Raw genomic sequence first — 46,392 nt, 5'->3', positions numbered from 1 at the left:
TGCCACTGCGAGTCAGTGAGGGGTTGATAGCCGTCAACCATAATGCGACCGAGAGCCTAGGAACTCCCGGCGCAACTTACTGGCTCGTTTTCTTTTACCCCAACAGCAATTCCCCAACACGCTCTTACAGCCGCTTCTGCACGCCCAACCAACCCGTCGCCTCACCCAAAACCGGCTAAAGAACGACCGAAGCCGCCCCCGCCCCGCTTGAAGCAGCGGAATCATCTCTGGAAACAACTCTGGCTGCGCTGGCAAAAGCGTTGGGAGTACGGGGCCGCCCCGACGCCGGCGACCGTACCAGCGCCGCCGCGGGTATCGGTGGCGGGGTAGGCGCGGGCCGACGCTTGGTGGCGCCAAAGCCCCGGTTCCGCTGGCGCGGGGCCGGGGCTTTTTTGGGCCCAGGCGGCCCCGCGGGTGGGTTTCACCAACTTTCTGCGGGGAGGAGCGTAGGGGCATGGCCGACATTGCTTAATTTTGGTATTTTGCCGGAATAAGGCTCCGTAATTCTTCCACCGCGTCGGTTTCTTTTTTCACTTTATGAGGATTTTTTTACGTCATTTCCAGCTCTTGCTGCTGTTGTTAGTGGTTGTCGTGTGCGCTACGGCCGGGCCCAAGCCCGGGGCCGCCGCGTCGCCCCTGGGCGGACAGTGGCGCGGTTCGCTGAAGGTGCCTAGCGGCAGCTGGGAAATGGTCGTTACCATCGTACCGCTCAGCAACGGCACCCTCTACGCCACCCTCGACGTGCCCAAGCAGAAAATCAGCCGCATGCCGGTCAAGATAGAGCTGAAGGGCAGCGACGTGAGCATGCGCATCGAAGAAGCCGCCAGCAAGTTTGTGGGCAAGCTGGCCACCGACGGCAAGCGCATCAGCGGGACCTGGACGCAGCCGGCCCTGACGGGGCCGTTGGTGCTGGAGCGCACCACCGGCTCGGTCATCAACGCGGCCACCTTCAAGCCGGCCCTGCCCTACCGCGAGGAAGAAGTGGTGGTGCCCAATAAAGTGGCCAAGCTGCGCCTGACCGGCACGCTCACCATGCCCCAGGGCAAGGGCCCCTTCCCGGCCGTGGTGCTGATTTCGGACTCGGGCCCGCAGGACCGCAACGTGGTGGTGGACAACTACCGCATGTTCCACATCCTGGCCGACTACCTCACCCGCCGCGGCGTGGCCGTGCTCCGCTACGACGACCGCGGCGTGGGCCGCTCCACCGGCAGCTACCAGCAGGCCACCACGGCCGACCTGGTGTCGGACGCGCAGGCAGCCATGGGTTTTCTGCGGGCGCACTACAAGGTCAACAAAGCCCAGGTGGGCATGGTGGGCCACGGCGAAGGCGCCAACGTGGCCCTGCTGGCCGCCGCCGACCGGAATGCCCCCGACTACGTGATATCCCTGGCCGGGTACGGGCTGTCGGGGCCGGAGGTGCTGAAGCGGCAGCAGGTGGAAATCATGCGCCTGATCGGGGCCAACACCCAGCAGGTCACGTCGGCCCTGCAGCTGCACGAGCAAATGCTCGGCATCATTCGCCAGACGCCCAACAACGACCTGGCCCGCGCCAAGGTGGCGGCCATGCTGCGCATGTCCAACGCCGACATCGACTTCACGATGGTGCAGGCCCGCGCCCACCAGCTCACCTCGCCCTGGTACCGCTTCTTTATCGACTTCGACCCGCAGGCCAAGCTGGGCCAGGTGAAGTGCCCGGTGCTGGCCCTCAACGGCGCCGCCGACCTGCTGGTGGCCGCCAACAAAAACCTGCCGACGCTCCAGAAAGGCCTCAAGGCCAGCGGCAACCGCCGGGTAGAAACCCACAAGCTCACCGGCGTCAACCACTGGTTCCAGTCCTCCGCCACCGACTGGCCGCTGGTCAACGGGCAGGTGCAGCCCACGTTTTCGCCCAAGGCCCTGGCCCTGATTCACGGGTGGGTGGCGCAACACAGCACTACGCTGCCCGCCGCGCCGGCGGCCCCGGCCCCGACGCTGGCCAAACCCAAGCTGAAAGCCCCGAAATCAACCGGGGGCGTTGCCACCCAGGAAAAACGAGCCGCCCGCTAGGCGGCTCGTTTGCATTTCGGGCGACCTGGCGTGCCCCGGCCGGCGCCGCCGGAACGCCGGCGGCGGGGCGGGTGTAGTACCACAGGCGGGGCGGGTGGCCAGTTCGACGAAATCGGGCGGCGCTGCAACCCGCGGTGGATAATTTCCCTCCGTCAGGTACCCCCGGCCGCCCCGGCCATCCGTCAGCCTACTTCCTCAAGCCTCCCCTTATGCTCCTTTCCCGCCTGCTCGCCTGCCTGGGCCTGTTGTTGCTGCTCAGCGGCCATCTTTCGGGCCGGGCCGCCGCCGCCCCGGCCCCGCACCTGACCGGCGACTGGCAAGGCAGCCTGAGCGCCGCCGGTACCGACATTCCGCTGGTGGTGCACCTGCAGCAGCAGCCCGACGGCCGCTACACCGGCACCCTCGACAGCCCCAAGCAGCAGGCCTACGGGCTGCCCATTGCCAGCATCACGGTGCGCGCCGACAGCGTGGTGATGCGCCTGACGGCCCCGGCCGCCGTGCTGGCCGGCCGCGTTTCCACCGACGGGCAGCAGATCAGCGCCACCTGGCAGCAGGGCGGCCGCTCGGCCCCGCTGACGCTGCGGCGCCAGGGGACGGCGGGCAGCGCGGCGCCGGCCGTCCGGCGCCCCCAGGAACCCAAGGCCCCGTTTCCGTACCGGGCCGAGGACGTGACCTTCGCCAACGCCGGGTCGGGCATCCGGCTGGCGGGCACCATCACAGTGCCCCCCGGCAACGGGCCGTTTCCGGCCGTGGTGCTCGTCACCGGCTCGGGTCCGCAGGACCGAGACGAAACCATCTTCGGCCACCGCCCTTTCCGCGTGCTGGCCGACTACCTCACCCGCCGCGGCTTCGTGGTGCTGCGCTACGACGACCGCGGCGTGGGCCAGTCGACGGGCGACCGGGCCAGCTACACCGCCGCCGACGGCGTGACCGACGCGCAGGCCGCCCTGGCCTGGCTGCGCCAGCGCCCCGACGTGCAGGCCGGCAAGGTGGGGTTGATCGGACACAGCGAAGGCGCCCTGATCGGGCTGCTGGCCGCCACTCAGGCCAATCCGCCGGCGTTTCTGGTGTCGCTGGCCGGGCCGGCCCTGCGCGGCGTGGAAATGATGGTGCGCCAAAACGAGGACCTGGGCCGGGCCGCCGGACTGCCCGCCGAGCAGCTGGCGGCCAACAAAACCCTGAACCAGCAGATCTACCTGACCATTCTGCAAACGCCCGACAACCAGCAGGCCCAGGCGCAGGTAACCAAGCTGCTGACCGAAATCGGCATGAACGCGGCCCAGGCCCGGCAGCAGGCCGCGGGGCTGACCACCGCGTGGTACCGCCAGCTGCTGGCCTTCAACCCCGAGCCGCTGCTGCCCCGGGTGAAATGCCCGGTACTGGCCCTGGGCGGCAGCAAGGACCTGCAGGTGGCGGCCGGCCCCAACCTGGCCGCCTGGGAAAAAGGCGTGCGGGCCGGCGGCAACCCGGACGTGACGGCGCAGGAGCTGCCCGGCCTCAACCACCTGTTTCAGACCGCTGCCACCGGCCTCACCGACGAATACGGCCGCCTCGAGGAAACCTTCGCCCCCAGCGCCCTGGCCGTCATCGGTGACTGGCTGGCCCGGCACGTGAAGAAGTAAACGCCACGGTATAAACGCCGCGCCCCGCTTCTGACCGGAAGCGGGGCGCGGCATTTTCGGGCCACTCCAGTTGGAAGCCGATTGAAATCAGCGCGGGTTTGGGATTTTAGGTGTTGCTCATGTTGAAGGCGGAGGACACCTTCAGCGAAATTCGAAACGCGCTTGTAGCGGTTTCGGGAACGGTGTAACGCGGGCTGAACCGAAGGTCGGCGTAGCCAAGCCCGCGCTGCATTTCGGCTACGCCGATGGGGAAACGGCTATAGCCTCCAAACCGGCAGCCCGCTGTGAAGACGCAACCTGCTCGGCGCTGAACGGTTGACACCCGCCCGATTGCCGCACGGCACGGACGGTGAAACGCCCCTATGCGTCTTCCCGGCTGGCCGGCGCCCGGAAAAAATAGCCTGGACCGCTGCTCAAAACCGCAGGCCCACGCTGTAGCCGTACCAGCCGAGCACGCGGGTGCGGGCGTTGCCGTCGTTCAGCCACAGCTTGCGTCCCTGGCTGAGGTTGGAATACACGCGGCCTTCGGCGGTATCGTAGCGCTGCGTGACGAGCACGCTGACGGTGGGGCCCGCCACCAGGCGGATGTGGCTGCCGGGCCTGAAGGGCGTGAGGCCCACCAGCAGGCGCAGCTGGTTGTGCAGGTTCAGGGCGCGGGTCAGGCCGCGCTGCTCCTCGTTGACGTGCAGCGCCACGGCGTCGAGGCTGAGGCTGAGGCGGCGCCGGGCCCACACGTCGGTGCCGAAGCCGTAGCCGGCCGCCCAGCGGCGCGGGCCGCGGCCGAAGCCGTCGTAGGCGCCGGTGAAGAAGGTGTAGAACGCCGCCGAGCCGCCCAGCTTCAGGCTGGCCGTGACGGGCCAGGTTTCGGAATGGGTGAGTTCGAGGCGGTGGTAGCCGTGCACCACGAAGTTGAAGGGCGCCAGGCTGACGCCCCGCACCGAGTCGGCGAAGTTGACCAGCCCGGCCAGCTGCACGCCGCGCACGGTACCGGCCACGTTGAACAGCCCCGCCGCCTGCAGCCCGTTGGTTTCCTTGGCCACGTTGAAGAGTCCGGCGGCCTGCCCGCCGCGCATTTCCGTCAGGGCCACGTTGAACACCCCGGCGGCCTGCACGGCCACGGGCGTGGCGGCCGGGGCGGCGTCGAGGCCCCCGCTGGCGCTGGTGCCCAGGGCGGCGGTGCTGGCCGTCAGCTCGGGCTCGGCGGGGCGCTTGCGCGGGCCGGCGTAGTTGAACAGGCCCGCCGTCTGGGCGCCGGCTACGGGCCGCGTGGCCAGGTTCAGCAGGCCCGCCGCCTGCCAGCCCCGGCCGGGCCCGCCGAGCACGTTGGCCAGCCCGGCGGCCTGAAAGCCGTCGAGGTGGCGGCCAACGACGTTGGCCAGACCCGCCACCTGCACGCCCGCTACCGTGTCGCGGTCCACGTTGACGAGGCCCGCCGCTTCGAATCCATCCACGCCCGCCGCGTAGCCACCCAGCACGTTGATGGACACGTGGTTGACCGTCTGCCCGCTGCGCAGGCCGTTGGAGCCGAGCGGCCCGAGCAGGGAAATCTGGGCGGGCTTGGTGAACGTCGGCCGGGCCGGCTCTTGGGGCGCTTCAGCCGCCGCAGAGTCAGCCGGCGCGCCGGCCGGGACGGGCACCGGTGGGGCAGCGGCCGTGGGCGTCCCAGGGGCTTGAGTGGCCGGCGTTGCGGCGGCCGGGCCGGTTGCTGCCGTCGGCTCGGCGGCGGGGCCGCCGGCGGACCGGCCCGCCGGCGTGTTGCCGGCAGCTGTTGCCGTCGACTTTGCCGTCGTCTGGCCGCCCGCGGCGGTGGCGGCGCCGCGGCCGGACGTGCTGCCCTTGGCGGCGGTGCCGGAAGCCGGTTTGGCCGGGGTTTTCTTCGCCGGCACGGCTGGCTTGGTTTTAACGGGCGCCGCGCCGGCCGGAGCAGGCCGGGCCGGTTCGGCGGCGGCGCGGGCTTCCGGCTCTTTGTCCGCCGCGGCGGCCGGGCTGTCGGGCGCTTTGTCGGTGCCGGCGCGGCTGACGGTGGTCGTCGTGGTGGCCGCGGGGGCGGCCGGGGCGGCTTTCGGCGCCGGGGCCCTGGGCGGGGCGGGGTGCAGCACCAGCTGGTCGCCCACCAGCTCGTAGCCGATGTTCTTGCCTTCCAGCACTTCGCTGAGCACGGCGCGCAGGGGTTGGTTCTGCACGTTGAGCGTGACGGGCTGGCGCAGGTTCAGGGCCGTGTTGCTGTAGGAGATGCGCACGCCGTACTGGCGCCGCAGCGTACGCAGCACCGATTCCAGCGGCGCCTGGTTGAAGGTCACCGTCACCCGGCGGTCCAGCACCGAGCCGGTGCGCACCTGAGCGGCGGCGGGCGCACCGGCCAGTGCGCACAGCACGGCGGCGGCCAGGCATATGCGGTTGCGCATAGCGGGCAGGGGAAAAATGGCGGGGAGAGGTATGAGTTACAGGCTGGGGCAGCCCGGTCCGTCGAGGGTGTAGCCGCCCTGGGCCGACTGCGTCACCGACAGGTTGGCCGAGAGACTGAGCACGCGCAGCACCTGCGGTAGCTCGGCCTGGTGGAAAGTGCCGGTGAAGCGGCAGTTGGCCAGCTCGGGGCGGCTCAGGGCCACCGGCGTGCCGTAGTAGCGCGTGAGCGTGCCGGCCACCTGGCCCAGCGGCTGGTTGTCGAACACCAGCTCGTCGTGCTGCCAGGCGCGGAAGTTCGGATCGGTGATGCGGCGCTGCACGGCCACGGCGGGCGCCGTGCGGCGAATGACGCCGCGCAGGCCGGGCGTGAGCAGCACCGAATCCTGCACGGTGAGTTTCTGGCGGTCGGGGGCGAAGGCCACGCGGCCCGTCACCACCGCCACTTCCACCGAGTCTTCGGTGGCGTAGGCGCGCACGTTGAAGGAAGTGCCGAGCACCCGGGTGCGGGTGTCGCCGGCCAGCACCGTGAAGGGGCGGCCGTGGTCTTTCCTCACCTCAAAAAAGGCCTCGCCGCGCAGCTGCACCACCCGGCTGGTCTGGTTGAAGTCGGCCGCGTAGCTCAGGGTGGAGTTCTTGTTCACCCACACCCGGCTGCCGTCGGGCAGGGTAGCCAGCTGGCGCCGGGGGCCGGCGGCCACGGTCACGGCCCGGGCGGCAGTTGTCCGCAGGAAAGTGCGGGCCACGGCCCAGAAGCCCACGAGCAGGAGCACGGCCGCCGCCACGCGCAGCCAGGGCCGAGCTGTTTGCCACATCGGCACCACCCGGCCCGGTTCGGCCGGGGCGGGCGGCGCGGGGGCCGTGCCGGCGGCTTGCAGGCCCGCGGCGACGCTGAAGCGCTGCCAGGCCGGGGCCACGTCGGCGTCGGTGAAGACCTCGGCCACGCGGCCGCCCCGCTCCCAGGCCCGGGTCGCGTCGGTGAGCAGGCGCAGGCGGCTGGGCGCGGCCGTGAGCCACTGGTGCAGCTGCGCCTGCTCCGCCGCCGATGCTTCGCCCGCGAGGTGCTTGGCCAGCAGCTCCCAGGGGGCATCGGTATCGGCGTGGAGGTGAAGCATGGTGGCGGTTGAGCGGTGAATTTGCGGAATTTCGGCGGATGTAGCGCAGTAGCCCGGGCTTTAGCCCGCGTCCGCCCGGACGATTGTCGCAGAACGACCGGCACCGAGCGGTTATGGACTACTATCCGATGAACGCGGGCGGAACCAAAGGTCGGCGCCGCCAAGCCCGCGCTACGGCCTTACTGGATGGTCAGGCGGGCCGAGCGCACGGCGGTGCCGGCGAAGTAGCCCACGGCTTTGGGACCGGCGGGGTCCACGTTCACCACGTTGGAGCGCACGTTGGCCGGCGGCGAGGAAAACAGGCCCACGTTGTTGATCTGGGTGAACATCTCGTTGAGGAAGTAATAGTAGTCCTGCGGCAGCGAGAGCAGCTGCACGCGCACGCTGTCGCCGGGCTGCAGCGGTTCGCTGTTCAGCTCGATGCCGCCGATGTAGCGGCCGTCCACGAGGGCGTCGTCGCGCACCACCAGGTCGTCGGGGTCGTTCTGCAGCTCGCCGTTGAGGAAGATCTTGAAGCGGTAGTAGTCGCCCGCGCCGGGCAGCTCCGGGCCGTTGTAGAAGGCGTAGATGCCGTTGTCCCAGCCGGGCTCGTTCTGCTTGTACTGCTGGCTGAGCCCGTCGATGCCGGGAATGCGCTTGATTTCGGTGGCGGCGCGGTAGTGCTGGCCCTCGGCCTTGATACTGAGCACGTAGTGCTGGCCGATTTTGCCCTGCAGCTGGCGGGTCTGGTACACGCCGGGGGCGGTTTCGCGCAGGGTTTCGGTGGTGCCGTCGTTGGCGCTGAGCACCAGCTCGGCCCCGCGCACGACGGGCGGCTCCTGGTCCTGGAAGTAGGGCCCAGTTTTGGTCAGCCGAATGGTGTAGGGCCCGGGCTGGTCGGTGATGTTGCCTTCGACGGCCAGCAGCGGCTCGGGCTCGGGCAGCTCCACGTCGACCACGTCGGTGCAGCTGCTGAGCAGGGCGAGACCGGCCGTGAGCAAGGTCAGGAAAAAGGGGAAGCGTTTCATAGCTCAGAAGGGCAGCGCAAGTCTTGGGAATATTCGATTTCGATGGTCAGCACGCGGCGGTCAGCGGCGGCATGCGAGACGCCAAAGCGCAGGCCCTCGGTCTGCAACCGGCCGCCGGCCTCGTAGAAAAGCGCCAGGCCGGCTTCCGTGGCGGCCACGTGCACGCGCGTCTCAATCGTGGGGTAGTAGGTTTCCATCGGGCGCAGGGCGGGGCCGGGCTTCGGCTTTACCGCGGGGCGCAGGGCAGCGGGGCGGGCCATCAGAAGTTGAAGTTGTAGGACACCGACGGAATGACCGAGCCGAACACGGCCAGGCGCACGGCCTCGGTTTTGCGCGGGTTGTCCTCGTTCTGGCGGAAGTAGATGCCGTAGGGGTTGCGGCGCGAGTAGGCGTTGTAGACCGAAAACACCCACTCGCTCTGCCAGCGCCGGTCGGGCCGGGGGCGGTTCTTCAGCGTGGCGCCGAGGTCGAGGCGGTGGTAGGCGGGCACGCGGTAGTTGTTGCGGGCGTCGCCGCTGACCACGGGCACCACCAGGCCCTCGTACACGAAGCGGCCGTTGGGGAAGGTGGTGGCCACGCCGGTGCCGTAGGCGAAGCTGGCCGAGGCCGTCAGCCGGGGCCCAAGCTGGTACATACCCACCACGTTGAGGCTGTGCGTCTTGTCGTACTTATTCGGGTACCACTGGTCCCGGTTGATGCCGTCGATCTGCCGCTCCGAGCGGCTCAGCGTGTAGCTCACCCAGCCCGAGAGCTTGCCCTGGCTTTTCTTGACGAAAAACTCGGCGCCGTAGGCCCGGCCCTGCCCGTAGAGCAGCTCGCCTTCCAGGTCCTTGTTGAGCAGGGTGTTGGCCCCGTTCACGTAGTCGACCTGGTTGTCCATGGTCTTGCCAAATACCTCCACCGAGGCCTCGTAGGCGTTGTCGTGGAAGTTGCGGAAGTAGCCCAGGGCCACCTGGTTGCCGCGCTCGGGCCGGATGTTGTTGGTGCTCGGGCTCCACACGTCCAGCGGCGAGGCGGCGGTGGTGTTCGAAATCAGGTGCACGTACTGGGCCGTGCGGGTGTAGCTGGCTTTCAGCGAGCTGTTCAGGTCCAGGGTGTAGCGCGCGGAGGCCCGGGGCTCCAGGTTGGCGTAGCGCTTGATCCGCTCCCCGTCCTGGTACGTGCGGGTGTTGACGGGCGTTTTGCGCTGGCCGGTTTCGCCCACGTAGTCGGAAATGGCGGTGCCCGAGCCCAGGAAGTCGTAGACCGACACGCGCAGGCCGTACTGCAGCTGCAGGCGCGGGCCCAGGGTTTGCTCGTTGTCGAGGTAGGCGGCGTACTCGCCGGCCTGCTGGTCGTCCACTTTCAGCCCCCGGAAGATGGACTCGGCGCTGAGCGCCTTCACCGTGGCCGGCTCGAAGTGGTAGCGCGTGCCGCTCACGCCGGCCGCCAGCGTGTTATTCGCGCCGAGCTGGTAGCTGAAGTCGGCCTTGCCGGTGTAGTTGCGGATTTTGGAGGTCCAGTCGAAGGCCTGGGTGCCGTTGGGCACGCCGAGGCCGTAGTCGTACTGGGCCACCACGGCCGAGGCCGAGCCGAACAGGCGGGGCGAGAACTGGTGCGTCCAGCGGGCCGAAGCGCCCATGTTGCCCCAGTCGTTTTTGAACACGTCGGCGAAGTTGAACACGTCGCGGCCGCGGTAGCCGGTCAGGGTCAGCTGGTCCTTGGCGCTGAAGCGGTGATTCACCTTCACGTTCAGGTCGTAGAAGTAGGCCTGGTTTTTCCGCTGCTCCGGAATAAGCTTCAGGAACAGGTCGCCGTAGGAGCGGCGGCCGGCCAGCGAAATGGAGGTGCGGTCCTTGATCAGCGGGGCTTCCACGGCGAGGCGCGAGGAAATCAGCCCCACGCCGCCGTTGACAGTCAGGCGCTCGGCCTGGCGCCCGTCGCGCATCTTCACGTCGAGCAGCGAGGAGAGGCGGCCGCCGTAGCGGGCCGGAATGGCGCCCTTGTAGAGCGTCATGTCCTGCACCGCGTCGGGGTTGAAGGCGGAGAAGAAGCCAAACAGGTGCGACACGTTGTAGACCGGCATTTCGTCCATCAGAATCAGGTTCTGGTCGATGCCGCCGCCGCGCACGTTGAAGCCCGAGGCGCCCTCCCCCACCGTCGTCACGCCCGGCAGCAGCTGAATGCTGCGCACCACGTCGACCTCGCCGAGCAGGGCCGGCATGAGCTTCACCGTCTTCATGTCGAGGCGGTTGACGCTCATTTCGGGCTTTTTCACGTTGTCTTCGGCCCGCAGGCCCGTCACCACCACTTCCCGGGTTTGCTGGCGCTGGGCGCCGAGCTTCACTGAGCGGGTCATATCCCCGGCGAGGGTGAGCGTGACCTGCTGGGGCTCGAAGCCCAGGATCTGGTAGGTGACAGTGTGGGTGCCCTTGGGCAGCACGAGGCGGTAGAAGCCGTTTTCGTCGGTGCTGGTGCCCTGGCCGAGGGCCTTGACGAAGACGCTGGCGCCCACGAGGGCTTCGCCGGTGGCCGCGTCGCGCAGGGTGCCGCTGAGGGCGGCCGGCGCGGCGGGCGCGGTTTGGCTCCAGGCGGGGCCGGCGGCCAGCAGCAAGCCGGCCGTCAGCGCCCAGGAGGTAGAGTTTTTCATGTTTGTTTTCAGAGCAGCCCGCTAGCGGCCGACGAGCAGAAACCGGCAGCCAGCGGACGGTGGTTGGAACAAGGAGCGGACGCGAGTCGGTGATGTGGTGAAATTGTGAAATGGTGAGTTTGACGAGCTGCTTGCCCGGTCCCGCGGTTTCCGCGGAGAGTGGCAGCAGCGGTGCATTTGGTTGTAGCAGACGCCTTTATCGAATCTTTACCTTATTCGGCCTCCTGAACATCAAACTCACCATTTCACTATTTCACCACTAGTTAGTTGCCCGTCAATACTTTACCCGAGCCGGAAATGCGGCTGGTGACGGTGGGCGTGCCGCGGTAGTACACGGTGCCCGAGCCGCTGATTTCGGCCGAAAGCGTGCGGGCGGCCCGCACGTAGGCCTTGCCCGAGCCCGAGATGCTGGCGTAGGTGTCCTGGGTGCTCAGGTCGTAGGCCGACACCTTGCCCGAGCCGGAGATGCTGATGTTGTTGGTGGCGGCCGTGCCGCGCAGCTTCACCTCGCCCGAGCCCGACACGGTGGCGCGCAGCCCGTCGACATTGGCCAGCTCCACATCGGCCTCGCCCGAGCCCGTCACGCCGACTTTCAGCGAGTTGGCCGCCCAGGGCGTGGCCGTGCGCAGCTTGCCCGAGCCGGACACCTCCACCTCCGAGAGGGAAGGCGCGGTGATGTAAACCTTTACGGGGCTGTGGCCCACCACGCGGGCGTGGCCGTACTCGATCTGCAGCTCGTCGCCGCTCAGCTCGGTTTCGAGCACGTCGAGGATGTTTTGCTGAGCCTCGATGTGCACCTCGCGCTGGGGCCCCTGGGTCAGGATTACTTCGGCGTCAATCTTGAGCTCCACGCGGCTGAAGCTGTTGACGGTGCGCTTCTGGGTTTCAGTGGGGCCCACGCCCCGCACCCGCGGGCCGAAGGCGTCGCCCTCGTGCGAGCAGGCGGTGGTGAGCAGCAGGGCCGGCAGCAGCAGGGCGGGCAGCAGGTTGGTTTTCATAGCTAGTTGGCTGGAGTTGAGTAATCGGTTTCGGGTTTCTGAGGGTATGATCCGCAAGGCGGCCGGCACCCCCACGCGGCCGGCAACTTTTTTTTTCGGAGCCCGGCTGGCCCCGGGCCGGGGCCGCCCGCGGTGTCTAGTTGGCGTCGACGACCCGGCCCGAGCCGGTGGTGCGCTGGCTCACGCTCGGCCGGCCCTTATAGTACACCGAGCCGGAGCCGGTCAGCTTCACGTCCAGGCGCTCGGCCACGCGCACGTAGCTGCGGCCCGAGCCGGTGGCCGTCAGGTCGCTGCTGCGGGTGCTGAGCTCGTAGGCCTGCAGCTCGCCCGAGCCGGTGAGGCGGGCCGTGTGGGCGGCCGCCGCGCCGCGCAGCGTCACCACGCCCGAGCCGGTAATGGCGGTGTGCAGGTCCTGCACCTGGCCCAGCACCAGTTCCACGCTGCCCGAGCCGGTGGCGTCCACGTCGAAGCGGCTGGCGTCCCAGGCCGCGGCGCTGCGGATGTGGCCGTTGGAGGAAAGGCGCACCGAGGTCAGCGCCGGCACCGTCACCAGCACCCGGATGGGCTCGTGGCTGCGCAGGTTGTAGCGGCCGGTTTCCACCCGCAGCTTGCCGCCGCTGGCGTCGGTTTCGAGGATGTCGAGGATGTTGCGCTGGCCTTCCACGCGCACTTCCTGCCGGGGGCCCTGGCTGATGACCAGTTCGGCGTCGGTGGCCACTTCCACGCGGCTGAAGCTGGCCAGGCTGCGGGTTTCGGCCACGCTGGGGCCTTCGCCGCGGATGGTGGGGTTGAGGCCGTTTTTGCCGCAGCCGCTGAGCAGCAGCGCGCCGGAGGCCGTCAGCAACGGCAGGAACAGGGAGGTTTTCATAGCAGGTCTGGAAAGGGTTGTCGGAACGGGTTTCTACTGCTAAGACCCGCAACCCCGCCCCTACCCCCACGCCGGCCTGAAAAAAATTACGGCCGCCGCTGCGCGCCCGGGGCAGAATCGGCTGCCGCGCCCGAATTCAGTGTCAGCACTGATTTGGATCGGACTGTGATTCAATACTTTGCTCGCCTAACCCACCTGCCTGTTCCCTATGAGCACTCCGAAGGAAAAAATGATTGTGCTGCGCGGCCGCCGCACCAGCACCAAAGACATCTTCCTGGGCCCGACGCTGGGCACCATGGACCCACTGATGGCGCCCATGCGAGGCGTGATGATGCCCGCCGCCGCGACCAGCGTCAATCTCTCGGTGCATATAGAGGAAGTCAAACGCTCGGAGCTTCCCAGGCTCACCCAGGAAGTGGATGTGCTGGTGGTAGCGCCGGCGGTACCGATGCGGCTGATCGAGCCGGTAGCCACGAAAGCGGCGCCCGCCGCGGCCCCCGCGGCCGCCTGGGGCATTGAGGCCGTAAAAGCCCATACCTCGCCATTTTCCGGCTCCGGCATTGTGGTGGCCGTGCTGGATACCGGCATCGAGGCGGGCCACCCGGCTTTCGACGGCGTAACCGTGGAACAAAAAGATTTTACGGGCGCGGGCAACGGGGACACGAATGGCCACGGCACCCACTGTGCCGGCACCATCTTCGGCCGAGCCGTGAACGGTACCCGCATTGGGGTAGCGCCGGGTATCCAACGGGCGCTGATCGGCAAAGTCCTCAGCAACAACGGCGGCGGCAGTGACCAGGTCGTGCAGGCCATTCAGTGGGCCACCGACCAGGGGGCGTGCATCATCTCCATGTCGCTGGGCATTGATTTCCCGGGCTTGCAGCAGCGCTACGTGGATTAGGGAATGCGGCCCGAAGCCGCCACTTCCCAGGCGCTGGAGGGCTACCGGGCCACGGTGCTGCTGTTTGAGAGGCTGGCGGAGCTGGTGGAAGTGCAGGCTATGTTTCGCCAGCCCTGCCTGCTCGTCGCCGCCTCCGGCAATGAGAGCCGCCGCCCGACCTACGAAATTTCCGTCAGCCCGCCCGCCGTGGCCAGCGGAATTGTGTCGGTGGCAGCCCTGGGCAGCAACGGCCCCACGCTGGATGTAGCCGACTTCTCCAACACCGGCGCCAACATTGCCGGCCCGGGGGTGGATATTCTCTCAGCCGGGCTCGGCGGAGGCCTGACGCTGATGAGTGGCACGAGCATGGCAACGCCCCACGTGGCGGGAGTGGCGGCGCTGTGGGCGCAGAAGTACCAGCAGATGGGGGTACTCACGCAAAAGATGTTCGGCGCCGGCGTGCTGGCCTCGGCTTCTTTGTCCGGGCTGCGGCACGGCATCGACCTATCGGACATTGGCGGCGGGCTCGTGCAGGCCCCGCAGCAGTAAGCAGCGCCGGCGCTAGAGCACCAGCAGCCAGGAGTGCAGCCCGGCCAGAAAGCCGCTGAGCTTGTCGCGCAGGATGCGCAGGGCCTTGCCCATCTGGTTTTCCACGGTTTTGGGGGCCACGTCCAGGGCTTCGGCAATCTGCTGGTAGCTCAGGCCCTCCTGCCGGCTCATCAAGAACACGGCCCGGCACTGCGGCGGCAGCGCCTGCAGCGCCACGGCCACCAGCTGCTCCGCGTCCTGGGCGTCGAGCTGCTCGGCGGTGGTGTCGCGGCCGGGTTCCTCGAGGTTGGCCTCCTCCCAGCCCACCTGCCGTTTGCGGCGCTCGGCGTGGCGCAGGGCCGCGTTCATGGCGGCGCGGTAGAGGTAGGCCTTGTAAGTGGTCGTGATGACGAGCGTCTCGCGGTTGTGCCAGATGCGCATGAACACGTCCTGGAGCAGGTCTTCAGCCACGGCGCGGTCCTGCACCACGCGGTAAATCACGTTGCCCAGCGGGCGGTAGTAGCTGCTGAACAGGGCCTGCATGAAGGCCTCCCCGTCGCCGGTGCGCTGCAGCTCCGCGAGGCGGACTTCGAGAGCATCAAGCGTGTCGACTTCGGGCATAGCAACGGGGATAACCAGCGCGGGGCCCCGGGCCGGGCCCGGGCCCCGCAAAGCTACGGAACATAGCGTTTCGGCTAGGCTTTATCGAAGGATGAATTGTATGTGATACGCCCTTCGCGGCAGCGCCCCACCCCCACCCGTGTATGTGATACGCCCCGCCGCGCCCGCCCCTACGCCGGAGCCTCCTCCTTCACGTCGTGCAGGCGGCGCAGGCGCGGGGCCAGCGCCGCCGTGATGCCCACCACCACGATGGTCATTGTGCCGCCGAATACCACCGAGCGCACCGTGCCCAGCAGCCGGGCCATGGCCCCCGATTCGAAGGCGCCCAGCTCATTGGAGGAGCCGATAAAGATGTTGTTGACGGCCGACACGCGCCCCTTCATGTGCTCGGGCGTGAAGGTGTGGATGAGCGTGGAGCGCACAATCACCGACACCGAGTCGAACACCCCGGTCATGAACAGCAGAAACAGCGACAGCACGAAGTTGGTGGACAGGGCAAACAGGATGGTGGCCAGCCCGAAGCCCGCCACGGCCCACAGCAGCTTGCGCCCCACGTAGGTTTTGAGCGGGAAGTACGTCAGGGCCACCGCCATCAGCACCGAGCCCACCGCCGGGGCCGCCTCCAGGTGGCCGAGGCCCGCCGCCCCGACTTTCAGAATGTCCACCGCAAACACCGGCAGCAGCGCCACGGCCCCGCCGAAGAGCACCGCAAACATGTCCAGCGCCAGCGCCGACAGCACCAGCTGATTGCTGAAAATAAACCGCAGCCCGCTCAGAATGCTCTCCTTCAGCGGCAGCCGCTCCCCCACGATTGCGGGCAGCGGCCGCCCCGCAATGCTGACAAACTGCAGCAGGGCCAGCAGCAGCAGCCCCACGGCCACCCCGTAGGAAGGCGCCACGTCGATGTAGTGCACCAGGTAGCCGCCAATAGCCGGCCCCAGCACCGCCGAGGCCTGGTACGTGGTGCTGTTCCAGGTAATGGCGTTGGCCAGCCGCTCCCGGTCGGGCAGCAGCTGGGGCATAAAGGAAAACAGCGCCGGGCCCAGAAAGCCCCGCGCAATGCCGCTGACGAAAATAACCCCGTACAGCGGCAGGGTATAGAGCCGGTCTTTGGCCAGCACCGGCAGCCCCCACGGCGAGGCCAGCCCCCACAGGGCCACCGCGCACAGCAGCAGCACCGCCACCGCCGCCACGATGATGTTCTTGCGGCGCACCGTGTCGGCCACGTGCCCCGCGTAGAGCGACACCCCGATGCTGGGCACCGCCTCGGCCAGCCCGATAAAGCCCAGGGCCAGCGGGTCGTTGGTCAGGTGCAGAATCTGCCAGCTTACTACCAGCCCCTGGATGCGCGTGGCCACCACAAAGCACACCCGGGCCATAATCAGGCGGCGAAACTCGGGCAGGCGCAGGGCGGCGTAGGGGTCGTGGCGGGGGGTGGCGTCGGCAATACTCATAGGAAGCCTCAAACGGAAAGCGGCGGCAAAGGTAGCCCGCCCCGTAACAGTGGCATTAATCCTGCCCGAACCCGGCCATTGGGTTTGGAAAAGGGCTTCGATTTTTGTACCATTGTTAGACAACGCCCCGGCGCGGCATCCCGCCTGATGCCCCCTCCTGCGGCTCCACCGGCCCGGCTTTTCAGCGCTCCGTTTTCGCCTATTGCCGGCGGCCCGCCCCGGCCGCCCCGCTCATCCGGTGCCGAGGCACCACCCGTTGGCTTGCTTTTCCCGTTGGCGGCTCGCGCAGACTGCTCTGCGCAGGGCGCTTTTCCATTGTCTGGCTGCGCCCCCACCGGCGCGGTGCTTCTCATTTCCCGCGTCCTATGAGCACCGCCCCCACTGATTTCATCGACCTTTCCTTCCGCACCGACCTGGGCCTGCTGTTCAGCCGCTGGCTGCGCAGCACCTCCGATGCCGAAGTACGCCTGGGCTACGAAGCTGCCCTGGCCGTGGCCGCCCCGTACGGCGCCCGGTACTGGCTGCTGGATATGCGCCGTCGTGGCCCGGCCAGCCTGGCTGCCACCCGTTGGGTTATCGAAACCTTCCTGCCCCGCCTGGCCGAGTACTTTCCCCAGCGCGTTTACCTGGCCTATCTGCTCTCCCCCTCGCACCTGACGGACTTCGTGCCCGCGGGTCGGCCGGCCCTGCTCAATTGCTACGAAGTGGCCCTGTTCTCCGACGAGGCCGCCGCTCTGCACTGGCTGGAGCATTGCCGCCACGCCGAAGCCGCCCCAGTCCTCTGAGCAACAGCGGCCGCCCGGCCTGCGTACGGGCTAGCAGAGCGCGCGGCGCCCACACCCCGCCGCGCCCCGCCCCCATGCCCCGACTGCTGCTGACTGCCCTGCTGAGTTGCCTAACCCTGCTGGCCCTCGCCCAACAGCCCGTTTACAGCCTGAAAGACGGCGCCTTCCGCGAAAACGGGGTGGTCATGAAGCTGCAGGCCGGGCAGGCCTTTCGCCTCGAAGGCCCGCTGACGCTCAACGACGGCTCCGTTATCAATCCCTCGGGCATACTGGTGAAGAAAGACGGCACCCGCCAGCTGCTGCCCAACGGCCAGGCCGTCAACATGCAGGGCGTGGTGGTGAATCTGCGCGACGACATGCAGTCGGCCCAGAGCATCGAGCAGCGCAACCGCGCCGTGGCCGGCGGCCGGGGCGAAGCGCAGATTACCGGCCTGCCCGCCAACCCTGTTTCGGCCGCCACCGTGCAGCAGCTGCAGGTCCTGGAGCGCCGCGTGGCCCTGCTCCAGCAGCTCACCGACCGCCTCGCCGACCGCACCGCGCAGGCCGTGGGCACTGCCCCCGGCGGCGCCGCCCTCGACGAGCAACTGCGTAGCCTCGGCAGCCCGCGTTAAACTGCGTAGGGCGCGATTTTTGCTGATACCCAGCCCGCTGCCGCAGCGGGCTTTTTTTATGTCCGTCGGAAGCTCTAAAAAAATATTGTCGTGAACTGGGCAGTACCCGTTGCATCCGATGTAACAGAATTATACATTTGGTCACTGCGATAATTCATTCGCCCTTCACTTCCCGATTTTTCACGGCAACCTGCACAATATGGCCTAAAGCTCTACGTTCCCCTAACCGTAGCCCTTTATGGAAACCATGCAGCCGAGCGACTCCGCGTTGATATCGCTCTACATTGCCGGCAAGGAAGAAGCCTTCGCCCTGTTGCTCGCCCGCCATAAGCGCCGGGTCTTCACCACGATCATGCTGATTGTGAAAGACCCCGTTGTGGCCGAAGACCTGCTGCAGGATGCGTTCATCAAGGCAGTTCACACGATGAAAAGTGGCCGGTACAATGAAGAGGGGAAATTCTCGTCGTGGATCTGCCGCATTGCCCACAACTTAGCCATCGACTTTTTCCGGCGCCAGAAGCGCAACCCCCAGCTTAACCTCGACGCCACCGGCCACGCGTTCAACTCGTTGTCGTTGTCGGAAGAAAGCGTGGATCATACTCTCTCGCGGGAGGAAACCCACGCGCGCCTTCGGGAGTTAATACAGGAGTTGCCGGCCGCGCAAAAGGAAGTGCTCATCATGCGTCACTACGGCGACATGAGCTTCCAGGAAATTGCCGACGCGACGGGGGTGAGCATCAACACGGCGCTGGGCCGTATGCGCTACGCGCTCATCAACCTGCGGAAGAAAATGGCCGCCCAACCTGTTTTCTATGATCAAAACCTTTACCCACGAGACCCTGCTCCGGTATGTGTACAACGAATTGCCGGCTAAGGAGAATCACAGCGTAGAACAGGCCCTGCTGCACGACGCCGACCTGGCCGCCCGTTGCGCCGACCTGCTGGAAGCCCAACGCTACCTCGACGCACTGCAGCCCGGCCCCTCCGACCGGGCCGTGCAAAACATCCTGCAATACTCCCGCACCTTCCTGCGGGCGGAGTAAGTGGTGATTTAGCGAAATGGTGATTTAGTGAGTTGGCGAACTTGTAGCTTTGGCTGCGGGTTTCGCTAAGTCACTAAATCACCATTTCCCTTTATGCGCCTGGCCGAACGGTTTCGCCGCTTTCTGGCGTACTTCACCGAGAACTTTCCCGCCCCCGAAACCGAGCTGCACTACGGCAGCCCGTACGAGCTGCTGGTGGCCGTGGTGCTCAGCGCACAGTGCACCGACAAGCGGGTGAACCTGGTCACGCCCAAGCTGTTCGAGCAGTTCCCGACGGCCGAGCGGCTGGCCGCGGCGTCGGCGGAAGACATCTTCCCGTTTATCCGCAGCGTGTCGTACCCGAACAACAAAGCCAAGCACCTGGCCGGGCTGGGCCGCATGCTGGTGGAAAAATTTGGCGGGGAAGTGCCCGACCGGCTCGAAGACCTGCAGCTGCTGCCCGGTGTGGGGCGCAAGACGGCCAACGTCATCGTGTCGGTTATCTACAACCAGCCCGCCATGGCCGTGGATACGCACGTGTTTCGGGTGGCGCACCGGCTCGGTCTGGTTCCGCGCTCGGCCACCACGCCGCTGGCCGTGGAAAAGGGACTGGTCAAGCACATTCCCGAGGCACTGATTCCGAAGGCCCACCACTGGCTGATTCTGCACGGCCGCTACATCTGCGTGGCGCGCAGCCCCAAGTGCCTGCAGTGCCCGCTGACGGATATTTGCAACTACTATAACAAATCAGTGAAGCCGGATTTGGAGCCGGTGGTGGCACCGGTTTAGCCGGCGGCCTGCTCCAGAATCAGCTGCATCCGCGCCGCCAGCTGCTGCCGGTCGAATAACTGCCGGGCCACGGCCTGCCCGCGCTGCCCGGCGGCCCGGGTTTCGGCCGGGTTGCTCAGCACGGTGGCTACCTGCTCCGCCAGCGGCTGGGGCTGCTCGGCGGGCACGTACCAGCCGCAGCGGTGCTCCTGCACAAAATCTTTCGTCCAGCCCGGGTTGGTCACCACCACCGGCGTGCCCACGGCGAGGCTGTCGTAGAACTTGGCCGGGGAGTTCGTATCGAGCACCGGCTTGTTGATGAACGACACCACGGATACATCGGCGGCGGCCAGCCAGGTGAACACGGCGTGGCGCGGCTGGGGCGGCACCAGCCGGATGGCCGGGCAGCGCGTGGCCGCTTCGCGCAGCAGCGGCTCGTCGTAGCCGTGGCCCATGAACAGCCAGACTACTTCGGGCCGCTGGCGGTACAGCATTTCAGCGGCCCGCACCAGCGTCGGAATGTCGTTGGCCCGGCCGAAGGTGCCGGCGTAGAGCACCACCGGCCGGCCTTGCAGCCCGTGTTCCTGGCGCAGCGCGGCCACGGCATCCGGCGTGGCGCGGGCGGCCTGGTCGAGGTCGGTGCCGTTGAGAATGGTGCTGATTTTGGCCTCGGCAAAACCCAGCTGGCGTACGTAATCCGTCATGCCCGGCGAGAGGGTGACGATGTGCCGGGCCTGCTCGTAGAGCCGCCGTTCGGCGGCGTAGAGCTGTTGCTGGGCCAGGCGGTTGCGCACCACCCCCATTTCGATGGGAAACGTCGGCCATAAGTCCTGCACCTCAAACACCCACGGCACCCGCCGCTGCCGCGCCACCTGCCCCGCCACCCAGGCGGCCGACAGCGGTGTGCTGATGCCCCAGATAACGTCGGGCTTCGGGATGCGCAGCCCCTGGCGCCAGGCGTAGCCCATATACTTCACGAAGGCCCAGCCCCGCGCGGCCACGCCCATGCGGTTGTGATAGGGAATGTCGGCGGCCAGCATCTGCACGCCCTCGGGCAGCCAGGGATACTGCCGGGTCAGCCGCTGCCGCTCCCAGGTGTTGGTCGTAATCAGCGTGACCTCGTGCCGGCGGGCAATGTGCTGCAGCAGCGTGTAGTGCCTGCTGGTGGCCGGACAGTCGGGGTTGGTGTGGTACTGGCTGAAAACGGCAATGCGCACGGGCAGTGAAATGGGGAGGTGGTGAACGGGTGAGTTTGGTGTTAGGGAGGCTACAGCACAGCCGCACAGACTGCGCAAGCAGAACGTCACTCACCCGTTCATCACCTCACTGTTTCACTACTTCCGGGGGCGGTAGTGGGAGTCGCTCAGGATGCGCTGGGCGTCTTTGGTGGCCATAAGCTGAGCCAGAGTCACCTTGGGGTTGTCGGCCATGTACTTGCGCACGATCTGCCAACCCACCCACTGGCCCACCCGTCCGGGGCAGGTTTTATCGATTTCGGGCACGTTGGGCCGCTCGCCCACGTACTTCTGAATCAGGAAGGGGTTGGTATCGTACAGCAGGTTCTTCTGCAGGAAGTGCCCCCAGATTTTGGCCTCGTTGAAGTGCACGTTCTCCAGGTCCTTGGCCGAAAAGCCAATCAGCAGCGAATCGGCGGCGCAGGGCAGCACTTTCTCGGCGAAGTAGAGGGCCTTGCCATTTTGAATCATCTCGGCCAGCGTGGTAGTACTGGTCAGCGTCCGCTTGTTGTACTTGCTCGATACGGCCAGGGCCACCGTCGGCAGCACGTACTCGGGGCGGTAGCGGCGCTGGATGTAGGCCGGTACGTTGGGCAGGTACACCGCCGTGGGCCCCACGAAGAAATCGGTACTGATAACCAGCAGACTATCGTTGACGAAGATGTCCTGGCTCAGGCCGCTGACGAAGGTTTTGGCCTGTGGCACCCGGAAATCGGGGAAATAGTAGCGCACGTACTGAAACATGCGCTGCAGATTGCCCTGCCACTGCTCGGTGTCGCGAAAGGTGCTGTCGGCCTGCTGGCTGAGCTTCTGCAGGCCGGGGTTGGTGGCCAGCTTCACCAGCGTCTGCTGCAGAATTTCGTCCGAAGGATACTTGGGACGCTGCAGGAAGTAGCGGGCAAACAGCGGCTCCCGGTCCATGAACTGCTTGGCGTCGGCGGGGGTGCGAATCTGGAAGAAGGGCTTCTCCAGGCGCTGCAACTGCACGGGCGCCTGCACGGCGGCCACGTCGGCGGGCATTTCGCAGGACTTCTCGTCGCGGCTGCAGGCAGTTTGCAGCAGCAGCAGGGTTGCCAAAGCCGGCAGGCTCAGCCAGGAAGGCAAACGCGGGAAACGCATGGTTGGTCGCAAGGGGCGTCTATATTTAGGGCGAAATTAGCCAAAACGCCGGCCCGCCCGTATCCGGCCTGGCATCAGCAACGCACGGCGTGGCCTAAGCGTGTCATCTTCCCTATGAAAAAAGCCCTACTCGCGCTGGTCCTGCTCACGGGCGGCGCCGCCACCACGGCCTCGGCCCAGGTTGAAATCGGTTTGAAAGTGTCGCCCAGCGTCAGCAGCCTGGCCGCTACCTCACCTCCAGCATACAACTTCGACAAGGATGGCAGCCTGGCCAGCATCGGCGGCGGCCTGGTGGTCGACTACTTTTTCGGCCAGAACTACGCCTTCAGCACCGGCCTGCAGCTGACCAGCAAGGGCGGTACTTTCACTTACAACGAACCGGCTATTACGGGCAGCCCGCTGCTCAAGCAGAAAGTGCGCCTGCAATACGTGGAAGTACCCGTGACGGTGAAGCTTTTCACCAATGAGGTAGCTACCGACGTGAAGCTGTACTTCCAGGTCGGCGGCGTGGTCAGCGGCCTCACCGGCGGCCGCATCAACGGCGACAAATACTTCACGGACTTCAATGCCGAGACAAAACGCTCCCGCAGCCACTTCCTGTTCGCCGATTTCGGCCTGCTGGGCGGCACCGGCGTCGAGTACCAGCTTGGGCAGAGCACCAAGGTATTCGCCGGCGTGTCGTACCACCACGGCCTGCTCAACGTCGACCGGTTTTTCGACAACACGCGCAAATACAACGACGTGAGCATCAAAAACCGCGAAATTGCCCTCGACCTTGGCCTGAAGTTCTAGGTATTTATTTGGCAGGGTCATCCTGAGCGTAGCGAAGCACCTGCCCCCGCTGAACGATGGTCGTAACAACGACTCGTTCAAGCGGGGGCAGGTGCTTCGCTGCGCTCAGGATGACGAACAAGCGGACGACGCTTCCCGGCCCCAGAACCGACGACGCCCCCACCGTTCCAGCAGCGTGAACGGTGGGGGCGTCGTCGGTTTGTAATCAGCTTATGAAACGGCCGGCTTAGTCGTCCGATTCGTCGTCGCGGTCCTGCAGGCTGTTGATTTCGGCCGCCCGGCTGTGCAGCTCGATTTCTTCGCCCCGCTCGTCGTGGATGCGGTAGTCGGTGAGGCCCAAGGAAGTATCCTTCACCACTTTCACCCACTTGTAGTACTTCATGTACCACTTCATCTGCTTGCTTACCAGCCCTTTGGTGTAGTACGCGTGCAGGAAGGGGTGCACGTACAAGGTCAGGCCCGCGTGGTTCTGGTTCACCAGCAGCTCGTCGATGCTGAAGTCGATTTCGTCGGTGACCAGGATGGAGGCCGTAATCTTGCCGGTGCCGCCGCAGGTGGGGCACACCTCGGTGGTAATGATGTTCTGCTCGGGCCGCACGCGCTGCCGCGTGATTTGCAGGAGGCCGAACTTGGTAATCGGCAGGATGGTGAACTTGGCCCGGTCGCGGGCCATGATCTGCTGCACCGTGTCCTCCACCTTCTTCCGACTGTCGCCGGAGCGCATGTCGATAAAGTCGACGACCACGATGCCGCCCATGTCGCGCAGCCGCAGCTGCCGCGCCACTTCCTTGGCCGCCGCCAGGTTGACCATCAGCGCGGTGGCTTCCTGGTCGCTCTGCTGGTTGCTCTTGTTGCCGGAGTTGACGTCGATGACGTGCAAGGCTTCGGTGTGCTCGATGACGAGGTAGCCGCCGCCGGGCACGGTCACGGTTTTGCCGAAGAGGGTTTTGAGCTGCTTTTCAATGTCGAACTGCTCAAACACCTTCGTTTTGCCGGTGTACAGCTTCAGCAGATCCAGCCGGTCGGGTGCAATCTGCTGCAGGTACTGGCGCAGCTCATCGTACATGGGCTGCGAGTCGACGTGGATGGCGTCGAACGAGTCGCTGAGCATGTCGCGCAGCATGGAAGAGGTGCGGCCCAGCTCGCCCAGCACCTTGTCGTTCGGCTTGGCCGTGCGCAGGTTCTGGTAGAGCTGCTCCCACATGCTGACCATATTGGTCATGTCGCGGTCCAGCTCGGCCACGTCGCGGCCCTCGGCCACGGTGCGGATAATCACGCCGAAGCCGTCGGGCTTGATCGACGCAATCAGGCGCTTGAGCCGTTCCCGCTCGTTGCGGCTCACGATTTTCTTCGACACCGAAATGGTATCGGAGAAGGGAATGAGCACGAGGTAGCGGCCGGCCATCGACAGGTCGGAGGACAGGCGCGGCCCTTTGGTCGAAATTGGCTCCTTGACAATCTGAACCAGCAGTTGCTGGCCCTTCTTGACGATGTCGGCCATCTTACCGACTTTCTCAAGCGCCGCGTCGCGCGGGAAGCCCTTCAGGTGCGCCACCGGCGCCTTGCCGCCGTGGACGAGGCGCGTCCACTTGGCCAGGGTCTGGAATTGCTCGCCCAGGTCGCCGTAATGCAGAAAGGCGTCCTTCTGATACCCGATATCAATAAACGCGGCGTTCAGGCCGGGCATGACTTTCTTGACGGTGCCAAGGAAGATGTCGCCTACCGCGTAGTTGGTGTCGTTGCGGTCGAAGTGATACTCGATCAGCCGCTTGTCCTGAAGCAGGGCAATCCGCTCGCCTTCCTGAGTCGAATTAATGATTAACTCGTTACTCAATGGAGTTCGGGGTTAGCCGGCTGTCCGGACGCAGATTCTTGTTAGTCAATACCTTCTGCCTCGCATAAGCCAAGAAGGGAAGCCAGCGCCGAGGCACCAGCTTCCCCCTTTTCTGTTCCACGGGGAGAACGTAACCACAAAGCCACGCCCGGGAGTCGGCGGGGTGAAACATAGGGCGCGCGGTGGCTCATAGCCAGCCGGTTAGCGCCCAGCAAACCCCCGCGGGCTTACTTCTTCTTGTGACGGTTTTTGCGCAGACGCTTCTTCCGCTTGTGGGTGGCAATCTTGTGGCGCTTTCTCTTTTTACCGCAGGGCATGAGTGTGAAATGGTTAAGGGTTGGGTTGATTGATTTTCCAGGTACCCAGCGCGTCATGCTGAGCTTGGCGAAGCATCTCTACCGCTTCGTCCGATAGCATATTGCTATCCGACCTCAGCACGCGAGATTCCTCGGCTACGCTCGGAATGACGTTCTGATGTTGTACCTCATTGAAGCTTTTTGAGTTCTTCGTTTACGGAGGTCAGCAAACCAGGATCCGCGCTGAGACTTTTGGTCTTCAGGAAGGCCTGCTTTGCCTGCTCTTTCTTGCCGTCCTGCGCCAAGGCGACACCCAAGTAGAACTGGCCGTTCACGTTCTTGGGATTCACCTTCACCAACTCCTGAAAACGCTCCACCGCCTTATCGGCCTGATTGCTTTGCAGCGCCAGGATGCCCAGGTTGTAGAGGGCCTTTTCATTTTTGGGGTCGGCGGCCAGCACCTCGCGCAGCATCATGATGCCGGACACGGGGTTGTCGCTGGCCATCAGGGCCATGCCCATGTTGGTTTTGGCGTCCAGGTTCTGCGGGTTCTGCTTGAGTACTTTCTCATACAGCTCCCGCGTCTTGGCGCTCAGCAGTTTGGCGCGCTCCTCGGTAGCCGCGAAGCTGTACGCCTCGAAGTACTGATCGGCGGCGCGCTTCCACGCCTGCTCCCCGGGCTTGGCAATAGCCACCTGCTCGTAGTAGTAGCCGGCGCTGTCGAAACGCTGCACCTTCTGGTACTGCGCCGCCAGGTCGTTGGCCACGCGCAGCTTGCCGACGCCCTCGGCCGTCTGGTAGCGGGCTGCCAGCGTGCTGAGTTCCTTGCGCTGCTCGGCCGAGGCCATGGTGTGCGGCTGCTCCGGCGTAGTGCCGGCGCTGGCCGAAACCGGGCCCGACGAAGCTTCGGCTTTGGAGCCGCTGGTAGCGGGTCCGCCGCCGTCGCGGGTGGCGGTGGCAGCGGCGTCGCGGGCGGCTTCGCCCTTGCCTTCTTTCGGTTTCATCACCCCTTTCGGCAGCAAAAACAGCCCGACCACCACGGCGGCGGCAAGGATGAGAATGAACAGTTGGGGGGATGCGACGGAGCGGCTGACAGCCATACGTGGAAGAAAAAGGCTGCCGCCGGGCTGCTGCTTTCGAGGCAGACCAGCACGGCGGCGGCCGGCAAGTTTACGAAGAACCGAGCGGTTTTGGGCCTAGCCGGAGCTTAGGCTTGTACCGGCTGCTCTTTTACCTTCTTGCTGTTTTTGATCTTGCTGATGAAGGTTTTCGAGGGTTTGAAGCTCGGGATGAAGTGCTCGTCGATGATAATCGACGTGTTTTTCGAGATGTTACGGGCTACTTTCCGGGCGCGTTTCTTGTTTACGAAGCTACCGAAGCCACGCACGTAGATGTTGCTGCCGTTGGCCATCGAATCCTTCACCACTTTGAAAAAAGCCTCAACGGTAGCGGACACGTCGGTCTTTTCAATGCCGGTCTTCTCGGCAATCTCGGCAATTACTTCTGCTTTGGTCACTGTATTAGGAACCTGAAAAGTGAAAAAAAGAATGGGCAAAAAGCTTTCAAAATCCCGTAAGCCCTTGCCCGGTAGGCATTTCGGGGCACAAAGGTAGCCCCGTTTTTTGGTTTTACAAATGTAATTGCCAAATACCCTGACGGAAAGCAATTGCAAAGCAATATATTCACAATCAACGAGTTGAGCAATTTTCATACCCAACCCGCCCAGCCTTTCTTCGCCCAGGCCTTATTGGACTGGTACCCGCGCCACCGCCGCGACCTGCCCTGGCGCCGCACGCAGGACCCGTACGCCATCTGGCTGTCGGAAATCATTCTGCAGCAGACGCGCGTGCAGCAGGGCCTGCCCTACTACGAGCGGTTTCTGGCCGCTTACCCGACGGTGCAGGACCTGGCCAATGCCCCCGAGCAGGAGGTATTGCGGCTCTGGCAGGGCCTGGGCTACTACTCCCGGGCCCGCAACCTGCGCCTGACCGCCCAGCAGGTGGTCAACGAGTACGGCGGGCAGTTTCCGGGCTCGTACGCCGAACTGCTGAAGCTGCGCGGCGTCGGGCCGTACACAGCGGCGGCCATTGCCTCCTTCGCCTTTGAGGAGCGGGTGGCAGTGCTCGATGGCAACGTGTACCGGGTGTTGAGCCGGGTGTTCGGCATCACCACCGACATTGCCCAGCCCGCGGCCCGCAAGGAGTTTCAGCAGCTGGCCGACCAGCTGATTTCGTATGAGAATCCGGCCGACTACAACCAGGCCATCATGGAGTTTGGGGCCATTCAGTGCACGCCGGTGAACCCGGACTGCCTGTTTTGCCCGGTGCGGGAGCAGTGCTTCGCGTTTCAGCACGGCATGGTGCAGCAGCTGCCGGTGAAGGCGAAGGCCAAGGCAGCCCGCACGCGCTACTTCCACTACTTCGTGCTGCGCCACGGGGAGCAGGTGTATCTGCGGCGGCGCGGCGGCAAGGACATCTGGCACGGCCTCTTCGACTTTCACTTGCTGGAGACGCCGGCAGCCGAGCTGCCGGCTCAGGCCTTGCTGACGGAGCTGGAGCAACTCGGGGCGCAGGTCATGACGGCCAAAGCCAGTGAACCGGCGGCGCTGGTGCGGCACACGCTCAGCCATCAGAAGGTGGAGGCGCGGTTTCACGAGCTGTGGCTGGCTGTCCCGCTGGTGCCAGCGGCGCTGCAACAAGCTGGTTTAGAAGCTTATGCTGCAGCCCAACTGGATGAGCTGCCCAAGCCGGTTATCATTACCAACTACCTCGAGCAGAAAGCAATAATTTAATTGCTAACATATTTGGAATTAAGCAAATTTATTTAGTTATTGTATAGACAATTCAACCCTTATTCCTTCATTTTCAACCAAACACGAACACCCCATGTCGAGCGTAAACAAAGTAATTCTTATCGGCAACCTGGGTACTGACCCGGAAGTACGGCACCTGGAAAGCGGCGCGGCCGTAGCGCAGTTTCGCCTGGCTACCAACGAGTTCTACAAAGACAAGCAGGGCAACCGCGTGGAGCGGACCGAGTGGCACAACATCGTGGCTTGGCGCGGACTGGCCGAAATGGTCGAGAAGTACGTGAAGAAGGGCCAGTCCATTTACGTGGAGGGCAAGATTCGCACCCGCCAGTATCAGGACAAGGACCAGCAGACCCGTTACGTGACCGAAATCGTGGCCGACGAAATCACCATGCTGGGCGGCGGCCGTGGCCAAAGCGACCAGGCCAGCGGGCAGCAGGGTGGCGCGCAGGCAGCGCCGGCCGAGCAGAAGACCTTCCGCCAGGAAGCCGAGCTGAACGAACTGCCGTTTTAAACCTGCTGTTTAGTGGCAATTGCCGCCCCGGTCACGTGCTGGCCGGGGCGGTTTCGTTTGCGGCCGGACGCGGGCAAGCATCCGCGCTGATTTCCGGCTAATTTTGAGTTGTCATCCTCTTTTCTGCCCGCCTGTGCTTCGCTCCTGCTGTGCGCTGCTGGCTGCCGGGCTGCTGCTGACCAGCTGCAGCTCCGCGCCGGACTACACGCCCAAACCCAAAGGCTTCAACCGCATTGACCTGCCGCCGCACACCTACCAGCGGCTGGCGCCGGGCCACCCGTACCAGTTCGAGTACTCGACGTCGGCGCGGATTCTGCGGGACTCCTCGTACCTGGCGCAGCCGCACTGGATCAACGTGAATTACCCGCAGCTGCACGCCAACGTGCAGATTACCTACACCGACATCAAGGGCAACCCCAAGCTCTTCAACAAGATGCTGGAGGATGCGCGCAAGCTCACGGGCAAGCACCAGATCAAGGCCACGGCCATTGAGGAAAACACGCTGAAGACGCCCGACGGCAGGAAAGTGGCCGTGTTCGAGCTGAGCGGCGACGTGCCGAGCCAGTTCCAGTTCTACACCACCGACTCCACCAAGCACTTTTTTCGCGGGGCCCTGTACTTCCGCACGGCGGTGGCCAACGATTCCCTGCAGCCGGTCATCGACTACGTGAAGCAGGACATCGTACACCTCGTCAACACTCTGAAATATCAATAGGCCTTGATGGCTAAATGGCGAAACTGTTGCATGGCTGGTCGTTCCGATTCAAGCAGAACTATCAACCATTCAGCAATTTACCCATTTAACAATCTGACTCTTGAGTAGCATCTTCACCACCAAGATTTCCCTGCTGCGCGGCATGGACACGCGGCGGGCCGACGTGCTGGCCAAGGAGCTGAACCTGTTCACCTACGGCGACCTGGTGCAGTTCTACCCCTTCCGCTACCTCGACCGCACCCAGTTCTACCACGTCGTCGACCTGCACGACGACCTGTCGATGGTGCAGGTGAAAGCCACCGTGCGCAGCAAGGAAGTGCTGGGCGAAGGCCGCAAGCAGCGCCTCGTGGCCCAGGCCCAGGACGAGAGCGGGCACCTGGAGCTGGTGTGGTTCAAGGGCGTGAAATGGTTCGAGAAATTTATCAAGAACCATCAGGAGTACATCATTTTCGGCAAGCCGACGCTGTTTAATGGCAAGCCGCAGATGGCCCACCCCGAGTTGGAGGAAGTGTCGGAGCAGAAGCCGGGCACCTCGTTTCTGCAGCCGGTATACTCCAGCACCGACAAGCTGCGCAACTTCAACCTCGACAGCAAGGGCATTGCCCGCCTGACGGCGCAGGTGATGAAGCTGTGCGCGCCGCACTTCCACGAGACCCTCTCGCCCGAGCTGATTCAGCGCTACGCCCTGATGCCCAAGGCGGAGGCCATGCAGCAGATCCACTTTCCGCAAAGCAACGACCTGCTGCAGGCGGCGCGGTTCCGGCTGAAGTTCGAGGAGCTGTTCTACGTGCAGCTCAAGCTGCTGCGGCAGCGCGACATGCGCAAGGTGGAGCTGGCCGGGCAGATTTTCGACAAGGTGCCCACCCTCACGCACTTCTACAAGAACGTGCTGCCCTTCGACCTGACGATGGCGCAGAAGCGGGTGATTCACGACATCTACAAGGACTTCACCGCCGGCAAGCAGATGAACCGCCTGCTACAGGGCGACGTGGGCTCTGGCAAGACGATAGTGGCCTTTATCAGCATGCTAATTGCGGCCGACAACGGGGCGCAGTCCTGCCTGATGGCGCCCACGGAAATCCTGGCCGACCAGCACTACGAAGGCCTGAAGAAGTTTGCCGACATGCTAGGCCTCAAGATCGGGCTGCTGACGGGCTCCACGCGCACGGCCGCCCGCCGGGTGCTGCACGAGCAGCTGCGCTCGGGGGAGCTGCACATGTTGGTGGGCACCCACGCGCTGCTGGAGGACGTGGTACAGTTCAAAAACCTGGGCCTCACCATCATGGACGAGCAGCACCGCTTCGGGGTGGCGCAGCGCTCCAAGCTCTGGCAGAAAAACCCCAACGTGATTCCGCACGTGCTGGTGATGACGGCTACGCCCATTCCGCGCACCCTGGCCATGACGCTCTACGGCGACCTGGACGTGTCGGTCATCGACGAGCTGCCGGCCGGCCGCAAACCCATCGTGACGGTGCACCGCTTCGATGCCAACCGCCTGAAGGTGTTCGAGTTTATGCGGCAGGAAATCCGCAAGGGCCGGCAGTGCTACGTGGTGTACCCGCTCATCGAGGAGAGCGAGGCCATGGCCGACTACAAAGACCTGATGGACGGCTTCGAGAGCGTGTCACGGGCGTTTCCGGAGTACCACGTGAGCATCGTGCACGGGCGCATGACGGCCGGCGAGAAGGATGCGGAGATGCAGCGCTTCGTCAAAAACGAGTCGCAGATTATGGTGGCTACCACCGTTATCGAGGTGGGCGTGAACGTGCCCAACGCCTCGGTGATGGTGATTGAGTCGTCGGAGCGGTTTGGCCTCTCGCAGCTGCACCAGCTGCGGGGCCGCGTAGGGCGCGGGGCCGACCAGAGCTACTGCGTGCTGATGTCGGGCTACAAGCTGAGCAAGGATACCCGCACGCGCCTGGAAACGATGGTCAGGACCAACAACGGCTTTGAAATTGCCGACATCGACCTGAAGCTGCGCGGCCCGGGCGACCTGATGGGCACCCAGCAGAGCGGCGTGCTGGACCTCTTGGTGGCCGATCTGGCCAAGGACGGGAAGATCCTGGCCGAGTCGCGGGCGGCGGCGCAGGAAATACTCAACGAGGACCCGACGCTGAGCAAGCCGGAAAATCAGAACATCCGGCGGCACATCGAGTCGTTGCCGGCTACGGCCGTGAACTGGAGCCGGATCAGCTAAGAGCCCCGACGCTCAACAATCCGGCATAAAAAAACGGCCTATAAGCCGTTCTGCAACTTAGTTAAGCGTGACGGGGTTCGTCTTTCGGCTATACTCAACACTGACGGCCTGCGCCGGAACGCTCTTGTAGCTGACGTGCTGCACAAAAAACGACTCGATAGACTCGGTATGCTGCCGAACCGTCGGCGGCGTCGTGGTTTGTGACGGAGCCGCCTGCGCCTGTTGCTTTACCTGCTTACCAACAAGGACCAGAGCAATCAGTAAAAAAAACTGTAATAAAGACTTCATGTGAAGGAAACGTTCGGTGGAAAGAGCGGCCCACCGCGCATAAGGCGGGAGCCTGGATTTCTGCCGGGCCCGGTTGGCGCGGTCAGTGAAGACCAGTGGCGTGGTCATCAAGCACAGAAATCAGCGTGGGGCGGCTGGAAAGCCCAATCTGTGCACAAATTTATTAATTATATGCAAATTAACAAGCTTTTCGCCCGTTGAATCTGCACTAACCAGCTTTACAAAGGAAACGGCAGGCGCTGCATAAGGTGTCAATCCGGAAGTTATGAAAGCATGAATATTTCATTTCAGGCATCCCCCGGCGGGGCCTTTACGGGAATGGTCGACTGATTGATACCTTTGGGGAGTACATTTTTCTCCGTTGGACGACTCTTGCTCCGTTAACCACCTAACGACGTGCGCTTTACATTTTGCAAAATTTTACCCGCCGGTCTGCTCGCCGTGGCGCTGCTGCAGGCGCCTTCGGCCCAGGCCCAGCGGGTCCGCTCCACTCCTTTCGCCTACGTGCCCGAACACAGCGAAGACCCTTATAACCAGCGGGTTCACGTAAAAAACCCTGGCCCTGCCCGGCAGCACCGACTTCATCATTCTGAGTCACCGCTCGGCCGGCGAGTATGCCGTGGAGCGCTACGACGCCGACCTCAGAAAGCTCTGGACTGCCACGGTGCCGGTGGCGCCCGGGGAGAGCATGGAAGCTTTTGCCCGCAACGACCAGCAGGCGCTGGTGGTGCTGCATCACAGCGACGAAACTGGCCAGCACCTGCTCGTGCAGCCCGTCGACCTGAAGACCGGCCAGAAGCTCACGGCCAAGAAAGTGGCCGAGGGCGGCACCCAGGAGCGCCGCCCGGGCATCAGCATCTCGCCCGACGGGACGCAGCTCGTGGCCTGGCGCTACGTGACGCGCGACGCGCAGATCAAGTCGCTGACGGCGGCGCACTACGACCGGCAGCTCAGCAAGCTTAAGGACCGCACCTACGACTTCCGCGACCTAGGCTCGTTCTTCTCCCCCAGCGTGCACGTGGCCAACGACGGCACCCAGTACGTGGCCCTCATCGGCGACGACAACCAGAAGCTAACCGTGCGCCGCTACCGCGACCAGGAAGCCGACATCAAGGTCATGTCGGTGACGGTGGGCGGCGTCTTTGGGGGCAGAAAGGTGACCGTGCGCGACTCGCAGTGGCGCCTGCTCGACGGGCAGACGCTCTACGCCGCCACTATCTGCGCCGATTACGCCTCGGGCGAGTACCAGAGCCTGAAGCTGGTGAAGTTCGACTTCGCCGCGGCCGACATGAAGTTTGCGCCCGAGTTCAAGTTCACGCCCGAGTACCTGGCTGAGACCAACAAGCTCACCGGCGCCAGCTACAAACGCCTCGACGACATTTACCTGTCGGACGTGGTGCGCACGGAGGACCAGAACGTGGTGGTCATTGCCGAGCACAAGGCCGAGGAAGGCCCCGACGCCCCGGTGCGGGCCCGGGAGCTGCACTTGTTCGGCTACAACGAGTTCCAGTCGCCGACCTGGCACCAGATCATTGCCAAAAACCAGGCGGCGCCCATCACCGAAAGCTTTACCGGCATCGGCTACCGGGCCGCGCCCATCGGCAACGACGTGCAGGTGGTGACGCTGGAGAAGCTCAAGGACAAAACCGACCTGTACCTGCGCAAAATCGGCGGGCTGGCGGGCACCGTGACCGAGCCCAAGGCCCTGGGGCTGAACGTGGCCAACGACCAGCAGGTGGCTTACGTGAAGGACTTCACCGCCTGGCTCGACGGCAAGACGATGATTGTGGTGACCCGGCCCAGCAAGAAGTCGGCCGCGCTGCAGCTCAACAAGCTGGTATTCAAATAAGCTGTGCTGACCTTCTACCTGTTGCCGGACGAAGCGCCCCGGCCCAGCCGGATGCGGCTGGACGAATTGCCCAAAACCGGCGAGCTGTCGGCCGAGGACTTTGCGGAGCTGCAGGCCCAGCGCATCATCGAAGGCCGGCTGGACTACGACCAGGACTTCCGCTGGAGCAAGGGAGTGGCGCAGATGAAGCTGCAACTGCTGCTGCACCGGCACCCCCAGCTGCGGCCCAACGACGTGAGCACGCCCGAGCAACGGCTGTTTGTGCTGCTGCTAAATGCCTCCGCTGCTGACCAGGGCTTGTTGGCCATTGCCGATTAGCACCTAGAACCAACGCACAAAAAGGGCCGCCCCGATACCGGAGCGGCCCTTTTAAGTTTTCCCCCATCGGGAAATACACAACCGGCCGTTTCCCCGCGGCCAGTTGTTCTGGTGCGTTCTGGTTAGAACGCGTATTCGTTGGCCTGGATCAGCACGTCGGCGATGCGGCGACGGGCGTCCTTGGCGTTGTAAAGGTCGGCTTTGGTGAAGCGCTTCAGGCCCAGGGCCAGCAGACGCTGCTCGTCGCCTTCGGTCATGGAGGCAATGGCCTCTTTGCCGAACTTGTTCACGTTATCGACGGTGTCGGAGAGGTACACGCGGGCAATGTCGATTTGCTGAGCCATGGCTTCTTCGCCCTTCACGCCGGCTTCCTTCTGCACGCGCAGGATGGTGCTTTCGGCGGTGTAGACCTTGATGGCCATGTCGGCAATGTTCATCAGCACTTCCTGCTCCTTGGCCAGGGAGTTCATGTACTTCTGCACGGCCGTGCCGGCCACCATCAGGATGGCCTTCTTGAGCTTGCCAATGGTGCGCAGCTCGGCCGCGAACAGGCTGTTGTCCTCGTCGCCGCCGAAGTCTGGAATGGCCATCAGTTCTTGCTGCACGGCCTGGGCCGGGCCCATCAGGTCCAGCTCGCCTTTCAGCCCCTTCTTCAGGATCATGTCGACGGCCAGCATGCGGTTGATTTCGTTGGTGCCCTCGAAGATGCGGTTGATGCGCGAGTCCCGGTAGGCGCGGTCCATCGGGTAGTCGGCCGAGAAGCCGTAGCCGCCGTAGATCTGCACGCCTTCGTCCACCACGTAGTCGAGCACCTCGGAGCCTTCCACTTTCAGGATGGCGCACTCCACGGCAAACTCGCGGGCGGCGCCCAGCAGGGCCTCGTTGTGGCTCTGGCCTTTGCCGAGCAGTTCCTGCTCCATGCGGGCAATGTCCATGCCCGCCCGGTAGATGGCCGATTCAACGGCGTAGATGCGGATAGCCTGCTCGGCCAGCTTGTACTTGATGGCGCCGAACTTGCTGATCGGCAGCTTGAACTGCACCCGCTCGTTGGCGTACTTCACGCTCAGCGTGGCGGCCATTTTGGAGGCGCCCAGGCAAGCCGCAGCCAGCTTGATGCGGCCGATGTTCAGGATGTTGAAGGCAATCAGGTGGCCCTTCCCGATTTCGCCCAGCACGGCCGATTTCGGCACTTTGCAGTCGGACAGGAACACCTGGCGCGTGGAGGAGCCCTTGATGCCCATCTTGTGCTCCTCGTTGCCGAGGCTCAGGCCAGGGTTGGTCTTCTCCACGATGAAGCCGGTGAACTGCTCCCCGTCAATCTTGGCGAAGACCACGAACACGTCAGCAAAACCGCCGTTGGTAATCCACATTTTCTGGCCATTGAGCACGTAATGCTCCCCGTCCTCGGTCAGCACGGCCTTGGTTTTGGCGCCCAGGGCGTCGGAACCCGAGCCGGGCTCGGTGAGGCAGTAGGCACCCATCAGCTCGCCGGAAGTCAGGCCGGGCAGGTATTTCTGCTTCTGCTCCTCGGTGCCGAAGTACAAAATGGGCAGCATGGCAATGCCGGTGTGGGCCGCGAAGGCCACCGGGAACGAGTGGCCGCCGCCCACGCCCTCCGTCACGCGCAGCGACGTGGGGAAGTCCATGTTCAGCCCGCCGAACTCCTCGGGGATGCTCACGCCGAACAAACCCAGCTCCCCGGCCTTTTCCATCAGGCCGCGCATCAGGCCTTCCTCGTGGTTGTCGAGGCGCTCCAGCAGGGGCTGCACCTCTTTCTCCACGAAGTCCAGCGCGGTCTGGTGCATCATGTTTTGCTCCTCCGAAAAGTCGGCGGGCGTGAAGACATCCTGGGCGTCGGTCGGTTTGATGATGAACTCGCCGCCTTTGACAAGTTTGTTGGTTACTTCCATGGCCGTGGTGGGAATTTGAGGTTGGGAAACTGTTCGGCTTGCCGACTATCTGGGGCCGGCAAGCGCCGGCTGGCAGTGGATACCGAAAGGTAATAAAAAATGTTAGGCGTGCCGACTACTTTTTGAAAAAGAAACCCCGAAGAGACGGGGCTTCTGGTAGTTGGCAATATCAGAACACCGGTATATCGGCGCGGGTTCTGGTTTACAACGAGTTTCTCTGGCACGTCATATCGAGCGAAGTCGAGACATCTCGCGTGCTGACGCCAGATAGTAAATTCTGTTCAACGAGGATTTTACTATCCAGCGAGATGTCTCGACAAGCTCGACATGACGTTCTAGCGGGCCGTTACTTCAGCAGCTCGTAGATGCCCGCTACGCCCTGGCCGCCGCCCACGCAGGCGGTGACCATGCCGTACTTCTGGCCGCGGGCGCGCAGCTCGTGGAACAGCTGGATCGAGAGCTTGGCGCCGGAGCAGCCCAGCGGGTGGCCGAGGGCAATGGCGCCGCCGTTCACGTTCAGCTTGTCCGGGTCGATGCCCAGCTCCTTTACCACGGCAATCGACTGGGAGGCAAAGGCCTCGTTCAACTCGAACAGGTCGATATCCTCCAGCTTCATGCCGGCCTGCTTAAGCACTTTCGGCACGGCCTTGATCGGGCCCATGCCCATGATGCGCGGATCGACGCCCTCGGTGGCGTAGTTCACCATGCGGGCAATGGGCTCCAGGTTCAGCTCCTTCACCATCCGCTCCGACATGACGATGACGAAGGCTGCGCCGTCGGAGGTTTGGGAGGAGTTGCCGGCCGTGACAGAGCCGGTAGCCGAGAATACCGGGCGCAGCTTGCCCAGGGCTTCCACCGAAGTATCAGCGCGGGGGCCTTCGTCGGTATCCACCACGTACGAGCGGGTTTTCTTTTTGCCGGTAGCCTGGTCGAGGTAGGTTTCCTCGACGGTAATCGGCACAATCTGCTCCTTGAAGCGGCCCTCGGCAATGGCCTTGATGGCCTTTTGGTGCGACTGGTAGCTGAACTCGTCCTGGTCCTGGCGCGAGATTTTGTAATCCTGGGCCACGGCTTCGGCGGTAAGGCCCATGCCGAGGTAGTAGTCGGGGTGCTGCTGGGCGAGCTTGTAGTTCGGCACGGTTTTCCAGCCGACGGTGGGCACCAGGCTCATGCTTTCGGTGCCGCCCGCAATGATGCAGTCGGCCATGCCGGCCTTGATCTTGCCCACGGCCATGGCAATGGTTTCCACGCCCGAGCCGCAGTAGCGGTTCACGATGAGGCCCGACACGTTGATGGGCAGGGCCAGCAACGAAATCAAGCGGCCCATCTGCAGGCCCTGCTCAGCCTCCGGCACGGCGTTGCCGACGATGACGTCGTCGACGCGCGTAGGGTCGAGCTGCGGCACCTCTTTCAGCAGGTGCTTGATTACCTCGGCGGCCAAGTCGTCGGGGCGGGTGAAGCGGAAACCACCGCGGGGCGCTTTGCCCACGGCCGTGCGGTAACCAGCTACGATATATGCTTCCATTGTTGGTTGTCAGTTTGAAGTTGTCAGTTGTCAGGGGCTGTTAGCTGCCAGCTGCCGACTTAAATGTCTAACAACTGACAACTAACAACTGTCAACTACTAATTGCGCAACGGCTTGCCAGTGGTCAGAATCGACTGAATCCGCTCCAGGGTTTTTCGCTCACCGCAGAGCGAGAGGAAGGCTTCGCGCTCCAAATCCAGCAGGTACTGCTCCGATACTTCCGTGGGCGCCGACAGGTCGCCGCCGCACATGATGTAGGCCAGCTTGTTGGCAATTTTCAGGTCGTGGTCGGAAATGTAGTTGCCCACGCGCATGGCGTGTACGCCGGTCATAAACATGCCCAGCGCGCCGCGGCCGTGCACCTTGATGTTGGTGCGTTGCACCGGCATGGTGTAGCCGTCCTCGGCCAGCTCGATGGCGGCAGCCTTGGCTTGGGCAATGACGCGGTTGCTGTTGACTACCACTTCGTCGCCGCGGCGCAGGAAGCCCAGGTCGAAGGCTTCGTGGGCGGAGGTCGACACCTTGGCGGTGGCAATGGTCATGAACGCGTTGCGCAGCAGGTTGTATTCCGGCTCACCCTCTTCGTACTTGAGGGCGGTGCGCAGGGTCATTTCCTTGGAGCCGCCGCCGCCCGGAATCAGGCCTACGCCGAACTCCACGAGGCCGATGTAGCTTTCGGCGGCGGCCACTACTTTGTCGCAGTGCAGGTTCAGCTCGCAGCCGCCGCCGAGGGTGAGGCCGTGGGGGGCACCCACCACCGGGATGCTGCTGTAGCGCATCCGCATCATGGCCTGCTGGAACTGCGCAATCATCATGTTCAGCTCGTCGTAGTCCTGCTCCAGCGCGAACATGTACACGAGGCCCAGATTGGCGCCGGCCGAGAAGTTCGGCGCGTCGTTGCCCACCACCAAGCCGCGGAAGTCCTTTTCGGCCAGCTCCACGCCTTTCAGCAGGCCCTGGATAACGTCGGAGCCCAGCGCGTTCATCTTCGAGTGGAACTCCACGTTCAGAATTCCGTCGCCGAGGTCGATAACCGAAGCGCCCGAGTTTTTCCACACCACCTTGCCCGAAGCGCGCAGGTTGTCGAGCACCACGAAGTTCTCGACGCCCGGAATGGCTTTGTAAGCCTTGGTTTCAATGTCGTAGAACTGCTTCACGCCCTGCTCGCTCACCTTGTAGAAGGAAGCGTTGCCGGCGGCCAGCATTTCCTGCACCCACGGGGCCACGGTTTTGCCTTCGGCCTGGGCCAGCTCCAGCCCTTTTTGCACGCCCAGCGCGTCCCAGGTCTCAAACGGGCCCATGTCCCAGCCGAAGCCGGCGCGCAGGGCGTCGTCGATTTTGTAGAGCGCGTCGGTGATTTCCGGAATGCGGTTCGACACGTAGGCGAACAGCCCGGCGAAGGTCTTGCGGTAGAAGTCCCCGGCTTTGTCCTTGCCAGCCACCAGCACCTTGAAGCGGTCGGCCAGCTTCTCGATGGCCTTGGTCGTCTCCAGGGTGGCAAACTTCACCTTCTGGCTGGGCTTGTACTCCAGCGTGGTGAGGTCCAGCGCCTGAATTTCCGACTTGCCGCCTTCACCCTTCACTTTCTTGTAGAATCCCTGGCCGGTTTTGTCGCCCAGCCACTTGTTCTCACCCATTTTCTTGAGAAACTCGGGCAGCTGGAAAGCGTCCCGGGCTTCGTCGTGGGGTAGGTTCTGGGCCAGGCCGTTGGCCACGTTCATCAGTGTATCCAGCCCCACCACATCCGAAGTACGGAAGGTGGCCGACTTGGCGTGGCCGATAACCGGGCCGGTCAGCTTATCCACTTCCTCCACCGTCATGCCTAGCTGCTGCATCACCTGCAGCACGTCCATGATGGCGAAAACGCCCACGCGGTTGGCAATAAACGCGGGCGTGTCCTTGGCCAGCACGGTGGTCTTGCCTAGGTACAGGTCGCCGTAGTGCATCAGGAAATCCACTACCGACTGATCCGTATCCGGGGTCGGAATGATTTCCAGCAGCTTCAGGTAGCGCGGCGGGTTGAAAAAGTGCGTGCCGCAAAAGTGCTTCCTGAAGTCCGCGGAGCGGCCTTCCGTCATCAAATGAATCGGGATGCCGCTGGTGTTGGAGGTGATGATCGTGCCGGGCTTGCGGTACTGCTCCACCCGCTCAAACAAACTCTTCTTGATGTCGAGCCGCTCCACCACTACCTCGATGGTCCAGTCGCAGCTGGCAATGTCCTTGAGGTTGTCGTCGAAGTTGCCGGTTTTAATGCGGCTCACGTCGGCTTTGCGGTACAGGGGCGAAGGGTTGGCCTTCACCGCCGCGTCGAGCGAGGCATTGACGATGCGGTTTTTCACCGCCGGCGAGTCCAGCTTCAGGCCCTTGGCTTCTTCCGCAGGCAGCAGCTCCTTCGGCGCGATGTCGAGCAGCAGTACCTGTACCCCGATGTTGGCGAAGTGAGCCGCAATGCGCGAGCCCATTACCCCGGAACCCAGGACCGCTACTTTCTTGATGGTGCGATTCATTCTCTGAAAAAGTGAATGAGTGGGAATGGTTGAAAATCAATAACCGAGCTACTCAGTGCGCGGGCTTACCCCACGCGCCCAGCAGCCCGGCTTATTTACTGACCGGCTTCAGCGGTTTCACCTTGAAGCCCTCGAAAATGCTCTTGTTATCGATCAGCCCGTTGATCTGGCCGACCACCCGGAAAAACACCTCCAGCTGCTCGGCGGGTACTTTTTCCCGGATCTTCTGGTTGAACTGCCGCACCGTCTGCCGCGACACTTCCTTCTTCTTCAGCCCTTCTTCGGTCAGGAAGATGCGTACCGAGCGTTTGTCCTGCTGATCGGCCTGCTTGTAGATCAAGCCCTTCTCCTCCATGGAGCGCAGAATGCGCGTCAGGGAGCGGGTTTCCAGGCCCAGCAGCGGCGCGATTTTGGTCGCGGGCGTGCCGTTTTCCTGGTCGATGTTCAGCAGCACGAAGCCGATGCTGGTGGTGATGTCGTGCTTGGCGGCCTGCACATTGTACATGCGCGAAATGGCGTGCCAAGCCACTTTGATGTTGTAGTCAACGGTTTCTTCGGGTCTCATCTCGGGGTCGATGTCCGGTAAACGTACGCAAATATGTTATGCTTGCATACTAGTTTACGAAAAAATTATCAGACGCGTTCCGCCGGCGAGTGATGGAGCACTCACCTGATGACTGGACGAGCTTCAATTTTGAACGTCATGTCGAGCGAAGTGGAGACATCTCGCTCGATAGTAGTCTTCTCGTTGAACGACCAAACCCTACCGAAAGCAGTAAGTCAGTCTGAGCAAAGCGAAGAATCTCGCGTACTGATGTCCGGGAGCAACTTTCTAACTAGAGAATTACTATCCAACATCAGCACGCGAGATTCCTCGGCTGCGCTCGGAATGACGTTCTGGTTTTGTCGTTCCTATTTCAACAACCGCTTACCGCTGCGAATCGGAGTTGTAGAGGCTATTGATTACCTCCTTGTTGTTTTCGCTGATGACTTTGCGCTTGACCTTCATGGTCGGCGTCATCTCGCCCGATTCTACGGTCCAGAGCTTGGGCAGCAAGGCCTCCTTTTTCACCTGTTCCCACTGCGCGAAGCTCTTGTTGTACTTCGTTACCAGATCGTGGAACATCTTCTGCACCTGCTCGTTTTTCACCAGCTCCTCGTTGGAGCCGTTCACGGGCACGTTGTTGCGCTTGCACCAGCTTTTCAGCTCGTCGAAGGCGGGGACCAGCAGCACGGCGGGGAATTTCTGCCCGTCGCCCACCACCATGGCCTGCTCGATGAGCGGCGACTCTTTCAGCTTGCCTTCGATAACCTGCGGGGCCACGTACTTGCCGCCGGAGGTCTTGAACATCTCCTTTTTGCGGTCGGTAATCTTGAGGAAGCGGCCGTTCACGAACTCGCCGATGTCGCCGGTGTGGAACCAGCCGTCCTTGTCGATGGCTTCGGCCGTCAGCTCGGGCTTGTTGTAGTAGCCCTTCATCACCGAGGCCGACTTGGTCAGGATTTCGCCGTCGGCGGCAATCTTGACTTCCATGTTGTCGATGAGCGGGCCCACGGTGCCGATGAGGTTATTCTCCGGCTCGAAGCCGCCCACGGCAATAACCGGCGAGGTTTCGGTGAGGCCGTAGCCTTCCATCACGCGGATGCCGGCGGCCCAGAACACCCGGGCCAGGCGCGGCTGCAGGGCCCCGCCGCCCGAGACGATGACGCGGATGTTGCCGCCCAGCGCCTCCTGCCACTTCGAGAAGATGAGCTTGCGGGCCAGCTTGAGCTGGGTGTTGTAGAAAAAGCCCTTGTCCTGCTGCGTGTCGTACTCCAGGCCCAGGTTCAGGGCCCAGAAAAACAGCTGCTTTTTCACGCCCGTCAGTTCGTGGCCCTTCGCCACAATCTTGTCGTAGACTTTTTCGAGCAGGCGCGGGACGGTGGTGAAGATGTTGGGGTGTACCTCGCGCAGGTTGTCGGCAATGGTTTCCATGCTCTCGGCGTAGTAGATGCTCACGCCGTTGATCATGTAGAGGTAGGTCACCATCCGCTCGAAAATGTGGCAGAGCGGCAGGAAGCTGAGGGCCGAGTCGTCCTTGGTGACGGGCACGAAGGACTGGGAGCTGCGGCAGTTGCTCAGGATGTTGTCGTGGGTGAGCATCACGCCCTTGGGCGAGCCGGTGGTGCCCGAGGTGTAAATCAGGGTGAGCAGGTCGTCGGGCTGCACGGCGGCGCGCAGGGGCTCCAGGTCGGCCACGTTGCCTTTCTTGCCCAGGGCCAGCAGGTCTTCGAACGGTCGGCCGCCGCTGATTTTGTCGAAGGTGAAGATGTGGTCGTCGGGGATATTCAGGCTGGCGGTGGCCTCCTTCACCTTGTCGTACAGCTCCTGGTTGGCCACGAACACGGCTTTTACGCCCGCATCGGCGAAGATGTACTTGTAGTCCTCGGTGGTGATGGTGGGGTACATGGGCACCGTCACGGCGCCGAGCTGGGAGATGCCGAAGTCGGCGTACAGCCACTCGGGGCGGTTCATCGAGATGATGGCCACCTTATCGTCCTTGCCGATACCAACCTGGCGCAAACCCAGGCTGACGAGGTTCACGGAGTCCAGCACCTGCTGGGTGCTCCATTTCTGCCACTCGCCGTTGCGCTTGGCGGCGAGGCAGTCGGCCTTGGGAGCGGTGGCCAACTGGTACGGCAGAATATCAAAAGCGCGGCGGGGAGCTTGCATGGGAGCGGAATTCGGGAGGGAAAAGCTGGTGAAATAAATGGATTTTTCGGCGCAAAGCCTATTAAGGCGCTTTAAGCTTCATACGTAGGGCGGGCTTTTTGAGTAGTTTTGACCTACGCCTCCGCGGGCACCTGCGCCGCGGCAGCCACCTCCGCTATGAATCTGGCCCTGTTCTTCGACCCGCTCACCGACGATGTGCCCGCCGGCTCCGGTACGACTTTGGGCGCCCACGTCGCGCGCTTCGTGGATACGTTTCCCGACTGGCGCGGGGCCGATCTGGCCATTATCGGCCTGAATGAGTGGCGGGGCAGCGCCGCCGGCACGCCCGCCGCCTCCGCCCCCGACGCCATCCGGCCGCGCTTCTACCAGCTGCAGCGCGGCACCGGCCCCTGCCGCCTGGTGGATCTGGGCAACCTGCGCAACGGCCTGACGCTGGAAGATACGTACCTGCGGCTGCGCGAAATCGTGGCGGCCTTGCTGGAAGAAAAAACGGTGCCCATCCTGCTCGGCGGCTCCCACGACCTCGACATCGGGCAGTTTCTGGCCTACGAAACCCTGGACCGCGCCGTGAGCCTGACCTGCATCGACGCGCGGGTGGACATGGTGGAGGAAGCCGGCGTGCCGGCCGAGGACAGCCACCTGCGCCGCATCCTGATGCACGAGCCCAACTTCCTCTTCAACTTCGGCCAGCTGGCCCATCAGCAGTACCTAGTGCCCACGAGCGTGCTGGCCGCGCTGGAAAAGCTGCACTTCGAGACCCTGCGGCTGGGCCAGATCCGGGACGACGTGCGCCAGGCCGAGCCGCTGCTGCGCCAGGCCGACCTGATCAGCTTCGACCTGATGGCCCTGCGCTGGCCGGAGTTTCCGGGCTACCTGCCCGCCTCCCCCTTCGGCCTCACCGCCGAGGAAGCCTCCCAGCTGTGCTGGTACGCCGGCCACAACGACCAGCTCACCAGCATCGGCCTCTACGGCTACCGCCCCGACCACGACCTGCTGGGCCTGGCCGCTTCCACGGCCGCTACCATGCTCTGGTACTTCGTGGAGGGCTACTACCACCGCCGCTACGAAACCGACTTCCAGAGCCGCCGCTTTATCCGCTACGCCGTGGGGCTGCCGGGCAACCCGGCCAAGCTGGTGTTCTACAAGGCCAAGCGCACCGAGAAGTGGTGGATGGAAGTGGAAAGCATGGCCGACCACTCCGTGCGCCGCATCGTGCCCTGCAGCTACCAGGACTACCTGCGCGCCGCCCAGGGCGACCTGCCCAACCGTTGGATTCTGACGCAGGCTTTGTTAGGGTAATTAATAATTGAGAATTAGTAATCAATAATGGCCGAAGACTCCGGGATTCCGCACGAGCCGAGCACCGCCGACGGGCAGCCCGTAGAGGCTTTGCCGGAGTATTCCAGGCACCAGCTGGCCCTGCGCAACGGGCAGGACCGGGACGAAATCTGGTTTGCCTACCGCGGGCTGATCTACGACGTAACCAGCTCCCGCCTCTGGCGCCGCGGCAACCACTACGAACACTGGGCTGGCCAAGACCTGACCGCCGAGCTGGAAAAAGACGCCCCCCACACCGTAAACGTGCTCGATAAGTTCTACGTCGTCGGACGTTTGAAAACCGGGTCGCCCACGTCGTAGCGCGAACTTTGTAGTTCGCGTATCCAGCACGGTTGTCATGGAACGAGTTCAACGGCTGCTGTTCAACGAGTCGTTCAGGATACGCGAACTACAAAGTTCGCGCTACGACGCTTACGGCGCGGTTTTCCCAACAATCCAACCCCACACCCACCCCAAGCAATGAGCACCACCGAAACTGCCTCGCTCTTCGACAACCTCGAAACCCTGTCCACCACCCAGCTGCTGGCAGGCATGAACCAGCTCGACCAGACCGTGCCGCTGGCCGTGCAGAAGGCCCTGCCGCAGCTGGAGGCGCTGATCGAAGCCACCGTGGCCCGGCTGCGCGAGGGTGGCCGGCTGTTCTACATCGGCGCGGGCACCAGCGGGCGGCTGGGCATCCTCGACGCCTCGGAGTGCCCGCCCACCTTCGGGGTGCCGCAGGGCTTGGTGGTGGGCCTCATTGCCGGCGGCGACTCGGCCATCCGCAAAGCTGTGGAAAACGCCGAGGACGACGCCGAGCAGGCCTGGCGCGACCTATCGGCCCACGACATCAACGCCAAGGACGTGGTGGTGGGCATTGCCGCCTCGGGCCGCACGCCCTACGTCATCGGCGGGCTGGAGCAGGCCCGGCAGCACGGCCTGACCACCGGCTGTATCGTGTGCAACGCGGGCTCCAAGGTGGCAGCGGCGGCCGAGTTTCCGGTGGAAGTGGTGACGGGGCCGGAGTTCGTGACCGGCAGCACCCGCATGAAGGCCGGCACCGCCCAGAAGCTGGCGCTGAATATGCTCAGCACCGCCACCATGATCCGGCTGGGCCGGGTGAAGGGCAACAAGATGGTGGACATGCAGCTCACCAACGCCAAGCTGGTGGACCGCGGGGAACGGATGCTGATGGACGAATTGGGTATCGAGCAGGATAAGGCGGCGGAGCTGCTGCAGCGGCACGGCTCGGTTCGGGCTGCGCTGGCGGCGCACAACGGGCAGTAAATCAACTCCATTAGCGGCTTGCCACAGAACGCGCCTTTAACGGCGCGTTCTTTTTTTTGCGCACGGATGGCTCAGCGCCGGAACGCTGTCCTGCGCTATGCGTTACCCAGAAAGCGCGGTTATCTTTCCAGCGGCCGCCAACGCCTGAGCTATGCACACCATCGAACCCCACTACGCCTGGCTGGAGCAGTACCAGGCTTCCGAGGACGAACGTTCCCCGCTCTACGGGGCCGAAAACAACCTCGACAGCTACGTCAATACCATCTACGGCTACTTCATTCACCCGCAGTGGGACGGGATGGAGTCGGACACGCTGTTCCTGAAGATTCTCTTCGTCGACTACGACGAGCACGTGGCCGTCATCGAGTTTATCGGCGAGTGGAACGACGCCATCGAAAACGACATCATGCAGCTCAAGCGGCAGATCATCGACCCGATGGTGCACGAGGGCATCCGCAAATTCATCCTCATCGGCGAAAACGTGTTCAACTTTCACGGCTCCGACGATTCCTACTACGAGGAATGGTTTGAGGACGCGGAGGAGGGCTGGATTGCGGCCGTGAACTTTCAGGAGCACGTAGCCCGCGAAATGCGCCAGTACAACATCGACAGCTACGTCAACTTCGGCGGGCAGCTGGACGAGCTGCCCTGGCGCACCTACCCGCCCAAGAAGCTGGTACACGTCGTCGACGGGCTGCTGCAGCGGCGGCTGGGCGCCTGAACTGGCGTTACTCGTTTTTGGTTGTTCGTTTTTCGGCCCGGAACAGCCGGCCAGCCGTCTGCCAGCTACTCATCACCGGACAAAACAAAAGGGCGCCCCGCACAGTGCGGGGCGCCCTTTCTGGCTGCCAGGACCGAAGTCCGGAGCCGGCTATAATTACTGAGCCGGGGTCGTAGCGGGAGCCGGGGTAGCCTGGCTCGGGTTGGCATCAGCAGCGTCTTCGATGGCGTCAGCCTTAGCATCGGCCGAGTCACGTACGGCGTCAGCCTGCTCTTCCATGGCGTCAGCCTTCTGCTCGCCGGTGTTTTCTACGGCGTCAGCGGTGTTTTCTTGAGCGTTTTCGGTCTTGCTGTCGCACGAAGCGAAGGAGAACGAAGCAGCGGCCAGGGCGAGGAACAGAACCTTTTTCATGGTAAGTTGGTGTGGAGAAAATGGAGTTGAGTTTTCTTTTTTCAGCTTCCCCCGCCTTGCAGCAGCGAAATCTGAAGCTTTATACCCGCACCCCGCTCAGGTAACCCGCCCGAACCGCCGATTGCCCTGATAATTCGCTGATGCCGCTGATTTCACAACCATAAGTCATTGACAAACAGCTTTAAAATTAAAAACCCGAATAGAAAAAATATTTTTTCTATTCGGGTTTTCTTGTTCCGCATCAGTGCTATCAGTGAATCATCACCGGCCGCTGCGCTTACTTTTTGCGATACACGATGCCGATGGGCACGCCGCTGAAGTCGAAATGCTCGCGCAGGCGGTTCTCCAGGTAGCGGGTGTACGACTCCTTCACGTACTGCGGCAGGTTGCAGAAGAAGGCGAAGACCGGGTTGTGCGTGGGCAGCTGCGTCACGTACTTGATGCGCACCATCTTGCCCTTGGTGGAGGGCGGCGGGTACGCCTCGATTTCGCGCAGCATCACCTCGTTCAGCTCCGAGGTCGGTACTTTCTTGCGCTTGTTCTCATACACCTCCATCACCGTCTCGATGGCCTTGTGCACGCGCTGCTTGGTGAGGGCTGAGGTGAAGATGATGGGCGGGTACTTGATGGGCTTGATCATGTCGTAGATCTTGTCCTCAAACTCCTTGGCGGTGTTCG

General features: G+C 63.7%; 40 protein-coding genes and 1 pseudogene (1 of these 41 cut by a window edge). 19 read left to right on the top strand and 22 right to left on the bottom strand.

The genetic code is table 11. The features are described 5' to 3' along the window. The first annotated feature begins 567 nt into the window (after positions 1–567). Both DLM85_RS19815 and DLM85_RS19810 read left to right on the top strand, forming a co-directional pair. Positions 568–2,046, top strand: coding sequence for an alpha/beta fold hydrolase (locus DLM85_RS19815; RefSeq protein WP_165822219.1), 1,479 nt, complete (start codon positions 568–570; stop codon positions 2,044–2,046). 209 nt (positions 2,047–2,255) lie between these two features. Beyond that, on the top strand, positions 2,256–3,668 hold the full coding sequence (locus DLM85_RS19810) for an alpha/beta hydrolase family protein (protein ID WP_111479900.1): 1,413 nt from the start codon (positions 2,256–2,258) through the stop codon (positions 3,666–3,668). Between the two features lie 413 nt (positions 3,669–4,081). Here DLM85_RS19810 and DLM85_RS19805 read toward each other — a convergent pair whose 3' ends face one another. From DLM85_RS19805 to DLM85_RS19775, 7 genes are all read right to left on the bottom strand, one after another. Next, entirely contained in the window at positions 4,082–6,073 is a 1,992-nt protein-coding gene (locus DLM85_RS19805; RefSeq protein WP_111479899.1) for a DUF4974 domain-containing protein, read from the bottom strand. Positions 6,074–6,109: 36 nt separating this feature from the next. Continuing rightward, the gene (locus DLM85_RS19800) at positions 6,110–7,186 is read right to left on the bottom strand and encodes a FecR family protein (protein WP_111479898.1); all 1,077 of its coding nucleotides are present in this window, start codon (positions 7,184–7,186) and stop codon (positions 6,110–6,112) included. Positions 7,187–7,365: 179 nt separating this feature from the next. Then, positions 7,366–8,193 (bottom strand): DUF4249 domain-containing protein, encoded by an 828-nt coding sequence (locus tag DLM85_RS19795; RefSeq protein ID WP_111479897.1) that lies wholly within the window; start codon positions 8,191–8,193, stop codon positions 7,366–7,368. Next, positions 8,190–8,453, bottom strand: a complete 264-nt coding sequence (locus tag DLM85_RS19790) for a hypothetical protein (protein WP_111479896.1) — start codon at positions 8,451–8,453, stop codon at positions 8,190–8,192. Before DLM85_RS19790 ends, DLM85_RS19795 begins: the two co-directional genes overlap by 4 nt. Further along, complete coding sequence (locus DLM85_RS19785) at positions 8,453–10,822, bottom strand: TonB-dependent receptor (RefSeq protein WP_111479895.1); 2,370 nt, start codon at positions 10,820–10,822, stop codon at positions 8,453–8,455. Before DLM85_RS19785 ends, DLM85_RS19790 begins: the two co-directional genes overlap by 1 nt. A gap of 263 nt (positions 10,823–11,085) precedes the next feature. Next, positions 11,086–11,820, bottom strand: coding sequence for a head GIN domain-containing protein (locus DLM85_RS19780; protein ID WP_111479894.1), 735 nt, complete (start codon positions 11,818–11,820; stop codon positions 11,086–11,088). A 136-nt stretch (positions 11,821–11,956) separates the two neighbouring features. Next, positions 11,957–12,688 carry a head GIN domain-containing protein gene (locus DLM85_RS19775; RefSeq protein WP_111479893.1) on the bottom strand — a complete coding sequence of 244 codons (732 nt, stop codon included), beginning with the start codon at positions 12,686–12,688 and terminating at the stop codon, positions 11,957–11,959. 208 nt (positions 12,689–12,896) lie between these two features. Here DLM85_RS19775 and DLM85_RS26095 point away from each other — a divergent pair. Continuing rightward, positions 12,897–14,117 (top strand): annotated as a pseudogene (locus DLM85_RS26095) (S8 family peptidase). Positions 14,118–14,129: 12 nt separating this feature from the next. Here DLM85_RS26095 and DLM85_RS19765 read toward each other — a convergent pair. Both DLM85_RS19765 and DLM85_RS19760 read right to left on the bottom strand, forming a co-directional pair. After that, positions 14,130–14,717, bottom strand: a complete 588-nt coding sequence (locus DLM85_RS19765) for an RNA polymerase sigma-70 factor (RefSeq protein WP_111479892.1) — start codon at positions 14,715–14,717, stop codon at positions 14,130–14,132. A gap of 170 nt (positions 14,718–14,887) precedes the next feature. After that, entirely contained in the window at positions 14,888–16,171 is a 1,284-nt protein-coding gene (locus DLM85_RS19760; protein ID WP_111479891.1) for an MFS transporter, read from the bottom strand. A gap of 365 nt (positions 16,172–16,536) precedes the next feature. Between DLM85_RS19760 and DLM85_RS19755 the strand changes: the two genes are divergently transcribed. The 5 genes from DLM85_RS19755 (at position 16,537) to nth (ending at position 19,378) form a co-directional block, all read left to right on the top strand. Continuing rightward, positions 16,537–16,956, top strand: a complete 420-nt coding sequence (locus tag DLM85_RS19755; protein WP_111479890.1) for a hypothetical protein — start codon at positions 16,537–16,539, stop codon at positions 16,954–16,956. A 74-nt stretch (positions 16,957–17,030) separates the two neighbouring features. Then, positions 17,031–17,567, top strand: a complete 537-nt coding sequence (locus DLM85_RS19750; RefSeq protein ID WP_111479889.1) for a DUF6799 domain-containing protein — start codon at positions 17,031–17,033, stop codon at positions 17,565–17,567. 238 nt (positions 17,568–17,805) lie between these two features. Further along, positions 17,806–18,441, top strand: a complete 636-nt coding sequence (locus DLM85_RS19745) for an RNA polymerase sigma factor (protein WP_111479888.1) — start codon at positions 17,806–17,808, stop codon at positions 18,439–18,441. Further along, a complete protein-coding gene (locus tag DLM85_RS19740) occupies positions 18,419–18,610 on the top strand; it encodes a hypothetical protein (RefSeq protein WP_111479887.1) in 192 nt (63 codons plus the stop codon). The genes DLM85_RS19745 and DLM85_RS19740 overlap by 23 nt, the downstream gene beginning before the upstream one ends. Positions 18,611–18,703: 93 nt before the next feature. Further along, positions 18,704–19,378, top strand: a complete 675-nt coding sequence (nth, locus tag DLM85_RS19735; RefSeq protein WP_111479886.1) for an endonuclease III — start codon at positions 18,704–18,706, stop codon at positions 19,376–19,378. On the opposite strand, the gene DLM85_RS19730 is transcribed toward nth, so the two are convergent. Together DLM85_RS19730 and gldB are read right to left on the bottom strand one after the other, a co-directional pair. Further along, positions 19,375–20,574: a glycosyltransferase family 4 protein gene (locus tag DLM85_RS19730; protein WP_111479885.1), complete on the bottom strand. Its 1,200-nt coding sequence runs from the start codon at positions 20,572–20,574 to the stop codon at positions 19,375–19,377. The two genes, nth and DLM85_RS19730, sit on opposite strands and share 4 nt — an antisense overlap. A 117-nt stretch (positions 20,575–20,691) precedes the next feature. Continuing rightward, entirely contained in the window at positions 20,692–21,711 is a 1,020-nt protein-coding gene (gene gldB / locus DLM85_RS19725) for a gliding motility lipoprotein GldB (RefSeq protein WP_133257161.1), read from the bottom strand. Between the two features lie 114 nt (positions 21,712–21,825). On the opposite strand from gldB, the gene DLM85_RS19720 reads away from it, so the two are divergent. After that, complete coding sequence (locus DLM85_RS19720; protein ID WP_111479883.1) at positions 21,826–22,503, top strand: porin family protein; 678 nt, start codon at positions 21,826–21,828, stop codon at positions 22,501–22,503. A 226-nt stretch (positions 22,504–22,729) separates the two neighbouring features. On the opposite strand, the gene DLM85_RS19715 is transcribed toward DLM85_RS19720, so the two are convergent. The 3 genes from DLM85_RS19715 to DLM85_RS26240 all read right to left on the bottom strand — a co-directional run bounded on the left by DLM85_RS19715 (position 22,730) and on the right by DLM85_RS26240 (position 26,344). Next, on the bottom strand, positions 22,730–24,337 hold the full coding sequence (locus tag DLM85_RS19715) for an Rne/Rng family ribonuclease (protein ID WP_111479882.1): 1,608 nt from the start codon (positions 24,335–24,337) through the stop codon (positions 22,730–22,732). Between the two features lie 484 nt (positions 24,338–24,821). Continuing rightward, positions 24,822–25,733 carry a tetratricopeptide repeat protein gene (locus DLM85_RS19710; RefSeq protein ID WP_243636061.1) on the bottom strand — a complete coding sequence of 304 codons (912 nt, stop codon included), beginning with the start codon at positions 25,731–25,733 and terminating at the stop codon, positions 24,822–24,824. A 107-nt stretch (positions 25,734–25,840) separates the two neighbouring features. Next, the gene (locus DLM85_RS26240) at positions 25,841–26,344 is read right to left on the bottom strand and encodes an HU family DNA-binding protein (protein WP_279387752.1); all 504 of its coding nucleotides are present in this window, start codon (positions 26,342–26,344) and stop codon (positions 25,841–25,843) included. Here DLM85_RS26240 and mutY point away from each other — a divergent pair. The 4 genes from mutY (at position 26,330) to recG (ending at position 30,868) form a co-directional block, all read left to right on the top strand. Next, positions 26,330–27,424 (top strand): A/G-specific adenine glycosylase, encoded by a 1,095-nt coding sequence (gene mutY / locus DLM85_RS19700; RefSeq protein WP_243636059.1) that lies wholly within the window; start codon positions 26,330–26,332, stop codon positions 27,422–27,424. The genes DLM85_RS26240 and mutY overlap by 15 nt on opposite strands. A gap of 94 nt (positions 27,425–27,518) precedes the next feature. Further along, on the top strand, positions 27,519–27,956 hold the full coding sequence (locus DLM85_RS19695) for a single-stranded DNA-binding protein (protein WP_111479881.1): 438 nt from the start codon (positions 27,519–27,521) through the stop codon (positions 27,954–27,956). 133 nt (positions 27,957–28,089) lie between these two features. Then, positions 28,090–28,671 carry a gliding motility lipoprotein GldD gene (gene gldD, locus DLM85_RS19690; RefSeq protein WP_243636058.1) on the top strand — a complete coding sequence of 194 codons (582 nt, stop codon included), beginning with the start codon at positions 28,090–28,092 and terminating at the stop codon, positions 28,669–28,671. 100 nt (positions 28,672–28,771) lie between these two features. Continuing rightward, entirely contained in the window at positions 28,772–30,868 is a 2,097-nt protein-coding gene (gene recG, locus DLM85_RS19685; RefSeq protein ID WP_111479880.1) for an ATP-dependent DNA helicase RecG, read from the top strand. A gap of 57 nt (positions 30,869–30,925) precedes the next feature. Here the strand turns inward: recG and DLM85_RS19680 are convergent, their stop codons facing one another. Then, positions 30,926–31,264 (bottom strand): hypothetical protein, encoded by a 339-nt coding sequence (locus DLM85_RS19680; protein WP_133257160.1) that lies wholly within the window; start codon positions 31,262–31,264, stop codon positions 30,926–30,928. A gap of 511 nt (positions 31,265–31,775) precedes the next feature. Between DLM85_RS19680 and DLM85_RS19675 the strand changes: the two genes are divergently transcribed. Together DLM85_RS19675 and DLM85_RS19670 are read left to right on the top strand one after the other, a co-directional pair. Next, positions 31,776–33,005: a hypothetical protein gene (locus tag DLM85_RS19675; protein ID WP_111479878.1), complete on the top strand. Its 1,230-nt coding sequence runs from the start codon at positions 31,776–31,778 to the stop codon at positions 33,003–33,005. 3 nt (positions 33,006–33,008) lie between these two features. Continuing rightward, the gene (locus tag DLM85_RS19670; RefSeq protein WP_111479877.1) at positions 33,009–33,323 is read left to right on the top strand and encodes a hypothetical protein; all 315 of its coding nucleotides are present in this window, start codon (positions 33,009–33,011) and stop codon (positions 33,321–33,323) included. A gap of 122 nt (positions 33,324–33,445) precedes the next feature. Here the strand turns inward: DLM85_RS19670 and DLM85_RS19665 are convergent, their stop codons facing one another. From DLM85_RS19665 to DLM85_RS19645, 5 genes are all read right to left on the bottom strand, one after another. Further along, complete coding sequence (locus DLM85_RS19665; protein ID WP_111479876.1) at positions 33,446–35,233, bottom strand: acyl-CoA dehydrogenase family protein; 1,788 nt, start codon at positions 35,231–35,233, stop codon at positions 33,446–33,448. A gap of 346 nt (positions 35,234–35,579) precedes the next feature. Beyond that, entirely contained in the window at positions 35,580–36,758 is a 1,179-nt protein-coding gene (locus DLM85_RS19660) for a thiolase family protein (protein WP_111479875.1), read from the bottom strand. Between the two features lie 98 nt (positions 36,759–36,856). Next, entirely contained in the window at positions 36,857–39,265 is a 2,409-nt protein-coding gene (locus tag DLM85_RS19655) for a 3-hydroxyacyl-CoA dehydrogenase/enoyl-CoA hydratase family protein (protein ID WP_111479874.1), read from the bottom strand. Positions 39,266–39,356: 91 nt separating this feature from the next. After that, entirely contained in the window at positions 39,357–39,830 is a 474-nt protein-coding gene (locus DLM85_RS19650) for a MarR family winged helix-turn-helix transcriptional regulator (RefSeq protein WP_111479873.1), read from the bottom strand. A 363-nt stretch (positions 39,831–40,193) separates the two neighbouring features. Further along, positions 40,194–41,978 (bottom strand): AMP-dependent synthetase/ligase, encoded by a 1,785-nt coding sequence (locus tag DLM85_RS19645; RefSeq protein WP_111479872.1) that lies wholly within the window; start codon positions 41,976–41,978, stop codon positions 40,194–40,196. Positions 41,979–42,086: 108 nt separating this feature from the next. Here DLM85_RS19645 and DLM85_RS19640 point away from each other — a divergent pair, with 108 nt between their 5' ends. The 4 genes from DLM85_RS19640 to DLM85_RS19625 all read left to right on the top strand — a co-directional run bounded on the left by DLM85_RS19640 (position 42,087) and on the right by DLM85_RS19625 (position 45,303). Then, the gene (locus DLM85_RS19640) at positions 42,087–43,277 is read left to right on the top strand and encodes a formimidoylglutamase (RefSeq protein WP_243636056.1); all 1,191 of its coding nucleotides are present in this window, start codon (positions 42,087–42,089) and stop codon (positions 43,275–43,277) included. A 27-nt stretch (positions 43,278–43,304) separates the two neighbouring features. After that, positions 43,305–43,616: a cytochrome b5 domain-containing protein gene (locus tag DLM85_RS19635; RefSeq protein ID WP_111479871.1), complete on the top strand. Its 312-nt coding sequence runs from the start codon at positions 43,305–43,307 to the stop codon at positions 43,614–43,616. Positions 43,617–43,775: 159 nt separating this feature from the next. After that, positions 43,776–44,582 (top strand): N-acetylmuramic acid 6-phosphate etherase, encoded by an 807-nt coding sequence (gene murQ, locus DLM85_RS19630; protein ID WP_111479870.1) that lies wholly within the window; start codon positions 43,776–43,778, stop codon positions 44,580–44,582. Between the two features lie 151 nt (positions 44,583–44,733). Continuing rightward, positions 44,734–45,303 (top strand): hypothetical protein, encoded by a 570-nt coding sequence (locus tag DLM85_RS19625; RefSeq protein ID WP_111479869.1) that lies wholly within the window; start codon positions 44,734–44,736, stop codon positions 45,301–45,303. Between the two features lie 156 nt (positions 45,304–45,459). Here the strand turns inward: DLM85_RS19625 and DLM85_RS19620 are convergent, their stop codons facing one another. Both DLM85_RS19620 and der read right to left on the bottom strand, forming a co-directional pair. Continuing rightward, positions 45,460–45,714, bottom strand: coding sequence for a hypothetical protein (locus DLM85_RS19620; protein WP_111479868.1), 255 nt, complete (start codon positions 45,712–45,714; stop codon positions 45,460–45,462). 277 nt (positions 45,715–45,991) lie between these two features. Beyond that, a protein-coding gene (gene der, locus DLM85_RS19615) for a ribosome biogenesis GTPase Der (RefSeq protein ID WP_111479913.1) crosses the window boundary here: on the bottom strand, positions 45,992–46,392 show its final stretch. Its footprint extends 922 nt past the window's final position; only the last 401 of its 1,323 coding nucleotides appear in the window; its start codon lies beyond the right edge, outside the window; its stop codon occupies positions 45,992–45,994.

Origin of the sequence: Hymenobacter edaphi (assembly GCF_003258365.1) — a bacterium.
Taxonomy (GTDB): domain Bacteria; phylum Bacteroidota; class Bacteroidia; order Cytophagales; family Hymenobacteraceae; genus Solirubrum; species Solirubrum edaphi.
The sequence above is the reverse complement of the archived record's forward strand: the minus strand, read 5'-3'. Positions and strand labels throughout refer to the sequence as shown.

Coding starts and splice junctions, on each gene's coding strand:
- DLM85_RS19810 (WP_111479900.1), top strand. CDS start 2,256: ATGCTCCTTTCCCGCCTGCTCGCCTGCCTGGGCCTGTTGTTGCTGCTC.
- DLM85_RS19805 (WP_111479899.1), bottom strand. CDS start 6,073: ATGCGCAACCGCATATGCCTGGCCGCCGCCGTGCTGTGCGCACTGGCC.
- DLM85_RS19800 (WP_111479898.1), bottom strand. CDS start 7,186: ATGCTTCACCTCCACGCCGATACCGATGCCCCCTGGGAGCTGCTGGCC.
- DLM85_RS19795 (WP_111479897.1), bottom strand. CDS start 8,193: ATGAAACGCTTCCCCTTTTTCCTGACCTTGCTCACGGCCGGTCTCGCC.
- DLM85_RS19790 (WP_111479896.1), bottom strand. CDS start 8,453: ATGGCCCGCCCCGCTGCCCTGCGCCCCGCGGTAAAGCCGAAGCCCGGC.
- DLM85_RS19785 (WP_111479895.1), bottom strand. CDS start 10,822: ATGAAAAACTCTACCTCCTGGGCGCTGACGGCCGGCTTGCTGCTGGCC.
- DLM85_RS19780 (WP_111479894.1), bottom strand. CDS start 11,820: ATGAAAACCAACCTGCTGCCCGCCCTGCTGCTGCCGGCCCTGCTGCTC.
- DLM85_RS19775 (WP_111479893.1), bottom strand. CDS start 12,688: ATGAAAACCTCCCTGTTCCTGCCGTTGCTGACGGCCTCCGGCGCGCTG.
- DLM85_RS19765 (WP_111479892.1), bottom strand. CDS start 14,717: ATGCCCGAAGTCGACACGCTTGATGCTCTCGAAGTCCGCCTCGCGGAG.
- DLM85_RS19760 (WP_111479891.1), bottom strand. CDS start 16,171: ATGAGTATTGCCGACGCCACCCCCCGCCACGACCCCTACGCCGCCCTG.
- DLM85_RS19755 (WP_111479890.1), top strand. CDS start 16,537: ATGAGCACCGCCCCCACTGATTTCATCGACCTTTCCTTCCGCACCGAC.
- DLM85_RS19750 (WP_111479889.1), top strand. CDS start 17,031: ATGCCCCGACTGCTGCTGACTGCCCTGCTGAGTTGCCTAACCCTGCTG.
- DLM85_RS19745 (WP_111479888.1), top strand. CDS start 17,806: ATGGAAACCATGCAGCCGAGCGACTCCGCGTTGATATCGCTCTACATT.
- nth (WP_111479886.1), top strand. CDS start 18,704: ATGCGCCTGGCCGAACGGTTTCGCCGCTTTCTGGCGTACTTCACCGAG.
- gldB (WP_133257161.1), bottom strand. CDS start 21,711: ATGCGTTTCCCGCGTTTGCCTTCCTGGCTGAGCCTGCCGGCTTTGGCA.
- DLM85_RS19720 (WP_111479883.1), top strand. CDS start 21,826: ATGAAAAAAGCCCTACTCGCGCTGGTCCTGCTCACGGGCGGCGCCGCC.
- DLM85_RS19710 (WP_243636061.1), bottom strand. CDS start 25,733: ATGGCTGTCAGCCGCTCCGTCGCATCCCCCCAACTGTTCATTCTCATC.
- DLM85_RS26240 (WP_279387752.1), bottom strand. CDS start 26,344: ATGAAAATTGCTCAACTCGTTGATTGTGAATATATTGCTTTGCAATTG.
- DLM85_RS19695 (WP_111479881.1), top strand. CDS start 27,519: ATGTCGAGCGTAAACAAAGTAATTCTTATCGGCAACCTGGGTACTGAC.
- DLM85_RS19680 (WP_133257160.1), bottom strand. CDS start 31,264: ATGACCACGCCACTGGTCTTCACTGACCGCGCCAACCGGGCCCGGCAG.
- DLM85_RS19665 (WP_111479876.1), bottom strand. CDS start 35,233: ATGGAAGTAACCAACAAACTTGTCAAAGGCGGCGAGTTCATCATCAAA.
- DLM85_RS19660 (WP_111479875.1), bottom strand. CDS start 36,758: ATGGAAGCATATATCGTAGCTGGTTACCGCACGGCCGTGGGCAAAGCG.
- DLM85_RS19655 (WP_111479874.1), bottom strand. CDS start 39,265: ATGAATCGCACCATCAAGAAAGTAGCGGTCCTGGGTTCCGGGGTAATG.
- DLM85_RS19650 (WP_111479873.1), bottom strand. CDS start 39,830: ATGAGACCCGAAGAAACCGTTGACTACAACATCAAAGTGGCTTGGCAC.
- DLM85_RS19645 (WP_111479872.1), bottom strand. CDS start 41,978: ATGCAAGCTCCCCGCCGCGCTTTTGATATTCTGCCGTACCAGTTGGCC.
- DLM85_RS19635 (WP_111479871.1), top strand. CDS start 43,305: ATGGCCGAAGACTCCGGGATTCCGCACGAGCCGAGCACCGCCGACGGG.
- murQ (WP_111479870.1), top strand. CDS start 43,776: ATGAGCACCACCGAAACTGCCTCGCTCTTCGACAACCTCGAAACCCTG.
- DLM85_RS19625 (WP_111479869.1), top strand. CDS start 44,734: ATGCACACCATCGAACCCCACTACGCCTGGCTGGAGCAGTACCAGGCT.
- DLM85_RS19620 (WP_111479868.1), bottom strand. CDS start 45,714: ATGAAAAAGGTTCTGTTCCTCGCCCTGGCCGCTGCTTCGTTCTCCTTC.